Genomic DNA, 56,443 nt, shown 5'->3' with positions numbered 1-56,443 from the left:
TTCCTGGCGGAGCTTGGCCTTGGCCTCGCTTATGCCTGGAAGAAGGGAGCGCTCGAATGGGAGTGATGCTCGACCCTGCGGCGAACCCCAATCCCACCGAGGAAGAGATCGCCCGCGCCTACGGCCTGACGCCCGGCAGCCCCGAGCATGCCCGCCTGACCGAGATGGGCAAGGACCTCGACGAAAAGGGCTTCCTCGTGACGTCCGCCGAGGACCTGTTCACCTGGGCCCGGACCGGCTCCTTGTGGTGGATGACCTTCGGCCTCGCCTGCTGCGCGGTGGAGATGATCCACGTCAACATGCCGCGCTACGACCTCGAGCGGTTCGGCGTCGCCCCGCGCGCCTCCCCGCGCCAGTCCGACGTGATGATCGTCGCGGGCACTTTGTGCAACAAGATGGCCCCGGCGCTGCGCAAGGTCTACGACCAGATGGCCGAGCCGCGCTACGTCATCTCGATGGGCAGCTGCGCCAATGGCGGCGGCTATTACCATTACAGCTACAGCGTCGTTCGCGGTTGCGACCGCATCGTGCCTGTCGACATCTATGTCCCGGGCTGCCCGCCGACCGCCGAGGCGCTGCTTTACGGGATCATGCAGCTGCAGCGGAAAATCCGCCGCGAAGGGACGATCGAGCGGTGACCCATTCCGCACCCAGGACCGCGTCCGACGCGGGCGTCATCGCCGCCGCCGAGGCCGCGCTCGGCGCGCTGATCCTCGAGACCAAGGACCATGCGGACGAGATCACGCTGACCGTCCAGCGCGAAGGCCTCGCCGAGGCCTGCCGGCTGCTGCGCGACACGCCGGGCCTCGAATATCAGCAGCTGATGGAGATCGCCGGGGTCGACTATCCCGAAAATCCCGAGCGCTTCGAGGTCAACTACCACCTCCTCAGCCTGACCCAGAACCGGCGCATCCGGGTCAAGGTCCGGACCGATGAGGCGACCCCGGTGCCGACCGTGACCGATCTGTGGCCCGTCGCCGGCTGGCTCGAGCGCGAGGTGTTCGACCTTTACGGCGTGACCTTCGCGGGGAATGCCGACCTCCGCCGCATCCTCACCGACTACGGCTTCGAGGGGCACCCGCTGCGCAAGGACTTCCCGCTGACCGGGTTCACCGAGATGCGCTATTCCGAAGCCGAGAAGCGCGTTGTCTACGAACCCGTCAGCCTCGCGCAGGACTTCCGCTCGTTCGACTTCCTGACCCCGTGGGGCGGGCCGGAATATAAGCTTCCGGGTGACGAGAAGGCCGAGCCGCAGGCCGCCGGCGCACCGTCCCCTGCGCCGGCCAAGGCCGAAGAGCCCAAGCTCAAGCCCGCCGCCGGTGCCGGCGAGCGGGGCGGCGAGAAGCCCTACAAGACCGACAACGAGGACCAGGGCACCGCCGGCGCCAAGGAAGCCAAAGCCGAGGCCCGCAAGAGCGGCGAGGCCAAGGCGGCAAACGCCGGTGGCAAGGCGACGTCGATCGACGAGCCGAAGCCCGACAGCCCCAACGTGACCCGCGACGGCGGGGAGGCGCAGTAAGATGGCAAGCGAGCAGGACCTGCTGGGCTTCGCGGATCACCCCGCGACGGCCAGCGAAGTGCAGAAGCAGACCCGTACGGTCGAGGTCGGCCTCAACGTCGAACCCGGCGACGAGGCGATCAACAACTACACGATCAATTTCGGACCCCAGCACCCGGCCGCGCACGGCGTGCTCCGGCTAATCATGGAGCTCGACGGCGAGATCGTCGAGCGCTGCGATCCCCACGTGGGGCTGCTCCACCGCGGCACCGAGAAGCTGATCGAATACAAGACCTACGCGCAGGCGATCCCCTATTTCGATCGCCTCGATTACTGCTCGCCGATGTGCATGGAGCACAGCTTCGTGCTCGCGGCCGAGAAATTGATGGGCCTCGAGGTTCCGCTTCGGGCCCAGTACATCCGGGTCCTGATGGCGGAACTCACCCGCATCAAGAACCACATGCTCAACCTCGGCTCGCACATCATGGACGTCGGCGCGATGACGCCGAACCTGTGGCTGTTCGAGCTGCGTGAAGACCTCATGCAGATTTACGAGAGCGTGTCGGGCGCGCGGATGCACGCCAACTATTTCCGCGTCGGCGGCGTCCATCAGGACATTCCGCCCAAGGTGTTCGACGAGATCGGCACCTTCCTCGACACGCGCCTGCAACTGTTCGAGGATGCGATCAGCCTCGTCGCCGACAATCGCATCTTCAAGCAGCGCAACGTCGACATCGCGATCGTCTCCAAGGAAGACGCGATCCGCTGGGGCTTCTCGGGGCCGATGATCCGCGGCTCGGGCATTCCCTGGGACATCCGCAAGTCGCAACCATACGAGGTCTACGACCGGATGCAGTTCGACGTGCCCGTGGGCACGCGCGGCGACTGCTACGACCGCTTCATGGTCCGCGTCGAGGAAGTCCGGCAGAGCTGGCGGATCGCCCGCCAGTGCATCGCCGAGATGCCCAAGGGCGAGATCGGCACCACCGACCGCAAGGTCTTCCCGCCCAAGCGGGCCGAGATGAAGACCTCGATGGAAGCGCTGATCCATCACTTCAAGCTCTACACCGAGGGCTATCACGTCCCCGCGGGCGAAGTGTATGTCGCGACCGAAAGCCCCAAGGGCGAATTCGGCGTCTATCTCGTCGCCGACGGCACCAACAAGCCCTACCGCTGCAAGATCCGGCCGACCGCGTTCAGCCACCTGCAGGCGATGGACTTCATGATGAAGGGTCACATGCTGGCCGATACGACCGCCGTATTGGGCGCGATGGACATCGTGTTCGGGGAGTGTGACCGCTAATGGCCGAGCGTCATTTCGCCCCCGACGTCCCCGAGCTGCGCGAGCGCTGGGGCAATTTCGCCTGGGACAAGGCGCATGCCCCCGAGGCGAGCCGCGCGCTCGCCAAATATCCGGATGGCCGCAAGGCTTCGGCCGTGATCCCCTTGCTCGACCTCGCCCAGCGCCAGGTTGGCGCCGAGACGGGCACGCAGGGCTGGCTGCCGATTCCCGTGATCGAGTTCGTCGCGGCCGAGTGCGGCTTGCCGCCGGTGCGCGCGATGGAGGTCGCGAGCTTCTACACCATGTTCAACCTGGTGCCGGTCGGCAAGTATCACGTCCAGGTGTGCGGCACGACGCCGTGCATGCTGCGCGGGTCGGACGATGTCCTCAAGGCGTGCTATGCCAAGGGCATGAAGAAGGGGAAGACCACCCCCGACGGCCTGTGGACGCTGACCGAGGTCGAGTGCCTCGGCGCCTGCGCCAACGCGCCGATGGTCCAGATCAACGACGACAATTTCGAGGATCTGACCGAGGAGAGCACCACCGCGATCCTCGACGCGCTCGCGGCGGGCAAGCCGGTCAAGGTCGGCTCGCAGACCGGGCGCCAGACGAGCTGCCCCGAGGGCGGCCCGACCAGCCTCAAGAAGATGACCGAGCGCAACTACGACTATCGCCCGATGTGGGCGGAAGCGGCGCCGGCGGGCGAGGGCGCATGAGCATCGCCGTCATCGTGGTGGCGCTGCTCGCCATCTTCCTCGCCTTCCGCTTCATCACGGGCGTGGTGAAGTTCGCCGTGATCCTGCTGATTCTGGGCGCGGCTTTCTATTTCCTCAGCCAGGGCGGCATCTGATGGGTTACACCGGGCCTCTCGCGGACAAGGACCGCATCTTCACCAACGTCTACGGCTTCCAGTCGCCCGATCTGAAGGCGGCGCAGGCGCGTGGCGACTGGGACAACACCAAGGCGCTGATGGCCGTAGGCCAGGACGCGATCATCGACGCGGTCAAGGCCTCGGGCCTGCGCGGGCGCGGCGGGGCGGGCTTCCCGACCGGCATGAAGTGGAGCTTCATGCCCAAGGAGCCCAAGCCGGGTAAGCCGAACTTCCTCGTCATCAATGCGGACGAATCCGAGCCCGGCTCGTGCAAGGATCGCGAGATCATCCGCCACGATCCGCACAAGCTGATCGAGGGCGCGCTGATCGCTTCCTTCGCGATGCGTGCGCGAGCCTGCTACATCTACATCCGCGGCGAATATATCGTCGAGGCGCAGGCGCTCGAAAAGGCGATCGCCGAGGCCTATGCCGCGGGCCTCGTCGGCAAGAATGCTGCGGGCTCGGGCTACGACTTCGACATCTTCTGCCACCGCGGCGCGGGCGCCTACATCTGCGGCGAAGAGACCGCGATGCTCGAGAGCCTCGAGGGCAAGATGGGCCGTCCGCGTTTGAAGCCCCCGTTCCCGGCGGGTGCGGGCCTCTACGGCTGCCCGACCACTGTCAACAACGTCGAATCGATCGCGGTGGTCCCGACCATCCTGCGCCGCGGCGCCAGCTGGTTCGCGGGCTTCGGCCGCGAGAAGAACGAGGGCACCAAGCTCTTCCAGATCAGCGGCCACGTGAACAAGCCGTGCGTCGTCGAAGAGAGCATGAGCATTCCCTTCCGCGAGCTGATCGACCGCCACTGCGGCGGCATCCGCGGCGGGTGGGACAATCTCCTCGCGGTGATCCCGGGCGGGTCCTCGGTCCCGCTGGTGCCCGCCGCCGAGATCATGGACGCGCCGATGGACTTCGATGGCCTGAAGGCGCTGGGCTCGGGCCTCGGCACCGCGGCGGTCATCGTCATGGACAAGTCGACCGACATCGTCCGCGCGATTTCGCGCATTTCCTATTTCTACAAGCATGAGAGCTGCGGCCAGTGCACCCCGTGTCGCGAGGGCACCGGCTGGATGTGGCGGATCATGGAGCGGCTTCGCGAAGGCGATGCCAGCCCCGACATGATCGACCGCCTCCACGACGTCACCAAGCAGGTTGAAGGCCATACCATCTGCGCACTCGGCGATGCCGCCGCGTGGCCGATCCAGGGCCTGATCCGCCATTTCCGCCCTGAGTTGGAACGTCGCATCGCCGAGCGGAACGGCAGCGGCATGTTGGAGGCTGCAGAATGAAGTATCTCTCTGTGAGCGCATTTGGCTTGGCGACCGTTCTCCTCGCTGGAACGGCTTCGGCCCAGTCCACCACGCCGACCCCGGCGCCGGTTCCCAATATGGGTCGGACGCTGCCGCCCGTTCCTGAGGTCTCGGTTCCTTCCGGTGCAACCACGGGCGCCCTCTTGCGCACGGGCGACGAACGGCTCGCGACGAACTATTACAGCGCCCTGTCGATGACCTCCTGCGCGTTCAGCGCCCCGGTCGCGGCGCGGGTGCTGTCGACGCCGATCGGCTCGGTCGCCGAGGAGCAGGAGATCAACCGCTACCTGCGCGGCAACCTGCGCTGCTCGACCGCGACCCGCAGCATCGCGCTGCCGATCGTCCGCGGCGCGATGGCCGAGTGGCTGGTGAAGCGTGGCGGCGAGGCGCCGGTCGGCGGGCCGCGTCCCGGCACCATCGCCTTTGCGCCGACGGCCGCCAAGTCGCTGATGACCGCGACCGACATCGCGCTCTGCCACGTCACCGCCCAGCCGACGGCGGCGCGCCGGGTGCTCGACACCCAGCCGGGTTCGGCCGCCGAGGTCCAGGCCGAGAGCGGCCTGTTCACCGCCGCCCCGACCTGCGGCGGTGCCGCGCGTCCGGCCGGGCTCAATCCTGTCATCTATCGTGGCCTGATCGCCATGGCACTCGCCAGCCAGGCTGGCCGGAGCTGATTACCTAATGCCCAAGGTTACCGTTGACGGCGAAGAGATCGAAGTCCCCGCGGGGGCGACCGTGCTGCAGGCGTGCGAGCTTGCCGGCAAGGAGATCCCGCGCTTCTGCTACCACGAGCGGCTGAGCATCGCCGGCAACTGCCGGATGTGCCTGGTCGAAGTGGCGCCGGGGCCGCCCAAGCCGCAGGCAAGCTGCGCGCTTCCGGCCGCCGACAATCAGGTAATCCGTACCGACACCGCAATGGTGAAGAAGGCACGCGAGGGGGTGATGGAGTTTCTGCTCATCAATCACCCCCTCGACTGTCCGATCTGCGACCAGGGCGGCGAATGCGACCTGCAGGACCAGGCGATGGCCTATGGCCGAAGCTCGACCCGGTTCGACGAGAACAAGCGCAGCGTCGACGACAAATACATGGGTCCGGTCATCAAGACCTCGATGACCCGCTGCATCCAGTGCACCCGCTGCGTGCGCTTCGCCGAGGAAGTCGCCGGTACGCCCGAGATCGGCATGCTCTACCGCGGCGAGGACGCGCAGATCAGCGCCTATCTCGAGCGCGCACTCACCAGCGAATTGTCGGGCAATCTCGCCGACCTGTGCCCGGTCGGTGCGCTGCTCCAGGCGCCGCAGAGCTTCGAGGCGCGGCCGTGGGAGCTGCGCAAGATTCCGTCGATCGACGTGATGGACGCGGTCGGAAGCAACATCCGCCTCGACATGCGCGGGCCGCAGGTGATGCGGATCCTGCCGCGGATCAACGAGGACGTGAACGAGGAGTGGATCAGCGACAAGACGCGCCACCACGCCGATGCGCTCGTCCGCAACCGCCTCGACCGTCCGTGGCTGCGCGAGAACGGCAAGCTGCGCGCGGCGACCTGGGCCGAGGCGCTCGAGGTGTTCGCCGCCAAGCTCAAGAGCGCCGGCTCCAAGGTCGCGGCGATCGCCGGCGACCTGCTCGACGCCGAGACGATGTTCGCGGCCAAAAAGCTGCTCGAAGCCAATGGCTCGGCGCTCCTCGAAGGGCGCCAGACCGGGCTCGACTATGACGTGACCAGTTTGTCGGCGGTCGCGTTCAACTCGACCATCGCGGGCATCGAGGACGCCGATGCGGTGCTGCTGATCGGGACCAACCCGCGCTGGGAAGCGCCGTTGGTCAACACCCGCCTGCGCAAGGCGGTCCGCCGCGGGGCGGGGGTGTTCAGCGTCGGCCCGGCGGTCGATCTCACTTACCCCGTCACCGACCTCGGCGACGACCTGTCGATCCTTGGCAAGCTGCCCAAGGCCGTCACCGACGCCTTCGCCAAGGCCGAGCGGCCGGCAGTGATCGTCGGACCCGGCGCCTTGGGGGCAGGAGCGCTCGGCGCCGCGCTCGCGCTGGTCGACAGCCTCGGTCTCATCAAGGGCGAGTGGAACGGCTTTAACGTCATCCACACCGCCGCCAGCCGGATGGCGGGGCTGTTGCTCGGCTATGCGAGCAAGGGCGGGATCGCCGACATCGAGGCTGCGTCGCCCGAACTCGTCCTGCTGCTCGGTGCCGACGAAGTCGCGCCCGAGCGCTTCGGGCAAGCCTTCAAGATCTATGTCGGGCACCATGGCGACAAGGGCGCGCGGATGGCGGACCTCGTCCTTCCGGGCGCGGCCTACAGCGAGAAGCACGGCACCTTCGTCAACATGGAAGGCCGCGTGCAGCGGGCCGAGAAGGCGAGCTTCCCGCCGGGCGAGGCCCGCGAGGACTGGACCATCTTCCGCGCCGTCTCCGACCTCACCGGCACGCCGCTCGGCTTCGACCGCTTCGACCAGCTCCGCGCGGCGATGATCGCCGAAGTGCCGGCGCTGGCGAACGAGGGGCTGATCGACCTGCCGTGGCAGGCCCCCACGCTCGACGCCAAGGCGGACGGCCCGGTCGGCCTGCCGATCAAGGATTTCTACCTGACCAACGCGATCTGCCGGGCGAGCCCGACGATGCACCGCTGCAGCCAGGAACTCGTTCACGGCCAGACCTTCGCGGAGGCCGCGGAATGACCCAGTTCTTCCAGGATGCCGGTCTGAACTACGACTGGTCGTGGTTCATCGCGACCATCGTCGGAATCCTCGTCATCGCGCTCCCGCTGATGCTGGCGGTGGCGATGATCATCTATGCCGAGCGCAAGATCTGGGCTGCCATGGCGCTCCGCCGCGGGCCCAACGTGGTCGGCCCGTTCGGCCTGCTGCAGAGCTTCGCGGACGGCTTGAAGGTATTCCTCAAGGAAACCATCGTCCCGACCAGCGCCAACAAGGGCCTGTTCCTGCTGGCGCCGATCATCAGCTTCACGGTCGCGCTGATCGTCTGGGCGGTGGTGCCGTTCGACGTCGGCGTGGTGCTCGCCGACATCAACGTCGGCCTGCTCTACATCCTCGCTGCGTCATCCCTCGGGGTCTACGGCATCATCATCGCCGGCTGGGCTTCCAACTCGAAATATCCCTTCTTTTCGGCGCTCCGCGCGGCCGCGCAGATGGTCAGCTACGAGGTCTCGATCGGCTTCGTCCTGATCTGCGTCGTACTCTACGCCGGCACCTTCAACATGACCGAGATCGTGCTCGCCCAGAAGGGCAACATCTTCGGCATCCTGAACGGCTTCGGGTTCAATCCCCTGCTGTTCCCGATGGCGGTGGTGTTCCTGATCTCGTCCATGGCCGAGACCTTCCGCACGCCCTTCGACCTGACCGAGGCGGAGAGCGAGCTCGTCGCCGGTTTCCAGACCGAATATAGCTCGATGAGCTTCGCGCTCTTCTGGCTCGGCGAATATGGCAACGTCATCCTGATGACGGCCCTGAACGCCATCCTGTTCTGGGGCGGGTTCCTGCCGCCGATCGACTGGGCGCCGCTCTACTACGTCCCGGGCATCATCTGGCTGTTCGCCAAGATGATGTTCTTCTTCTTCGTCTTCGGCTGGGTCCGCGCGACCGTGCCGAGGTACCGTTACGACCAGCTGATGCGGCTGGGCTGGAAGATCTTCCTGCCCCTGAGCCTCGTCTTCGTCTTCCTGATTTCGGGCTGGCTGATGCTGACCCGCTACGGAGCCTGACCAGGCCATGATTGCCCAGTTCATCAAGTCGTTCACCTTGTGGGAGTTGGTGAAGGGTCATGCCCTCACCCTGAAGTATTTCTTCAAGCCCAAGGCGACGATCAACTACCCCTACGAGAAGACCCCGCAGAGTCCGCGTTTCCGCGGTGAGCATGCGCTGCGCCGTTATCCCAACGGCGAGGAGCGCTGCATCGCGTGCAAGCTGTGCGAGGCGGTGTGCCCGGCGCAGGCGATCACCATCGAGGCCGAACCGCGCGAGGACGGCAGCCGCCGGACCACCCGCTACGACATCGACATGGTCAAGTGCATCTACTGCGGGCTGTGCGCCGAGGCCTGCCCGGTCGACGCGATCGTCGAGGGGCCGAACATCGAATTCTCGACCGAAAGCCGCGAGGAACTGATGTACGACAAGGCGAAACTGCTCGCCAATGGCGACCGCTGGGAACAGGCGATCGCCGCGAACCTTGCCGCCGATGCGGCCTACCGCTAGGCGCCCCGCAGTCCCATGATCGCACTTCTCGCCTTCTACCTGTTCGCGACCGTCACCATCACGTCCGCCGTGCTGGTGATCTTCGCGCGCAACCCGGTCCACAGCGTGCTGTGGCTGATCCTCGCCTTCTTCAACGCGGCGGGGCTGATGCTGCTGGTCGGCGCCGAATTCATCGCGATGCTGCTGGTCATCGTCTACGTCGGCGCGGTCGCGGTGCTGTTCCTGTTCGTGGTCATGATGCTCGACATCGACTTCTCGAAGCTGCGCTCGGGCTTCAACCGCAACCTGCCGTTCGGCCTGCTGATCGCGCTGGTGCTGCTGGCCGAGATCGTGATCGCCTTCTCGGCGCATCGCGCGGGGCCCGCGATGGCCGCCACGCCCGCGACCAACCCGGTGCCCAACATCGAGGCATTGGGGATCGAGCTCTACAGCCGCTACCTGCTGCCGTTCGAACTGGCGGGCTTCATCCTGCTGGTGGCGATGATCGGCGCGATCGTGTTGACCCACCGCAGCCGCGGCGACAGCCGGGGCCAGAACGCCAACCGCCAGATCGGCCGCCGTCCGCAGGACGCGGTGAAGAACGTCAACCAGCCGGTGGGCGAGGGGATGAAGCTGTGATCGGCCTGACCCATTATCTCGCCGTCTCGGCGATCCTGTTCGTGATCGGCGTGCTCGGCATCTTCCTCAATCGCCGCAACGTCATCCTGATGCTGATGGCGATCGAGCTCCTGCTGCTCGCGGTGAACATCAACCTCGTCGCCTTCAGCGCCTACCTGGGCGACATGAAGGGGCAGATCTTCGCGATGTTCGTCCTGACCGTCGCCGCCGCCGAGGCCGCGATCGGGCTCGCCATCCTGGTCATCTTCTTCCGCCGGCGCGGGACCATCGCGGTCGACGCAGCCGACTCCATGCGCGGGTAACATGCATCCGATCGTCTTCATCGTCTTCCTGCCGCTCCTGGCCGCGATCGTCGCGGGCCTCGGCGGCCGTGCGATCGGCAAGGTGCCGGCCAAGGTCGTCACCACCGGCGCGCTGTTCGTCAGCTGTGCCCTGAGCTGGCCGGTCTTCATCAGCTTCATGAACGGCTCGGCCGAGGCCTCGGTCGTGCCCGTCCTCGACTGGATCCGCTCGGGCGACCTCGTGGTCGACTGGAGCCTGCGCGTCGACGCGCTGACCGCGGTCATGCTGGTGGTGATCACCACCGTCTCGAGCCTCGTCCACCTCTACAGCTGGGGTTACATGGACGAGGACCCCAGCCAGCCGCGCTTCTTCGCCTATCTGTCGCTGTTCACCTTCGCGATGCTGATGCTCGTGACCGCCGACAGCCTGATCCAGATGTTCTTCGGCTGGGAAGGGGTGGGCCTCGCGTCCTACCTCCTGATCGGCTTCTGGTATTACAAGCCGTCGGCCAATGCCGCGGCGATGAAGGCGTTCGTCGTCAACCGCGTCGGCGACTTCGGCTTCAGTCTCGGCATCTTCGGCACCTTCCTCGTCTTCGGCACCGTCTCGATCCCCGCGATCCTCGCGGCGGCGCCGGGCATGGCGGGGTCGACCATCGGTTTCGCCGGCCTGCACGTCGACACCATGACCCTGCTCTGCCTGCTGCTGTTCGTCGGGGCGATGGGCAAGTCGGCGCAATTGGGCCTCCACACCTGGCTTCCGGACGCGATGGAAGGCCCGACCCCCGTGTCGGCGCTGATCCACGCCGCGACCATGGTCACCGCCGGCGTCTTCATGGTCTGCCGCCTGTCGCCAATGTTCGAGGTGTCGCCGACCGCGATGACCGTCGTCACCTATGTCGGCCTCGCGACCGCGCTGTTCGCGGCGACCGTCGGGCTGGTGCAGAACGACATCAAGCGCGTCATCGCCTATTCGACCTGCTCGCAGCTCGGCTACATGTTCTTCGCCGCGGGCGTCGGTGCCTATGGCGCGGCGATGTTCCACCTCTTTACCCACGCCTTCTTCAAAGCGTTGCTGTTCCTCGGCGCGGGCTCTGTCATCCACGCGATGCACCACGAACAGGACATGCGTTACTATGGCGCGCTTCGGAAGGAGATCCCGCTGACCTTCTGGGCGATGGTGCTCGGAACGCTGGCGATCACCGGCGTCGGCATCATCGGAGTGTTCGGCTTCGCGGGCTTCTATTCGAAGGACTCGATCCTCGAGAGCGCGTTCGCGAGCGGCACCGTCCACGGCCACCTCGCCTTCTTCGTCGGCGCCTTCGCCGCGCTCCTCACCAGCTTCTACAGCTGGCGGCTGATCTTCCTCACCTTCTTCGGCAAGGCCCGCTGGGCCGCGTCCGAGCACATCCAGCATGCGGTCCACGGCGATCATCACGATCACCCGGACGAGGAGCATGGCGACAGTTCGCATTCGGCCGCCGCCGCGCCGGTCACCGGCACCGCGGGCTATCACCCGCACGAGAGCCCGTGGTCGATGCTGGTGCCGCTCGGCATCCTCAGCCTCGGCGCGGTCTTCGCCGGTTTCGCCTTCGAGCATTATTTCGTGAACCCCGAGCATGCCGGCGAATTCTGGAAGGGCGCGCTCGTGTTCAACGAGCATCTGATGCACGCCAGCCACCAGGTGCCGAAATGGGTGAAGTTCACCCCCGGCATCGTCATGCTGATCGGGCTCGCCATCGCCTGGAACAACTACATCCGCGATCCTTCGGCGCCGGGCCGGATCGTCGCCGCCACCGGCCCGATCCACCAGTTCCTGATGAAGAAGTGGTATTTCGACGAGCTCTACGCGTGGCTCTTCGTCCGTCCGGCGCTCGCGCTCGGCCGCTTCTTCTGGAAGCGCGGGGACGAGCAGACGATCGACCGCTTCGGTCCGCACGGCGCGGCCTATGCCGTCGGCGTCGGCAACCGGATGACCGCCCGGCTCCAGTCCGGCTACCTCAACTCCTATGCCCTCGTCATGCTGCTCGGCCTGGTCGGCGCGGCGACCTGGGTGATGACCCGCTAAGATGAGCTTTCCCATCCTCTCCCTGATGATCGCCCTGCCGCTGCTCGGCGCGCTCGGCTGCCTGTTCCTCCAGGCCAACGGCGCGCGCTGGCTCGCGCTCGGCACGACGCTGGCGCTGTTCGCGCTCGGCATCATGCTGTGGGCCGCCTACGACCCCAACGGCGCCCAGTGGCAGTTCCGCGAGGCGATCAGCCTCGGCACGCCCTACCTGAACTGGAAGCTCGGGATCGATGGCATCGCGCTGATGCTGATCATGCTCAGCGTCTTCCTGATGCCGATCTGCATCGGCGCCAGCTGGCGCGCGATCGAGAAGCGCGTCCCCGAATATATGGCGGCCTTCCTCCTCATGGAGGCGCTGATGCTCGGCGTCTTCATGGCGCAGGACCTCCTGCTCTTCTACATCTTCTTCGAAGCCGGCCTCATTCCGATGTATCTCATCATCGGCATCTGGGGCGGGGTCGAGCGGATCAAGGCCGCCTACAAGTTCTTCCTCTACACCCTGCTCGGCTCGGTGCTGATGCTGATCGCCATGCTGGTGATGATCGGCCAGGCGGGCACCGGCGATATCCCGACGCTGATGGCCTATGACTTCGCGCCGGGCCTCCAGACCTGGCTGTGGCTCGCGTTCTTCGCAAGCTTCGCGGTCAAGATGCCGATGTGGCCGGTCCACACCTGGCTTCCCGACGCGCACGTCCAGGCGCCGACCGCGGGCTCGGTGATCCTTGCCGGCGTGCTGCTGAAGATGGGCGGCTACGGCTTCATCCGCTTCAGCCTGCCGATGTTCCCCGACGCGAGCGCGCAGTTCGTGCCGCTGGTGTTCGGCCTGTCGAGCATCGCCATCGTCTACACCAGCCTCGTCGCCCTCGTGCAGAACGACATGAAGAAGCTGATCGCTTATTCGTCGGTCGCGCACATGGCGTTCGTCACCTTCGGCCTGTTCGCCTTCAACCGGCAGGGCATCGAGGGCGCGCTGGTGGTGATGCTGAGCCACGGCCTCGTCTCGGGCGCGCTCTTCCTGTGTGTCGGCGTCATCTACGACCGCATGCACACCCGTGAGATCGCGAAGTACGGCGGGCTCGCCAACAACATGCCGGCCTATGCCGTCATGTTCCTGCTCTTCACCATGGCGGCGGTCGGCCTGCCCGGCACCAGCGGGTTCGTCGGTGAGTTCCTGGCGATGATGGGCACCTACGAGGTGTCGACCTGGGGCGCGATCTTCGCGACCACGGGCATCATCCTCGGTGCCGCCTACATGCTCTACCTCTACTGGCGCATCTGCTACGGCACTGCCCGCACCGCCGAGGCGAGCGCGATGGTCGACCTCGACAAGCGCGAGTGGCTGCTGCTCGCCCCGATCGCCGCGGTCGTGCTGTGGATGGGCGTGTACCCTGAAAGCTTCATGGCGCCGATGCGCGCCGACGTCGGCCGCCTGCTGACCCGGATCGAGCGCGTGACGCCCGCCGGTGACAGCCGCCCGACGCCCGGTCGTCCGGTCGCCGCCCAACCCGAACATGCCGCCGGGGAGGCGCACTGATGAACGCCGCTTCGATCCTGCCCGAGATCATCCTCGGTGCCGGCGCCATTGTCCTGATGATGGTCGCGGCCTTCGTCCGCCGCGCCGGTTCGCTCACCCACTGGGGCGCGATTCTCCTCCTGCTCGGCGCGACCGTCGCGCTGATCGGCGCGCCGCAGACCGCCGGCCCGGTGTTCGACGGCATGTGGGCCGCCGACGGCTTCGCGGCCTTCGGCAAGGTGATCATCTTCCTCTCGGCTGCGGTCGCCATCGTGATGGCGCACAACTGGTTCGAGCGCGACCAGGAGCATGGCGCCGAATATGCGGTCCTGATCCTGCTCTCGGCGCTTGGCGCGTCGGTCATGGTCTCGGCCAGCGACCTCATGATGCTCTACGTCGGTCTCGAGCTGCAGAGCCTCTCGGCCTACGTCCTCGCCTCCTACCGCCGCCACGACGAGCGCTCGGCCGAAGCCGGCCTGAAGTACTTCGTCCTCGGCGGCCTTGCGAGCGGCATCCTGCTCTACGGCATCAGCCTGCTCTACGGCTTTGCCGGCACGACCCTCTTCACGGGCGTCGCCGCCGCCTTCGCCAGCGACAGCGCGAGCCTCGGCCTCCTGTTCGGCCTTGTCTTCACGCTCGCCGGCATCGCCTTCAAGATCTCGGCCGTGCCGTTCCACATGTGGACGCCCGACGTCTACGAGGGCGCGCCGACCCCGGTCGCGGCCTTCTTCGCCGCCGGCCAGAAGGCCGCCGCCATCCTGCTCGCCACCCGCGTCTGCCTCGATGCCATGGGCCCGGTCACCGCGCAGTGGCAGCAGATCGTGATCTTTGCGGCGCTGGCCTCGATCGTGCTCGGCGCGGTCGCCGCCTACGGCCAGAACAACATGAAGCGACTGCTCGCCTACAGCTCGATCAACAACGTCGGCTTCGCGCTGGTCGGCCTTGGCGCCGGTGGCCGCGAGGGCGCGCAGGCGGTGCTGGTCTATGTCGCGGTCTATGTCGTGATGACGCTCGGCGCCTTCCTGTGCGTGCTGCGGATGCGCGACGCCGAAGGCCGTCCGGTCGAGAGCCTCGCCAGCCTGTCGGGCCTGTCGCAGACCCGGCCGCTGCTCGCGCTGGCGCTCGCCATGTTCATGTTCAGTCTCGCCGGCATCCCGCCGTTGTTCGGCTTCTGGCCCAAGCTGATGGTCTTCCAGGCCGCTGTTGCCGCCGGGCTCCAGTGGGTCGCGCTTGCCGCCGCCGCGCTGACCGTGGTCGGGGCTTACTACTATCTCAAGGTCATCAAGGTCATGTACTTCGATGCCCCGGCAGAGCGTTACGCCCCGGCGAAGAGCGGCCTTGAGAGCGGGCTCATCTTCGCCACCGCGCTGATCATCAGCCCGGTCGGTTACTTCCTGATCGGCCCGCTCACCGCCGCCGCCGCCAACGCCGCGAGCGTCTTCTGACCTCAATTCCGCGGATTCGCTTCGTCGAGCGGACCGGCTCGACCAACAGCGACCTGCTTGCGCAAACCGGGGCTGCCGAAGGCGAGTGGCTGGTCGCCGCGCACCAGGACCAGGGGCGCGGCCGCCAGAATCGCGTCTGGAACAGCCCGAGCGGCAATTTCCACGGCTCGACCCTGATCCGCCTCCGCCCCGGTGATCCGCCTGCCGCGGGCCTCGCGCTGGTCGCGGGCTTGGCACTGATCCGCGCGGTCGAGGCCGCGGCGCCGGCCACCGGGCTCATGCTAAAGTGGCCCAATGACCTTCTCCTCGGCAGCGCCAAGCTCGCGGGGATCCTCCTCGAGCGGCAGGAGGACCGCGTGGTCGCCGGCTTCGGCGTCAATCTCGCACAGGCGCCCCAGATCGAAGGCCGCGCCACCGCAGCGCTGTCGACCATCATGCTGATCAGCCGCGAAGCCTTTGCGCCCATCCTCGCCGCCTCGCTCACCCGCGAGCTCGAGCGCTGGCGCACCGATCCGGTCGCATCCCAAGCGCTGTGGCTCGAAAGCGCGCATCCGGTCGGCACCCCGCTCAGCGTTCACGCCGCCGCCGACGAGAAGCTCGCGGGCACGTTCGCCGGGCTCGCGCCCGACGGTGCGCTTCGCCTCGCCTTGCCAAGCGGCGAGGAGCGGCGCATCCACGCCGCCGACGTGATGCTCGGAACCGCCTGACATGCTGCTCGCCATCGACGCGGGAAACACCAATGTCGTCTTCGCTCTGGTCGATGGCGATGGAAAGATTGCCGCGCGCTGGCGGATCGCCACCGATCCCCGCCGCACTGCCGACGAATATGCCGTCTGGCTGCACCAGCTGCTCAGCCTCGAAGGCTATGCGCGCGGTGACGTCGAGGGCGTGATGATCGGCACCGTGGTCCCGCGCGCGCTCCACAACCTGCAGGTTCTTGCGCAGAAATATTTCAAGCAGGAAGCGCTGGTGGCGGGGCAGGGGCGGGCCGCCTGGGACATCCGCCTCGACGTCGACGAGCCGCAGAACGTGGGCGCCGACCGCGCGTTGAACGCCATTGCTGCGCACGCCGCCTATCCCGGCGACCTCGTCGTCATCGACTTCGGCACCGCCACCACCTTCGATGTCGTCGACTATGACGGCGCCTACAAGGGCGGAATCATCGCGCCGGGAATCAACCTCAGCCTCGACGCCCTGGTCGCTGCCGCCGCCAAGCTCCCGCGAATCGCGATCGAGGCGCCCTCCGATCCGACCGTCATTGGCCGCACGACCAACAGCCAGATGCTCAGCGGCATCTACTGGGGCTATGTCGCGATGATCGAGGGCCTGCTCGCCCGCGTGAAGGCCGAAATCGGGCGACCGGTCACCACCATCGCCACCGGCGGCCTCGCGACCCTGTTCCAGACCCACACCAGGGTCTTCGACCGAATCGAACCCGATCTCACCATTCAGGGGTTGGCGCTGCTGTGGCAGCGAACCCGCAAGGACCGACCGTGAAATCCAGCAACGAACTTCTCTTCCTCGCGCTCGGCGGTTCGGGCGAGATCGGCATGAACGTCAATCTCTACGGCTGCGAGGGCAAGTGGCTGATGGTCGATTGCGGCATGACCTTCGGCGAGGCCGATTACCCCGGCATCGACCTCGTCCTGCCCGACCTCGACTTCATCGAGCGCCGCCGCCGCGACCTCGTCGGCCTCGTCCTGACCCACGGCCACGAGGACCATATCGGCGCGCTGCCCTATCTCGCCGCGGACTTGAAGGTCCCGCTCTACGCGACGCCCTTCACCGCCGGCCTCATCGCCCACAAGCTCGAGGAAGAGGGGCTGACCGGCCAGGTGCCGCTGAAGCTCATCCGTCCGGGTGACGTGCTCGACCTCGGGCCGTTCCGCGTCACGCCCGTGCCGCTCGCCCACTCGATCCCCGAAGCCAATGCGCTGCTGATCGAGACCTCGCTCGGCCGCATCTTCCACACCGGCGACTGGAAGATCGACCCCACGCCCGTGCTCGGCAACCCGACCAGCCCCGAGAAGCTGCGCGCGATCGGCGACCTCGGCATCGATGTCATGGTCTGCGATTCGACCAACGCCTTCACCGAGGTCGCCTCGGGGTCGGAAGCGTCGGTGTTCGACGGCCTGCTCGATACGGTCGAGGCGGCCCCCGGCCGGGTCCTCGTCACCACCTTCGCGTCGAACGCCGCCCGGCTCCACACCATCGGCCGCGTCGCCGAGGAGAGCGGTCGCCGGGTCGCGGTCGCGGGCCGGTCGATCGAGCGCTACATCAAGGTCGCCAAGGCCACCGGCTACCTCACCGACTTCCCCGAGACCGTCCGCTACGACGAGGCAATGCGGCTTCCGCGCAAAGAATTGCTGGTGGTGGCGACGGGCGGGCAGGGCGAGCCCCGTGCCGCGCTGGGCCGCATCGCCGCCGGTCAGCACGAACTCAAGCTCGGCGAGAGCGACACCGTCATCTTCTCCTCGCGCCAGATTCCCGGCAATGAAACTGCCGTCGGCCGCGTGATGAACCAGCTCGCCGAGCTCGGCGTCCGCACCGTGACCGAGCGCCAGGCGCACGTCCATGTCTCCGGCCATCCGGGACGCCCCGAACTGGTCCAGATGTACGATTGGATCCGTCCGAAATTGCTGATCCCGGTCCACGGCGAGCAACGCCACATGCTCGAGCAGGCCCGCCTCGGCCTTGCCAACGGCGTCCCGAGCGCGCTCGTCCAGAAGAATGGCGACCTCATCCGCCTCGCACCGGGCAATCCCAGGAAGCTCGGCGAGGAGCGCGTCGGCCGCCTCGTGCTCGACGGCGACGTCATCCTTCCCGCCGACGGCAACACGATCAATGAGCGCCGCCGCCTCGCCTTCCAGGGCGTGATCGCGGTGAGCATCGTCATCGGGTCGGGCGGCCGCGTCGCCGCCGATCCGGTGGTCCGTCCGGTCGGCCTTCCGGTCGAGGCCGATCTCGAGGACTTCCTGCGCGATTGCACCGAGACCGCCGCCCGCGCGGTCGAGCCCGGCCGCGATCCCGAGAAGCTCAAGGAAGACGTGCGCCTCGCGGTGCGCCGTTGCGCGACCCTGTGGACCGGCAAGAAGCCGACGGTCGAAGTGCTGGTGACCCGCCTGTGAAGCCGGCGTCCGCGCTCGCTATCTACTTCCTGTTCTTCACCTTCACGGCGTTCCTGCTGCTCCCGTTCGGCGTTCGCACCGACGAGGAAGTGGGCGCCGCCAAGGTCGCGGGGCAGGCCGACAGCGCGCCGCACCGTTTCGACCTCAAGCGGCACCTCGTCCGCTCGGGCATCGTCTCGCTGGCGCTGTTCGCGCTGTTCTACGCCAATTACGTCTTCGGCTGGATCGAGATCGGCGACCTCGACTTCTACAACTAGGCCCTAGCGTCGCCGCTCCAGCACCTGCGCCAGCGCGGTGTAGAGCCGGCCCATGTCGCTCGACAGCAGGGTCACCGCCATCATCCCGCCCTCGCGCTCGCCGGCGACGCGGCGGAGCATCGCCTCGAAATCCTGGACGTAGCGCGTCACCGATTCGGCGAATTCGTGGTCCGCGCCGAATTGCTGGTCGAGGTTGCGGACCTCGCCCGCCGACAGCATCCGCACCGCCTTGCGGGTGAAGACGCCGCGGTCCCCCTTGAGATAGGCCGCCCAGGCGCGGTCATCGACCTCGTCCGACATGATCCGGCCGACGTCGATCGAGGCCGAGTGGAGCTGGTCGATGAGCGTGCCGGCGCGGCGGGCGAAGGCCTCGCTCTCGCGGCTGCGCTCGTCTTCCTCGGTCTTGGCCATGTGCTGTTCGAGCGCGCTCGCCGTGCGACCGATGTTGAGCATCTGGCGCGACAGCCCTTCGGACGCGGTCCGGGCGGCGACCAGCGCCTGCTCGGCGACGGCCTCGACCTCGCGAAGCTGGGCGCGGACGCTGTTTTCGACCGCCTGGGTCAGCGCCGCGCGCACCTGCGCGCTCATCTGGTCGGCGGTGTCCGGAATGACCGACGACAAGGCTTCGCGGGCGCGGGCCGAGGCCTGGGCCGCGGCTTCGCGGATCTGGACCATCGCCTGGACCAGCGCCGGGCCGGTCTCGCCCTGCAGGCGCGCCGCTTCCTCGCCCGCCTGGGTGAGCGCGGTGCGGAGATCGGAAAGCTTCTGCTCGGCCCCGACCACGCCGCTGTCGATCGAGGAAAGCAGGGTCTCGAGCTTTTCCTGCTGTCCCGACAGTCCCGCCGTGCCCTGTTCGAGCCGCTGGCTGGCAAGCCCCGCGGCCGCGCTGATCCATTCGACGTCGGGCCGCGCGGCCTGCACCGCGGCGAGCAACCGCTCGGCACCGCCCTCGGCCATGTTCATCGCACCGGTCAGCTCCTCGCCGCATTCGCGCTGGAGCGCGGCGACCGACGTCCGCAGCTGCTCGGTCCGCTCGGCCAGCGAATCGAGCGATCCGCCGCTCTCGGCCTGCTGGCTCGCCAGCCCGTCGAGTTCGCGGCGGACGCGGTCGATCGCGGTGGCAACGGCCTGCGCCCTGAGGTCGCCCTCGGCGGCAAGGTCGACGAAGCGCTGGTCGACGTCGCCCAGCTGGCGCTCGAGCCCACTGACGAGCGCGGTCACCGCGCGATCCTGCTCGGCGATCCGGGAGGTCAGCCCGTCGAGTGCCGAACCCGCCGCGCCAAGCCGGCTGCCGAGCCGCTCCGCCGCTTCATGGCCCGCGACCCCGAGGGCCGCCGCGCTCTGTTTCATCAGGCCGCGCACCGCGGCCGCCTGCTCGTCGATGCCCGCCCGGACATTGGTCAGCGCTTCGGCCGTGCGAACCAGCAAGGCGTCGACCTCGGCCGAGGCGCCGGTCCCGACGTCGCTGACGCGGGTCGCCGCCGCGGATCCGGCGCTTTCGATCTGCGTAAGGTGCGCGACCAGTCGCTGCGCCGCGCCGCCGACGGCATCCTCCGCCTCGCGCGCACGGCCGCTGATCGCCGCCAGCTGCGCCTCGAGGCTCGCGGCCTGCGCGCTCGCCTCGCGGCCCGAACCGCGCAATTCCTCGGCCATCGCCCGGCTGCTCGCCTCGGCGCGCGGCAGGTCCTCGAGCAAGACGGCGATGTCGTTGCGCGCGCTTTCCGCTGCCCGGTCGAGCAGCGCCGCATGCCGGCTCAGCGTCTCGCTGCCCGTGCCGAGCTCGCGGGTCACGCCGCCCAGCCGGTGGCTCGCCTCGTCGCCCAATCGCATCAGCCGCTCGGCATGGCTCCCGAGCGCCGCCTGTTCATCGTCGAGCCGCTGGCGGAGCACGCCAAGCAATTGCTCGAGGCTGCGCGCCTCGGCCTGCATCGTCTGGACCGCCGCGGTGAAGCGCTCGGCCTCGCGCCGGCGGGTGCGCCCGAAGATCAGCCAGGCGAGCGCCAGCAGCGCCAACGGACCGGCGGCGAGCGACAGCCAGCCCGGCAGCGCGTCGAGCCCGCCGTTGCTCCGCCCGATCTGCCACGCGACGAACCCGATCCACGCCGCGCCCAGCACCAGAAGCGCGACCGCCAGCACCTGCCGGCCGCCCGCGCCGCGCTCGGTGGCGGGGGTCGACGCCGCCAAGCCCCAAGGTTCCTCCTGGCCCTGCGTCGCCCACTCCTCCGCCGGGGGCGCGACCGCCTCGGTCAGCTCGAGCGGTTCATCCGGCATGCCGGCGGCGGAACGGGGCAGAGAGCTCATAAGAGCATGTTTACCACCTTTGCTCGTCCAAGGAAGCGTGCAAGAGGGGGCCCGGGAGGGGACGGATGGCGCTCGGCGCGTTGATTGCGGCACAAGGCGAGGACGATGCGGGCGGGCTTCATGCTCTGGCCCCGCTCGCCGGTCGCACGCTCATCGAATATCAGGCCCGTTGCGCGGCCGCGATCGGCGCCGCGCCGATCGTCGTGCTCGTCGAGCGCGTGCCCCCCGCGCTCCAGAGTGCTTTCGAGCGGCTGCGCGGCGAAGGCATCGTCGTCGTTCCCGTCACCGACGCCGCCGAGGCCGCCGCGCGCTTCGATCCCCAGCTTGCCGTGCTCCAGATCGCCGACGGGGTCGCGCCCGTGCCGACGCTCCTCGCCGAGCTCGCCGCCGAGGAACACCGGACCATCGTCACCGTGCCCGACGACGAGGCGCACCAGGCCTTCGAGCGGATCGACGACAAGCATCGCTGGTCTGGCCTCGCACTCGTCGATTCGGGGCTGCTCGTCGACACCGTCCGGATGCTCGGCGACTGGGACCTCCAGTCGACCCTGCTGCGCCGCGCGGTCCAGGCCGGCGCGCACCTCAAGCCGGCGCCCGAGGGCCTGACCCCCTTCATCACCGGCAGCGCCGACAGCGGAGAGGCATTCGATCGCCATCTCATCGCCAGCTCGCGCAGCCGCCGCCGCGACTGGCCGAGCCGCTTCGTCCTGCCGCTGGTCGAGGAATTGCTCACCCGCCAGCTGATGGGCGCGCCGATCCGCCCGCTGTGGCTGCTCTGGCTCGAGATCGCGCTGATGCTCGGCGCGGGCCTCCTCTTCACCCGCGGCCTGCCGCTGTGGGCGCTGGGTCTGCTCGTCGCGGCGAGCCCGCTCGACCGCCTCGCCGACCGCCTCGCCGCTGTCCGCCTGCGCCCGCTACCGCGCCCGTCGCTCGCGCTTCGCCTGCTCGGCCCCGTCCACGGCCTCGCGCTCCTCGGGCTCGCCTGGTACGAGACCAATCATGGCGGGGGCTGGGGCGCGCTCGTCTCGGCGGCGACCGCCATCGCCTTCGCCGAAGCCGCCCGGGTCGAGCGCAAGGGCCGCGAACTCGGCCCCGACCTGTGGCTGTTCAGCCCACGCGGCGCGGTCTTTGCCGCCATTCCCTTCGCCATCTTCGGCGCGTGGAGCCTGCTCACGGTGGTGCTCGCCTTCTACGCGGCGGCCAGTTTCTTCATCGTCCAGCAGCTTGTTCACGATCCCGAACGCGATTGACGCGCCGTTAACGCCACTTGCGCTAACGAGGACGGCAGATGCCCGACGAGTGGCCCATCGCCGCGTCCCCTGAAGAGGGTGGCCGCACTCCGCCGCCGATTGCCCCACCGGCTTTCGGCGATCGCCGACTCGCGGCCGTCGTGCAGGATTTCTTCCTCGCCCCCGATTCGCGGCTGACCGAGCAGGAGCGGGCGCTGATGACCGCGATGCTGCACGGCCTCGTCGGTACCATCGCCGACGAATTGCGCGCGAAGCTCAACCCCGCCACCGCCACCGCCTGCGCCGCGGGACCGATCGAACTCATCGCCGACCTCACCGAAGCCGGGCTCCTCCAGGACGAGACCCTCGTCGGCGTCCTGCTCCGCCGCGCCGACGTGCAGCGGCTGGCCCAGGCCGGGGAGGGAGGCCGGACCCAGCTCCAGCGCTGGACCGCCGCCGACGATGCGATGGTCGCCGCCGCCGCCATGGCGCTCATCACCGCACGGGGCCGCAGCCGCGACCGCTTCGGCCGCGCCGCGCTCGACCTGTCCGACCTGCCGCCCGTCCTTGCCCAGGGGCTGATCCTTGCCGTCGCCGCCGCGCTTGGCCGGCGCTGCACCGCGCCGAGCGACCTCGAAGTCGCCCGGGCCGCCGCCATCATCGTCCAGGATCTCGGTGGCGAGGATCGGGTTGAGGACCTCGAGGCCGCGCTCGCCGGCGCTCTTGGCGACGCCCGGCACGCGCCCGGCCTCCTCGTCAGCCTTGCCCGCGACGGCGATGCGGGCCTTCTCGCCGCCATCCTCGCTGCCGAAGCCGGCATCCCGGCCGACGAAGCCTGGCGTGCGCTCCTCGGCGGCGGGCAGCAGCTCGCCCTTCTCCTGCGCCTCGCGGACGTACCGCGAAGCGAGGCGGCGCCGCTCATGGCCAACGCCAGCCCCGGTCTCGGCATCGGCGACCCGGTGACTTCGATCGAGGCGTTCGACCACCTCTCGGACGCGCACGTCGAGGCGATCCGTGCCGAGCTCATCCTTCCGCCGGCCTACCGGCGCGCCAAAGCGATCCTCGCGCGTCATGGCTAGCCTCCCCGTCCAGCCGCCGATCGGCGCGCGGGTCGACCGCGAGGGCCGGCTGACCGCCGCCGACGCGCCGCTGCTCGCGCTCCAGCAGGAAGCGGGCGCGGCGCTCGGCCAGGTCCTCGCGGTCCCGCAACTCGCGGCGGTCGCCCGCCTCGCCGCGCGGCTCGGCGTGTCGATCACCCGCCCGGTGCTCGCCGCCAGCAACCAGGAAGACATCGACCTCGTCGTCCGTGCCGATCCCGATCCCGACGGCGTCAGCCTGACCGTCGAGCGCTGGACCGCGCGCGTGCCCGCCCGGCCGCGCTGGTCGGGCGTGGTCGCGGGTCCGGGCGAGAGCGAGGAACGCGCCGCCGCCGAGGACGTCCAGACCGATTCGGCCCTGCGCGTCCTGGCGATCAGCCCGGGCCTTGCCCGCCGGCTCGACCTCGACCCCGCCGAATATACCGGCCAGCCCCTGATGCGCCTCCTCCGCCCGGTCGAGGACGATTACGGCAACCTCCCGCTGGTCGAGGCCTTTTCCGAGCGCGCCGCCTTCCGCCGCCTTCCCGCGAGCCATCGCGGCGGCGAGCAGCGCCTGCTCCTCGACGGCCAGCCGCGGTTCGAGGACGAGCGTTTCCTCGGCTATTCGATCAGCGTCGCGGCCGAGGGGGGCGCGGCCGATCTCGCCCCACTGCCGCCGCTCGACGACCTGCTGCGCGAGCCTTTGTCCTCGATCATCGGCCAGGCGCAGGAAATCGCCGACCGCAGCCAGGGGCCGCTTCGCACCGATTATGCCGGCTACGGCGCCGACATCGCCTCGGCGGCGGGCCATCTCCTCGAGCTGCTGACTGCGCTCGGCCGGCAGGCGGGGGCGGAGGGCGGCGGCGTGGCGCCCGGCGAGGAAGTCGATCTCACCGAACTTGTCCTCGACGCCGCCTCCTTGGTGCAGGCGCAGGCCAGCACGCGCGGCGTGGTGCTCGACGTGGGCGGGGTCGGCTATCTGTCCGCGATCGGCCACCCGCGCGCGATCACGCAGATCCTCGTCAACCTGATCGGCAACGCCGCGCGTTATTCGCCCGAGGGCGGGACCGTGGTCATCACGCTTGCCGACGAGGGCGTCGCCAGCGTCACCGTCAGCGACAGTGGCCCGGGCGTCGCGCCCGCCGACCGGATCCGCATCTTCGAACGGTTCGAACAGGCCGAGCCGGGGCAGGGGGGCGCAGGCCTCGGCCTCGCCATCTCGCGCCGGCTCGCCCGCGACATGGGCGGCGAGGTCGAACTGCTCGACACCGCGGCCGGGGCAAGCTTCCGCCTGACCCTGCCGCGGGCCTGAGCTTCCTTCTTAGCGCTGGCCGACCGGCACGTAGTCGCGCTGCGGCGAACCCGTGTAGAGCTGGCGCGGGCGGCCGATCTTCTGCTCGGGATCGGCGATCATCTCGTTCCACTGCGCGACCCAGCCGACGGTGCGGGCAAGCGCGAAGAGGGCAGTGAACATCTCGGTCGGGAAGCCGATCGCATTCAGGATCACGCCCGAATAGAAATCGACGTTCGGATAGAGCTTCTTCTCGATGAAATAATCGTCCGACAGCGCGATCCGCTCGAGTTCCTTGGCCACGTCGAGGACGGGATCGGAGATGTTGAGCTCCTTCAGCACCTCGTCGGCGGTCTGCTTCATCACCTTCGCGCGCGGGTCGAAGTTCTTGTAGACGCGGTGGCCGAAGCCCATCAGGCGGAACGGATCCTCCTTGTCCTTGGCGCGGGCGATATATTCCGGGATCCGGCTGGTGTGGCCGATCTCGCGCAGCATGTTCAGCGCCGCCTCGTTCGCGCCGCCATGCGCCGGGCCCCACAGGCAGGCGATGCCCGCCGCCATGCAGGCGAAGGGGTTGGCGCCCGACGAACCGGCGAGACGCACGGTCGAGGTCGAGGCGTTCTGCTCGTGGTCGGCGTGGAGGATGAAGATCCGGTCCATCGCCTTTTCGACGATCGGATTGACGACATATTCCTCGGCCGGGACGCCGAAGGTCATGCGCAGGAAGTTTCCGGTGTAGCTCAGCGTGTTGTCGGGATAGAGGAACGGCTGCCCGATCGAATATTTGTGCGCCATCGCCGCGATCGTCGGCATCTTGGCGATCAGGCGGTGCGAGGCGATCTCGCGCTGCTTGGGATCGGTGATGTCGGTGCTGTCGTGATAGAAGGACGACAGCGCGCCGACCACGCCGCACATGATCGCCATCGGGTGGGCGTCACGGCGGAAGCCGCGGAAGAACTGCGCCAGCTGCTCGTGCACCATCGTGTGGCGGCTGATCGTGTGGGTGAACTTGTCGAGCTCGTCCTTGGTCGGAAGCTCGCCGTGCAGCAGCAGGGCGGCGACTTCCATGAAGCTTGACTGCTCGGCCAGCTGGTCGATCGGATAACCGCGGTGCAGCAGGATGCCCTGCTCACCGTCGATGTAGGTGATCGCGCTCTGGCAGCTCGCGGTCGAGGTGAAGCCCGGATCGTAGGTGAAGGCGTCGGTCTGCGCGTAGAGCTTGCGGATGTCGATGACGTCCGGGCCGACCGTGCCGCTCAGCACCGGCATGTCGAGGCTCTTCTCGCCCAGCTTCAGATTGGCATTCGACATTCTTCAGGCTCCGTTTGAGAATTCAGTTTTCCACATCTGGTCAGCGATCCGGGCGAGGCTTTCGTCCTGCCCGAGCAATACCAGCACATCGAAGATCCCGGGACTGGTCGCCCGTCCGGTCAGCGCCGCACGAAGCGGCTGCGCGACCTTGCCGAGCTTCAGTCCCTCCGCTTCGGCAAGCGCTTTCACCGCCGCTTCCGTTCCGTCGTGGGTCCATTCCTCGACCCCCGACAGCGCTGCGTGCAGCCGGCCGAGCAGCGCCCGGGCAATGCCGTCGAGCAGCGAGGTCGCTTTCTCGTCGAGTTCGAGCGGCCGCTGCGCGAACAGGAAGTCCGCCGCCGCGCTAAGTTCGTTCAGGTCCTTCGCGCGCGCCTTGAGTTCGGGCATCGCCCGCTCGAGCAGCGCCAGGTCCTCGCCCTCGAGCCCGCCGCGCCGCGCCGCGACCAGCACCGCGAGGCGGCTGTCCGCGGCATGGCGGATGTAATGGCCGTTGACGCTTTCGAGCTTCTTGAGGTCGAACCGGCTGGGCGACTTGCCGACATGGTCGATGTCGAACCACTCGACTGCCTGCTCGCGGCTGATGATCTCGTCGTCGCCATGGCCCCAGCCGAGCCGCAGCAGATAGTTCGACAGCGCCTCGGGCAGGATCCCGAGTTCATCGCGATAGGCGTCGACCCCGAGCGCGCCGTGGCGCTTCGACAGCTTCGCCCCGTCGGCGCCGTGGATCAGCGGGATATGGCCGTAGGTCGGCTCGTCCCAGCCCATCGCCTTGATGATGGTCAGCTGGCGGAAGGCGTTGTTCAAGTGGTCGTCGCCGCGGATGACGTGGGTCACGCCCATGTCATGGTCGTCGACCACCACCGCGAGCATGTAGGTCGGGGTTCCGTCCGAACGCAGGAGCACGAAATCGTCGAGCTCCTCGTTCTTCACGACGACACGGCCCTGCACCATGTCCTCGATCACCGTCTCGCCCTCGCGCGGCGCCTTGATCCGGACCACGAAGGGCGCGCCCTCGGGCGGTGTCTCGGCACTGTCGCGCCACTCGCTCACCACGCGGAACGGCTTGCGCGCGGCCTGCGCCTCTTCGCGCCGGCGGGCGAGCTCCTCGGGGGTGAGGTAGCAGCGATAGGCCGCTCCCTTCTCGATCAGCGCATGCGCGACCTCGGCGTGGCGCGCCTCGAAGGCCGACTGGAAATAGGGTTCGCCGTCGCCGGCGATGTCGAGCCAGCCCAGTCCGTCGAGGATCGCGTCGATCGCCTCGGGGGTCGAGCGCGCCTTGTCGGTGTCCTCGATGCGCAGCAGATATTTGCCGCCGTGATGGCGCGCGAACAGCCAGTTGAACAAGGCCGTGCGCGCCCCTCCGATGTGGAGATAGCCGGTCGGGCTGGGCGCGAAGCGCGTGACGATGCTGCTTGCGCTCAAGCGCGCTTTCCTCTTTCCTGACTTCCGCCGGATCGCATGCCTTCACGAAGGGAGGCAGCATGAACGTCGCTTCCCTCCGGATCGGCACTCCGGCTGGTCCGCACTGGCAAGCTCGGGCCTTCTTCGCAAGTGCGGAAAGACGCCTTGAGGCGGAACGTGGCCAGCTTCCGCCGTGGGGGGTGGTCGCGTTCGGGGCCGGGATCGCCCTCTGGCTGGTCCTCGCCGACCCTGCCGCATGGGTGGCGGCGCTGCTCATGGCGGGCGCGGCGGCGCTGGCGGGAACGGCGATCGGCGGGCGGCTGGGACAGCTTCTGGCGGTCGGCGCCATCGCGCTCGCGCTCGGCCTGTCGCTCATCTGGTGGCGAAGCGAACAGGTCGCCGCGCCGCGCCTCGAACGGCCCGTGATCGTCGCCATGACCGGCGAAGTCCTCAAGACCGAGCGGCTGGTCGCCAAGGATTCGCTCCGCCTGACCCTCAAGCCCGCCGACCCCGGCCTGCCGCCGCGCCTCCGAGTCTCCTTTCCGCTCGACGAAGCCGATGCGCTGGGGCGTGGCCTCGGGGTCGGCGCGACGGTCGCGCTTCGTGCCCGGCTCGCCCCGCCGATGCCGATGCTGCTCCCCCATACCCATGACTTTGCGCGCGACGCCTGGTTCGCCGGGCTCGGCGGCACGGGGAGGGCGCTCGGTCCCGTCACGATCGTCCGGCCGGCGCACGAAACCGGCCTCGATGCCGTCCGCTCGCGCCTCGACCAGCATATCCGGACCCGGCTGCCAGGCGGGGAGGGGGGCATTGCCACCGCCTTCGTCACCGGCGACCAGGGCTCGATCGCCAAGGAAGATGCCGAGGCGATGCGCCGTTCGGGCCTCGCCCACCTCCTCTCGGTGAGCGGCCTTCACATCGCCGCGGTGGTCGGCTTCTTCACCCTCTTCACACTGCGCCTGCTCGCGCTGTCGCCGTCTCTGGCGCTCCGCTTCAACCTCGTCGCCACCGCCTTCGCGGCCGGCGCGCTGGCGGGAATCGGCTACACGTTGCTGACCGGGCTCCAGGTGCCGACGGTCCGCAGCTGCATCGCGGCCCTGCTGGTCCTCGCCGGCATCCTCCTCGGCCGCGAGGCGCTCAGCATCCGCCTGATCGCGGTCGGCGCCCTGCTCGTCCTCCTCGTCCGCCCCGAGGCGCTGGCGGGCGCGAGCTTCCAGCTGAGTTTCGCCGCCGTCGGCACGCTAGTCACCCTCTACAGCTCGAAGCGCTTCAAGCGCCTGTTCGAACGGCGCGAGGAGCATTTCCTCCTCGCCCGGCTCCGCGGTCTCGGCGAAATGGTCGCGACCGGCCTCGCGATCGAGCTCGCCCTGATGCCCTTCGCGCTCTACCATTTCCACAAGAGCGGGCTTTACGGCGTCGGCGCGAACCTCGTCGCCATTCCCTTGACCACCTTCGTCATCATGCCGCTCGAGGCGCTGGCCCTGATCCTCGATCCCCTCGGCCTTGGCGGCCCGGTCTGGACACTGACCGGCTGGTCGATCGCCTTCCTGCTGCATGTCGCCCACGGCGTCGCCGACACGCCCGGCGCGGTCGCCATGCTCCCCGACATGCCGCGGCTCGCCTTCGGACTGATCGTCGCCGGCGGCCTCTGGCTATGCCTGTGGACCCGGCCGTGGCGCTCCTGGGGCATCGCGCCGATCGCGCTCGGCGCCGCCCTGACGCTCGCCGCGCCCATGCCCGCGCTGCTCGTCACCGGCGACGGCAAGCATCTCGCGGTGGTCGACGCGACCGGGACGCCGTGGCTGCTGCGCGACCGGGCCGGCGATTTCGTGCGCGACATGATGGCCGAAAATGCCGGTTTCGACGGCGACCCCCCGCCGCTCGCCGCTTATCCGCGCGCCCGCTGCAGCTGGGACAGCTGCGTCGCCGACCTCGGCGCCAGCGGCCGCACGCTCCTCGCGCTGCGCTCGGGGCAGAAGCTCGACTGGGCCGAGCTCACCCGCGCCTGCGCCGCCGCTGACATCGTGGTCGCCGACCGCCGCCTGCCCCGCGCCTGCCGCGCCCGCTGGCTCACCCTCGATCCGCCGCGGTTGCGCGAAACGGGCGGGCTCATCGTCTACGCAGGGGAGGGGCGGGTCGCGACGGTCCGCGACCAGCTCGGTCAGCTCCCGTGGGCGTCGCCCTGATCGGGGGTCCAGACGCCGATCTCGTTGCCGCCCGGATCGATGAAGTGGAACCGCCGCCCGCCCGGAAAGGCGAAGATCGCCTTGGCGATATGCCCGCCCGCCTTCACCACCGCGTCGAACGCCGCATCGAGGTCGTCGACCCGGACGATCGGCAGCGGGGCGCTCAGCGCCTCCTCGCGGTCGCCCTGCAGCCCGACCGAGACCGCCGCGCCCTCGACCGCCGAATAGTCGGGGCCATAGTCGGTGAACTTCCAGCCGAACGCCTTGCCGTAGAAGGCGCGCGTCAGCTCATGCGCGCTGGCGCTCGGCAGTTCGATGTAGTCGATTCGATTGTCGCTCACAGGCCCGGTGCTCCCCGTTGAACCCACCAGCTGATCGCGCCCGCGACCGCGAGGCAGATCAGCAACCGCACCGGTCCCGCGCCGACCATCGGCGCGCCCGCCGCCTGGCGGCTGCGCCCGGTGACCATCGCGCCGACCAGCTTCTTGCCCTTCAGCCGATAGACGATGATCGCCGCGACGTGCACCGCCGCGATGATCTGCACGACCGTGAAGAAACGGTGATGCCAGTGATGCATCCACTCAGCCGTGTCGAAGCTCACCAGCCGGTTGAGCGGGCCCGAATATATGCCATCCTCGTCGCTGATCGGCAGCCCGAGCCCGACCTGCACGAGAAGGATGAGCAGGATCGCGACCACGCTCAGCGCGCCGAGCGGCGTGTGGCCGCTGGCCGTCCACCCCGAGGGATCGCGCAGATAGGCGACGACCTGTCCGGGCCCGCGGACGAACGAGGCGAAGCGCGCGGTCGAGCTGCCGAGGAACCCCCACAGGATCCGGAACAGTAGCAGGAACAGCACCGCGATCCCGCTCCACATGTGCCACTCAAGCCGCCCGGTCTCGGCTGACCACCAGGAGAAGCCAATCAGCGCGACGAGGCTCCAGTGGAACAATCGGATCGGCAGATCCCACACCGGCACCGCCAGCGCCGCATCGGCGGCGCGGGCCTCGCCCGCCTCAGTCATCCTTCAGGCGGTAGCTGTTGTGGCAGGCGCCGCAGGTCTGGCCGAGCTTCCCGTGCGCGGCCTTGATGGCATTCAAGTCACCGCCCGCCGCGGCCGCCTGGAAGGCCTTGGCCGCCGCGCCGAAGTTGCGCATCTTTGCATCGAAGTCGGCGCGGTTGGTCCAGATCTCGGCCTTGGCGTGGGTCTTGCCCGCCTCGGGCCCGCTCCCCGCCGGGAACCAGCCCGGCGCCTTGGCCGACAGTCCCGCGATCTGGTTCGCCGCCCCGCGCACCGCGGCGGTATTGCCCTGGTCGATCGCCTGCTTGGCCTGCCGCATCGCGCGGCCGAGCTGCTCATAGCCCTCGTGCCGCTGCTTCTGCACCGCGACCATGTTGGGGGCGGCGATGGCGGCGGTGCCAAGGCCGGCGGCGGCGGCGATCAAGAGGAACTTGCGCATGATTTCACTCCGGGTTCGGCCACGCGGCCGCGAACGAATATGGTAAGGGGCTCAGGCGGGCGGCGTCCAGCTGTCGTCGATCATCTTGATGATGGCCGAGAAGTCCTTGGTGCCGCCGCCGCGCGAGACGAAGCGCTCATAGAGTTCCTCGGCCTCGCCGCCCATCGGGGTATAGGCGCCGGCATTCTGCGCCGCTTCCATCGCGAGCTTCAAATCCTTGAGCATCAGCTGCGCCGCAAAGCCGCCCTCGTAGCCGCGATCGGCCGGGGTTTCGGGGCCCACGCCCGGCACCGGGCAATAGCTCGTCATCGACCAGCTCTGCCCGCTCGCCTTTGACGAGATGTCGAAGAACACCTGCGGATCGAGCCCGAGCTTCTGCGCCAGCACGAAGGCTTCGCAGGTGCCAGCCATGGTGACGCCGAGCAGCATGTTGTTGACGATCTTGGCCGCTTGGCCCGCGCCGCTCTCGCCCGCGTGGATCACCGCCTTGCCCATCTGCTCGAGGATTGGCCGGGCCCGCTCGAACCCGTCCGCCGAGCCGCCGACCATGAAGGTGAGCGTGCCCCCCTCGGCGGCCGCGATCCCGCCCGACACCGGCGCATCGACCATTTCGTAGCCCGCCGCACGGGCTTCTTCCTCGACCTGGCGGGCGGTGCCGACGTCGATGGTCGAGCAATCGAGCAGGATCGCATTCGTCGGCGCCTTGCCGAACACCGCCGAGCGATAGACCTCGGCGACGTGCTTGCCCGCGGGCAGCATGGTGACGACCGCCTCGGCCCCCTCGACCGCTGCCGCCGCATCGGCCGCGCGCGTCGCCCCGCGCTCCTCGGCCTTGGCCAGCGCCGCTTCGGACAAGTCGAACGCCCGCACCTCATGCCCGGCCTTCGCCAGGTTCGCGGCCATCCCGCCGCCCATGTTGCCGAGCCCGATGAACGCGATACGCATTGTCTATCTCCTCACGTGCTCCGGCGAAGGCCGGAGCCCAGTGCCTTGTGGCAAGGCAGCAGTGACTGGCCCCCGACCTGCGCCGGGGAACGGCCTATTTGCCCGTCCAATTCCCCGGGCGCTTCTCGACGAAGGCGCTCATGCCTTCCTTCTGGTCGTCGGTGCCGAAAAGCCCGTGGAACAGGCGGCGTTCGAAGCGCACGCCCTGGCCGAGCGGAAGCTCGAAGGCGGCATTGACCATTTCCTTGGCCGCGATCGCCGCGAGCGGCGGCATGGCCGCGATCTCGGCGGCGGTCTTGAGCGCCTCGTCGACGAGGGCTTCGGCCGGCACCACGCGCACCACCAGCCCCGCTCGCTCGGCTTCCTCGGCGCCCATCATCCGCCCGGTCAGGCACATTTCCATCGCCTTGGCCTTGCCGACCGCATGCGCCAGCCGCTGCGAGCCGCCCATGCCCGGCGTCACCGCGAGCTTGATCTCGGGCTGGCCGAACTTCGCCTTGTCGCCCGCGATGATGAAGTCGGCCATCATCGCCACCTCGCACCCGCCGCCCAGCGCAAAGCCGTTCACCGCCGCGATCCACGGCTTGCGCGTCGCCGTCACCTGCTCCCAGCCGGCGAAGAAGTTGCTGCCGTACATGTCGGCGAAGCCCTGGCTCTGCATCTCCTTGATGTCGGCCCCGGCCGCAAACGCCTTTTCCGAGCCGGTCAGCACCAGGCAGCGCTGGCTCTCCTCGCGGTCATAAGCCGCGAAGGCGTCGATCAGCTCGGCCAGCACTTGGCTGTTCAGTGCGTTCAGCGCCTGCGGGCGGTTCAGCGTGACGAGCGTGACGGCGTCGCGCTGCTCGACGAGAATGGTTTCGTAATTGCTCATGCGATCTCCGGAAACGGCGTCCATTCCTCACCCGGCTCCTCGGCGAACAGCGCATCGAGCGTCTCGTCGAGCACCGCCTCGGGCACCGGCGGCTGCCAGTCGGGCTTGTTGTCCTTGTCGATCAGCAGCGCGCGCACGCCTTCAACGAAGTCGTGGGTCCTGACCACATTGCGGGCGAGCGCGAACTCCGCGCGCATCTCGTCGGCGAAGCTCTCGCGCGCCGCGCCTTCCTTCAGCAGCCGCAGCGAGACCTTGCACGACAGCGGGCTCTTGGTCCGGATCGTGCCAAGCTCGGTCTGCGCCCAGTCGCCGCCATCGGCCTCGAGCGCCGCGATCACGTCCTCGAGCGTGTCGGCCGCGAACAGCTTGGCGATCGCGGGAAGGTTCTGCTCGATTCTTGCCGCCGGCTCTTTCTCGGCGAAATTGCCCGCCGCGCCCGCGGCGCGCGCCGGCGCAGCCTTCAGGCGCTCCATCAGGTCGGGGAGCGACGCCTGCGCGACATAATGGGTCGCAAGGCCCAGATACTTGCACTCGGCCCCGTCGAGCCGCGCCCCGGTCAGCGCCATGAACTGGCCGACCCGCCCGGGGAGCCGCGACAGATACCAGCCGCCACCGACGTCGGGGAACAGGCCGATGCCGGTCTCGGGCATGGCGAGCCGGGTCGCCTCGGTCGCGATTCGGACGTCGCAGGGCAGCGCGATCCCGACCCCGCCGCCCATCGTGATCCCGTCCATGATCGCGACGGTGCACTTGGGATAGGCGAAGAGCAGGTGGTTGAGGCGATATTCGTCGAAGAAGAAGTCGGCCGCTTCCCTGCCGTCCGCCGCGCCCGAGCGGGCCAGCGCGACCACATCGCCCCCGGCGCAGAAGCCGCGGCCCTCGGCATGGTCGATGACCACCGCCTCGACCGCCGGATCGGCGATCCAGTCGAGCAGCGCGCGGCTGATCGCCACGCACATGTCGCGGGTCAGCGCATGGATCGCCTTGGGCCGGTTCAGCCGGATCCGGCCGAGCGAACCCTCAACGAAGGTGAGCACATCCTGGGTCACTGGCGAAGCATCTCTCGCGCGGTGATCATCCGCATGACCTGGTTGGTGCCCTCGAGGATCGAATGCACCCGAAGGTCGCGCCAGAAGCGCTCGATCGGATAGTCCATCAGATAGCCGTAGCCGCCATGGAGCTGGAGCGCGCGGTCGGCGATCGCCGAACCGGTGTCGGTCGCGAGCCGCTTGGCCATGGCGGCAAAGCGAGTCTTGTCGGGCGCATTGTCGGTGACCTTGGCCGCCGCGAGATAGAGCAGCGCGCGCGCCGCCTCGAGTTCGGTCGCCATGTCGGCCAGCATGAACTGCGTGTTCTGGAAGTCGGCGATCGCGGTCGAGAACTGCTTGCGTTCCTTGGTGTAGGCCACCGCTTCGTCGAGGCAGCGCTGCCCGCCGCCGAGGCTGCACGCGCCGATGTTGAGGCGTCCGCCGTCGAGGCCCATCATCGCGATCCGGAAGCCTTCGCCCTCGCCGCCGACGCGGTTCTCGACGGGCACCCGGACCTGATCGAAATTGACCTGGCGGGTCGGCTGCGAATGCCAGCCGAGCTTGCGCTCGTTCGCGCCGAAGCTGACGCCATCCATGTCCTTCTCGATGACGAGGCAGGAGATGCCCTTGGGGCCTTCCTCGCCGGTGCGGACCATGGTGACGTAGATTTCGTTCTCGCCGCCGCCCGAGATGAAGGCCTTCGAGCCCGAGACGACATAATGGTCGCCGTCGCGCACCGCGCGGGTCTTGAGCGCCGCCGCGTCCGACCCGCTCGACGGTTCGGTCAGGCAGTAGGAGCCGAGCCGCTCCATCGCGATCATGTCGGGGAGATACTTGTCCTTGACCGCCTGCGACCCGAACCGGTCGATCATCCAGGCGGCCATGTTGTGGATCGAGATGAACGCGCTGGTCGAGGGACAGCCGTAGCTCATCGCCTCGAAGATCAGCGCCGATTCGAGCCGGCCGAGCCCGATCCCGCCGCTTTCCTCGGACACGTAGATCGCGCCGAAGCCAAGCTCGGCGGCGCGCTTGATCGTGTCGCGCGGGAAGATGTGCTTCTCGTCCCACTCGGCGGCATTGGGGGTGATTTCGGCGGCCGTGAAGGCCCGCGCCATTTCCTGGATCTGGCGCTGGTCGTCGGTGAGATCGAACTGGGACATGGCCGGGCGACTAGCGCTGTTGGCCGCGACTTTAAAGAGCGCGCGGGCTAAGGCGTTGGACCATGTCTCCTGCGCGCCTCCTGTTCGTCTACAACGCCGACAGCGGGCTGGTGAACGCGCTCAAGGACGCCTGGCACAAGACGGTCTCGCCCAGGACCTATCCCTGCTCGCTATGCGCCACCACCTACGGCGCGGTGTCGATGCGGCCGGAATGGCGAACCTTCCTCAAGCGCCTGAACATCCCGGCCGTCTTCCTTCATCGCGACGAGTGGCAGCGCGCACATCCCGCCGTCGCCGAGCCGCTGCCGGCGATCTTCATCCAGCATGGCAATGAAGAGCCGCAAGTGCTGGTCCGGGCCACCGACATGCCGCTCGGCCAGGGCCTCGATCAGCTGATGAAATTGCTCACGTCGCGGCTCGGCGCTCAGGCCGGACAAGCCGTGTAGGTGAGGTCGACCGGCCCTTCCTCGCCGCCCTGCTCGGTCCGGCGCAGCTTGTTCGCGCTCCGCTCGAAGGTGATCACCCGCTCCCAGGTCTGTCCCTCGCCCGAGAAACCGTAATTCGCGGTGAAGCGGTTGGCGGGGGTCCAGCGGTCGATCCGGTCGAGCGTCCCGCGGCTTTCGTAGAAGGTGAGGCGGCTGTCGTTCACCACCATCAGCCCCTTGGCGGCGCTGGCGAATTCGGCCTTGCAGTCGTTGGTGGTCAGGCCCCAGCGTCCGCGAAACTGTTCGGGGATATTGGTCGGCTTGGGCGCGGCGGCGGCGGTGTTGGTCGCCGTGGGCTCGAGCCCCTCGTTGATGTTCTCGGGGATGACCGCATTGCCGACATGCTTCGAGACCGGTCGGCCGCTGCGCCCGGTCGGGCCGTCGCCGACCCCGGCGTCGCGGGCGATGGCTTCGCCGGTGTCGGCCTTGTCGGCGGCGGGCTGGCAGGCGGGGAGGGTGAGGGCGAGGCCTAGGCAAAGAATGATACGCATCAGCCCACCAACGCCTCGGCTTCGATCTCGACCCGCCATTCGTCGCGCAACAGCGCTTTTACGACCACCATGGTCGCCGCCGGTCGCACCGCGCCGAAGAATTCGCCATGCACCGCCCCCACCGCATCGGCGTCGGCGGGATCGACGATATACATCCGGGTCCGCACCACGTCGGCGGCCGACCCGCCGAGTTCCCCGATCGCCCGCACGATGATCGCGAGGCACCGCCGCGCTTGCGCCGCCGCATCGCCCGGCGTCGACGATCCATCGTCCTCGACCGGCGCCGTGCCCGAGACGAGGATGCGCTTGCCCACCCGCACCGCGCGCGAGAAACCATAGGCTGTCTCGTAGGGCGAGGTGCCCGACGTCGCGGTGCGGTTCACTTGGCCGCCGCCTCGTGGAGCACCCGCGCCCGGAACAGGGGATCGGCGACCTTGGGAGCGACCCGGTCGTACCAGCGCGGCGCGGGGAAGCCCTTTTCCCATGCCAGCGCCTCGGTCAGCGTGCCCTGCATCGAGGGAACGTCGGGGAGCCGCTCACGAAGCGGATCGGCATAAGCCTCGTCGGCCGTGACGATCGTCCAGCCGTCCTTGCGCAGCGCCTTGGCGAGGTCCGCGATGTAGAGCGCGGCGAGGTCGGTCTCGTGCAAGAGCAGCACCTGCGCCGGCGCGCGGCCCAGTACCTGCCGCGCCAGCTTGTCGTTGTAATCCGCCGCTCCGACCATCGTCTCGAGATAAAGAGCTTTCAGCGCCTTCATGTCGATCGGCTTGCCCGCCTTGCGCGCCGCCTCGGTCAGCCCTTCCATGTTCCAGTCGGCGCCGTCGGCGGTGACATAGCCGTTGCGAAGGCCGCGCGCGGCGAGCGCCGCCCGGACCGCGTCGCGCTTCACCTTATCGGCCCGGCCCTCGTTGAGATAGGGAAAGCGGAACCACGGCCGCCGTCCCGGTCTGCCCCGAAGCCATGCCTCGGCCCGGTCGATGTTCGCGACATAATCGGCCGCGCTGACATCGGTCAGGGCAGGGTGGGTGAAGCTGTGATTGGCGATGACGTGGCCGGCCCGGACATAGGCCGCGATCCGCGCCTCGCCGCCGACCCCGTCGTTCTTGCCGACATTGCCCGGCACGACGAAGAAGGCGGCCTGCGTGACCCGCCCCTTGCGCAGCCCCGCGATCAGCCGCCTGGTCCGCTCGCCGGGCGTGAAGAAGGCGCCGCGCTGGCGGGGCGCGTCGTCGAAGGTGAGCGCGATGCGCTTGTCTCCCGCCGCCGCCGGCGCGGCCACGAACAGCAGCGCCAGCAGCAGCGAGATCAGGCGCATGCCTCTCAGCCCATCGTCGGGATGACGAAGGCGTTCTCGTCGCCGCCCGCCGCGCCGTCGGGCCAGCGCTGGGTGACGACCTTGGTCTTGGTCCAGAATCGCAGGCCTTCCTGTCCGTATTGCCCGATGTCGCCGAAGCCCGAGCGCTTCCACCCGCCGAAGCTGTGGTAGCTGACCGGCACCGGGATCGGCACGTTGACGCCGACCATGCCGACATTGACCCGGCTCACGAACTCGCGCGCCGCATGGCCGTTGCGGGTGAAGATGGCGACGCCGTTGCCATAATCATGCTCGCTCGGCAGCCGCACCGCTTCCTCGAAATCCTTCGCGCGGACCATCTGGAGGACGGGTCCGAAGATCTCCTCCTTGTAGCTGCGCATGTCGGTGGTGACATGGTCGAAGAAGGTCGGCCCGACGAAGAAGCCCTTCTCCGAGCCCTGCAGCGTGAAGCCGCGCCCGTCGACCACCAGCTCGCCGCCTTCGTCGACGCACATCTGGATGTAGCTTTCGACCTTTTCCTTGTGCGCCTGGCTGACCACCGGGCCGTAATGCGCGTCGGGGTCGGTCGAGACGCCGATCCGCAGCGCCTCGATCGCGGGGATGAGCTTGTCGCGCAGGCGGTTGGCGGTGTCCTCGCCGACCGGCACCACCACCGGAAGCGCCATGCAGCGCTCGCCCGCCGAGCCGAAGGCCGCGCCGGTCAGGTCGGTGACGACCTGGTCGAGGTCGGCGTCGGGCATGACGATGCCGTGGTTCTTCGCCCCGCCGAACGCCTGCACGCGCTTCCCGTTCGCGGTCCCGCGCGAGTAGATGTACTGCGCGATGTCGCTCGAACCGACGAAGCTGATCGCGCCGATGTCGGCATGGTCGAGGATCGCGTCGACCATCTCCTTGTCGCCGTGGACGACGTTGAGGATGCCGTCGGGAAGCCCCGCCTCCTTCATCAGCTCGGCCAGCCGCACCGGAACGCTCGGATCGCGCTCGCTGGGCTTCAGGATGAAGGCGTTGCCGCAGGCGATCGCCATGCCGAACATCCACATCGGAATCATCGCCGGGAAGTTGAACGGGGTGATGCCCGCGCCGATGCCGACCGGCTGGCGCATCGAATAGACGTCGATGCCCGGACCCGCGCCCTGCGTATACTCACCCTTCAGCGCCTGCGGGATCCCGCACGTATATTCGATCACCTCGAGCCCGCGCTGGACGTCGCCGCGGCTGTCGGCGAGCACCTTGCCATGCTCGCTCGAGAGCATCGCGGCGAGCTCGTCCATGTTCGCCTCGATCAGTTCCTTGAACTTGAACATGACGCGGGCGCGGCGCTGCGGGTTGGTCGCGGCCCAGGCAGGCTGCGCGGCCTTGGCGGCATCGACCGCTTTCTGGAGGTCGGCGACGGTGCCAAGCCGGACGCTCGCCTGCACCGAGCCCTCGCTCGGATTGAACACATCGCTCTTCCGCTCGCCCGAGACGAAGCTTCCGCCGCCGATGAAATGGTCGATGGTACGCATGGGGGATCTCCTCTTCGTCCTCGCCACTAGCCAAGCGCGGTGCGCGATGCCAGTCAGGTCGGCGTTGAGGAGACCCGTCGATGCGTCAGTTCGCTTTTCTTGCCCTGCTCATGGGTGGCACCGCCGTCGCCGCGCCCACGCCGACGCCCGAGCAGCAGATGCAGGCCGCCGCCAACCAGGTGAGCCAGGCCCGCATCCGCGCCGACATCGCCCGGCTCGTCGCCTTCGGCACCCGCCACACCCTGTCGAGCCAGACCGACCCCGATCGCGGGATCGGCGCTGCGGTGCGCTGGGCCGAGGCCGAACTCAAGAAGACCGGCATCGAAGCGACTCAAGTCTGCGACACCGTGCCGAAGAGCGCGCGCATCCCGCAGCCGACCCGCCTCTGCAACGCGGTCGGGATCCAGCGCGGGACGACACGCCCCAACGACGTCGTCATCATCACCGGCCACATCGACAGCCGCGTCACCGACGTCATGAACGCCACCGCCGACGCGCCCGGCGCCAACGACGACGGCTCGGGCACCGCCGCCGTGCTCGAAAGCGCGCGCGTGCTCTCGAAGCGCAAATTCCCCGGCACCATCGTCTATGCCGCGCTGTCGGGCGAGGAGCAGGGGCTGCTGGGCGGCAAGATCCTCGCCGATTATGCCAAGGCGCAGGGCTGGAACGTCATCGCCAACCTCAACAACGACATCATCGGCAACAGCTGCGGCTCGGACGGGGTGTGCGACGCGAAGACGGTGCGGGTCTTTTCCGAAGGCCCGCGCTGGCAGGGGAGGGCCGAACTCGCCGCCGCACAGCGCAGCCAGGGCGGCGAGAATGATTCGCCCAGCCGCAACATATCCCGCTTCCTCGACCGCCTCGCCGAGCGCCTGCCCGCCATCGGCCTCGACGTCCGCCAGGTCTGGCGCAACGACCGCTTCGGCCGCGGCGGCGACCATACCGAGTTCCTGAACGCGGGCTTCCCCGCGATCCGCTTCTCGGTCGCGGTCGAGAACTACAACCAGCAGCACCAGGACCTGCGCACCGAAAAGGGCGTCGTCTACGGCGACACGCTCGACAAGATGGATCTGCCCTATCTCACCAAGGTCATCCGCCTGAACACCGCCGCGCTGATGGCCCTCGCCAGCGCCCCCCCGCCGCCAGAGATCGTGCGGATTGAGGGTGCGGTGAGCACGGATACCAATATTGCCTGGTATTCGCAGGACCCGACGTCTCGGGACATTATCCGTTGGCGGCGAACCGATGCGAACCAATGGCAGCAAAGCCGCGTCGTCGAACCGCAACTGCGTCTGCACATTCCGAGTAGCGAGACGCTCAAGGGCATCCGCGTCGACGACTGGGTGTTCGGCGTCTCTTCGGTCAGCAAGGACGGCTGGGAAAGCCCCGTCGCAAGCGCCGTCCCCGGCGGCGCGTTCAAGCCTTACGTCGCGCCGCAGCCCAAGTGAGGCGTCACCCCGGACTTGATCCGGGGTCCACCTTCCTCCACGCGCCGCGCATGACAGCGACGGACACCGACCGCCCGGCGACGCAATCGCCGCTCGCCGGAATCCTCCTGCGCCTCCTCACTGCCGTCCTCCTCGCGGTCATGTTCGCGCTGGTGAAGCTCACCGGCAACCGCGGCGTCCACGTGGTCGAGAGCCTGTTCTACCGCCAGATCGGCTCGGCGGTCTGCGCCACCGGCCTCGTCCTTGCCGGCCCCGGCCTGCAATCGCTCCGCACCCGCCGCATCGGCGCCCATGTCGGGCGGATGGCGCTCGGCCTCGGGGCGATGGCCTTGAACTTCCTCGCCTTCATGCTCCTGCCGATGGCCGAGGCGACCGCGATCGGCTTCACCGTCCCCATCTTCGCCACCGTGCTCGCCGCCCTAAGCCTCGGTGAGCCGACCGGCCGCTGGCGCTGGGGCGCGGTCGTCGCGGGCTTCGCGGGCGTGCTCCTCATCCTCCACCCCGGCACCGGCGACGTGCCGCTGACCGGCGCCGCGGTCGCGCTCGTCGGCGCGCTGCTCACCGCCAGCGTCACCGTCGTCATCCGCCGCTTGGGAGCGACCGAGCGTGCCTCGACCACCGTCTTCTGGTTCGCGACCAGCAGCCTCGTGCCCCTGGGCCTCCTGATGCTCTACTTCGGCAAGGCGCATGACTCGACCACCTTCGCGCTGCTCGCCAGCCTCGCGCTCGCCGGCGGCCTCGCGCAGCTGACCCTCACCGCCAGCCTCCGCCTCGCCCCGGTCGCGCTCGTCATGCCGATGGACTATACCAGCCTCCTCTGGGCGACCCTGCTCGGCGCCTGGCTCTTCGCCGAGGTGCCGAGCGCGTCGATCTGGCTCGGCGCGCCCGTCATCATCGCGTCGGGCCTCGTCATCGTCTGGCGCGAACACCATCTTGCCCGGCGCGCCGCCCTCGAAGCGCGCGCCGAGACCCCGACCTAAGGAACCTCATTGCCCCGCAAGCCCGCCCAGTCCGGCCTTCCCACCCCCAAGCAGATCCTCGACTTCATCCAGCAGTCGGGCCAGCCCGCCGGCAAGCGCGAGATCGCCCGCGCCTTCGGCCTCAACGGGCACGACAAGATCATGCTCAAGGCGCTCCTGAAGGACATGGCCGACGAGGGGCTGATCGATAGCGCCCCGGGCCGCGCCTTCCACCGCGCCGGCGGAATCCCGCGCGTCACCGTGCTGCGCGTCATCGCGGTCGAGGAGGGGGCGATCGCGGTGCCCGACACGTGGCAGGGCGAGGGGCCCCCGCCCAAGCTTCGGGTCATCGAGAAAGGCCGCCGCTCGGCGCTGGCCCTTAATGACCGCATTCTCGCCCGCACCGAGGAGCGCGGCGAGGGCCACGTCGCCCACCTGATGAAGAAGCTGCAGCGCTCGGCCGACCTCATCCTCGGCGTCGTCCACGAGGACGAGGCGGGCAAGCTTTGGCTCAAGCCCACCGACAAGCGCGAACGCCGCCAGCTTCCCATATCCGAGCTCGGCGATGCCGCCACCGGCGACCTCGTGCTCGCCGAGCCCTCGGGCAAGCCGCCGCGCGTCTCGGCCCGGGTCGACGCCGTGCTGGGCGACCCCTTCGCCCCGCGCAGCTTCAGCCTCATCGCCATCCACAAGCACGGGCTCCCCCACGAATTTGCCCGCGACACCGTCGACGAGGCCCGCAAGGTTTCGACCCTGCCGCTCGGCCATGATCGCGAGGACCTGCGCCACCTCCCCATCGTCGCGATCGACCCCCCCGACGCGCGCGACCATGACGACGCCATCTGGGCGCACCCGCGCGAGGAGGGCGGCTGGGACGCCATCGTCGCCATCGCCGACGTCAGCTTCTACGTCCGCCCCGGCTCCGACCTCGACCGCGAGGCCCGCCGTCGTGGCAACAGCGTCTATTTTCCCGACCGCGTCGTGCCGATGCTCCCCCACGAGCTTTCCTCCGACATCTGCTCGCTCAAGGAAGGCGCCGACCGCGCCGCGCTCGCCTGCCATCTCGTGATCGCCCCCGACGGCACATTGAAGAGCTGGCACTTCACCCGCGCGGTCATCCGCGTCGCCGCCAACATCGCCTACGAGGCCGCGCAGGCCGCGATCGACGGCAAGGGCGGGGTCGAACCCGAACTGGTCGAGCATGCCCTAAAGCCCCTCTGGGACTGCTGGAAGGCCCTCTTCGCCGCCCGGACCAGACGCGAGCCGCTCGAACTCGACCTTCCCGAGCGGCAGGTCGTCCTCGACGAGAAGGGCCGCATCACCTCGGTCGCCCCGCGCGAGCGCCTCGACGCCCACAAGCTGGTCGAGGACTATATGATCGCCGCCAACGTCGCCGCCGCCAAGGCGCTCGAGGCGAAGAAGGCGCCGGTCATGTACCGCGTCCACGAGACTCCGGGCCGCGAGAAGCTGGTCGCCTTGAAGGACTATCTCGCCACCTTCGACCTCGAATTCGCGCTCGGGCAGACGATCCGCGCGGGCACCTTCAACCGCATCCTCGAGCGCGTCGGCGAGCACGATTCGCGCCCCGAGATCATGGAGCAGGTCCTGCGCACCCAGACCCAGGCCCGCTACGCCCCCGACACGCTCGGCCACTTCGGCTTGTCGCTCTCCTCCTACGCGCACTTCACCTCGCCGATCCGCCGCTACGCCGACCTCCTCGTCCACCGTGCGCTGGTCACCGCCTACCGGCTGGGCGAAGGCGGCTTGCCGCCCGAGGACGCGACCAGCTTCACCGAGATCGGCGAGCATATCTCGATGCTCGAGCGGCGCGCGATGGAGGCCGAGCGCGAGACCATCGACCGCTATGTCGCGGCCTATCTCGCCGACCACGTGGGCGAGATCCTCGACTGCCGCATCTCGGGCGTCCAGCCGTTCGGCATCTTTGCGACCGTCGAGGGCCTGGGCGGCGACGGCCTCATTCCCGCCGGCGACCTGGGGCAGGAATATTTCCGCTACGACGAGGCCGCGCGCCAGCTCGTCGGCGACGACACGCAGGAGACCTTCAAGGTCGGCCAGCGACTGAAGCTTCGCCTGACCGAGGCCAATCCGGTCAGCGGCGCACTCCGCTTCGAGCTTCCCGAAGGTAGCTATTCGCGTGGTCCCGGCGACCGCCGCGACCGGACGCGCCGTCCCTCCATGGGCAAGCGCGGCCGCCCCGCGAACATCCGCCACCAGGGGCGCAAGCGCCGCTGATCAGCGCCGGGAACAGGCGGCCCTTCCGGCGGTTGGCAGCGACGAACGGACCGGCGCATCGCCCGTCACCGCGCCCCAAGGCCATCTGGCCCGCGGCGGGTGACGGCAGCAGGGCCGGTCCGGTCCCCATCATCAGCCTCGAAAGGTCACCATGCCCCGCACCATCGCCGTCCTCCGCGGAAGCCCGCGCGCCCAGAGCCTCACCACCAAGCTCGCCAAGGCGATCGAGCTTGCCGTCGGCGACCGGCTGAGCTTCCGGGACGTCGAGATCCACGACCTGCCGCTCTACAATCCCGACCATGAGAAAGACGCACCGCACCCGCAGTGGGACGCTTTCCGCGCAGCGGTGAAGGGCTGCGACGGCCTCCTGTTCGTCTCGCCCGAATGGAACCGCTCGATCCCGGGCGGGCTCAAGAATGCGATCGACATCGGCTCGCGCCCCTATGGGCAGGGCGTCTTCCAGAAAAAGCCCACCGCGGTCGTCACCCAGTCGACCGGCGGGACCGGCGGCTTCGGCTGCAATCACCACCTTCGCCAGTGCCTCGTCCACCTCGACGGAATCGTCCTCGGCCAGCCCGAAATGTATGTCGGCAACCTGTCGGAAGATAAGTTCGGCGATGATGGCCGGATCACCGATGAGGGCCTCGCCAAGCTGGTCGACGGTTTTGCCGACACCTTCGTCGCCTGGGTCGACAAGCAGGCCTGATTCCACGGCGACCGTTTCGCCGCTTTGACGACCGTGATAGTCTGCCCTCCGCTCATCCCAGCGGAGGGTTCGACGTGGCTCACAAGTTCGTGATCAAGAAGTCGTCCAACGGCGAATATGTCGCCAGCTTCGAATATAATGGCGAAAAGGTCTTCTGGACCGAGACCTACAAGAGCAAATCCTCGGCCCAGAACGCGATCGATTCGATCAAGAAGAACGGCCCCATGGCCGAGGTCCACGACGCAACCTGAGGTGGGCTTGCGTCACGGGTCACCCTTTATCTGAACTGCCAGGGGAACAGCGATGGCGACGGCGGCGGCGGCGGTAGCGGCGCGGGCCAGGCGGCTCATCCAGCACCATTTCTTCGCGGCCGACGCGGTCAGGCCCGACCGCGCCATCCCCTTCGAGCCCGGCAGCCGGGTCGAGCGCCGCACCTTCGAGCGCTATCGCGCGGCGGGCGCGATCCACGAGGCCTTGCCCGGCCGCTACTGGCTCGACCTGCCGGCCTATGACCAGTTTCTGCAGGAACGCTTCGTCCGGGTCCGGGTCGCGCTCCTGTTCGTGATCGTGGCGCTGCTGGTCGTCACCTTCATCGCCGCGAGGGCCGTTGGCTGACGGCTTGCAAAGTAGGATTTCGTCTGATCTGCTAACCGCTGCGGTTCGCCGCAGCTCTTTGACATTCTGATCGATCCGTCGCCGGAAAACGACTCGCCGACCCTAGGACATTCGAGACCTTGTTCAGGTTCGCGCCGCTCACAGCCGCGGCAAAGTCACCCCGCGCTGGCCCTGATATTTGCCCGCCCGGTCGGCGTAGCTCACCTCGCACGGCTCGTTGCCCTGGAGGAACAGGAACTGGCACGCGCCCTCGTTGGCATAGATCTTGGCGGGAAGCGGGGTGGTGTTGCTGAACTCCAGCGTCACATGGCCCTCCCAGCCCGGCTCGAGCGGGGTCACGTTCACGATGATCCCGCAGCGGGCATAGGTCGATTTGCCGAGGCAGATCACCAGCACGTCGCGCGGCACCCGGAAATATTCCACCGTCCGGGCGAGCGCGAAGCTGTTGGGCGGGATGATGCAGCAATCGGTCTTGCGGTCGACGAAGCTGTTCGAGGCGAAGTCCTTGGGGTCGACCACCGCCGAATCGACGTTGGTGAAGATCTTGAATTCGTCCGCCACCCGCGCATCGTAGCCGTAGGAGGACAGGCCATAGCTGATGCACCCGTCGCGCCTCTGTGCCTCGACGAAGGGTTCGATCATGCCGGTCGATTGGGCCTGCTCGCGGATCCAGCGGTCGGATAGGATGCTCATGGGGAAGGGGCTTAGCGCTGCGCCGAGCGGTTCGTCGATTCCTCCCGCGCGGTTTTCCGCGCTCCCCACGTATTCCCCGTTATCCACAGCTTGGCCGCGCGCCCGAAAGGCGTAGAAGCCCGCTCATGGCCGAGATTCTGATGCACCCCGGGGCCGCGCACGACGCGCCGCCCGTCCAGCAGCTGCCGCAGAACGTCGAAGCCGAGGCTGCGCTGCTCGGCGCGCTGATGCTCGACAACCGGCTGGTCGAGGACGTCCAGCTCAAGCTTCGTGCGGACCATTTCTTCGAGCCGCTCCATGGCCGCATCTACGAGGCGATCCTTCGCCTCACCGACCGCAACATGGTCGCCAACGCCGTCACGCTGCGCCCGCTGTTCGAGGCCGACGAGGCGATGCGCGAGGTCGGTGGGCCGGCCTATCTCGCCCAGCTGTCGGGCTCGGGCGCGGCGCTGATCGCGGCGCGCGACTTCGCCGGCCAGATCTACGACCTCGCGCTCCTCCGCAGCCTCGTCGCGGTCGGCCGCGACCTCGTCACCGGCGCGCTCGACACCAGCGAGGACGTCAAGCCGCTCGAGCAGATTGAGCGGGCGGAGACCGAGCTCTACAAGGTCGCCGAGCAGGGCGGGAGCGAAGGCAAGGTCAAGGCCTTTGCCGACGCCGCCAAGGAAGCGCTCCAGATCGCAGAGGCGGCGCTCAACAGCGGCGGTTCGCTGTCGGGCATCACCACCGGCTTCACTGACGTCAACGCCCGCATGGGCGGCATGCACCGCTCCGACTTGATCATCCTCGCCGGGCGCCCGGGCATGGGCAAGACCTCGCTTGCCACCAACATCGCCTTCAACGCCGCTCGCCGCCTGCTCCAGGACCTTGCCGACGGCATTCCCGCCGAGCGCTCGGCCGGCGCCGCGGTCGCCTTCTTCAGCCTCGAAATGAGCGCCGACCAGCTCGCCACCCGCGTGCTGGCCGAGCAAAGCAACATCCCCGGCACGCAGATCCGCACCGGCAACATGAACCTGAACGAATTCCGCGAATTCGCGCGGGTCGCGGGCGAATTGAACAGCCTGCCGCTCTACATCGACGACACGCCCGGCCTGACCATCGCCGCGCTCCGTGCCCGCGCGCGGCGGCTGAAGCGCCAGAAGAACATCGGGCTCGTCATCGTCGACTACCTCCAGCTGCTGTCGGGCACCTCCAAGGGCGGCGACAGCAATCGCGTGCAGGAAATCTCCGAGATCAGCCGCGGCCTCAAGAGCCTCGCCAAGGAACTTCACGTCCCCGTGGTCGCACTGTCGCAGCTCAGCCGTGCGGTCGAGCAGCGCGAGGACAAGCGCCCACAGCTCTCCGACCTTCGCGAATCGGGCTCGATCGAGCAGGACGCCGACATGGTCTGGTTCATCTACCGCGGCGATTATTACCTCGCCGCCAAGCAGCCGGCCGACGACCATCCCGACTTCGCCGAATGGCAGGAACAGATGAGCCGGATCTACGGCATCGCCGAGCTGATCATCGCCAAGCAGCGCCACGGCGCGACGGGCAAGGTCCCGCTCAAGTTCGACGCGCGGATCACCAAGTTCACCGACCTCGTCGAGGAGGGCTACACGCCCGACTTCCACTAAGGCTCCGGGGCGGGGCCGCGGGCCGGAGCGGGAGGCTCCGGCCCGCTTGGGGGCTCAGTCCTCGAGCATGTTCGGGTCGCGCAAGCCCTCGCCGATCGAGGCGCGGGCGATCTCGGCCTCGCTGCTGGTCACCGGATAGGCGCAATAGTCCGCCGCGTAGAAGGCGCTCGGGCGGTGGTTGCCGGAAAGCCCCACGCCGCCGAAGGGCGCATTGCTCGGCGCGCCGTTGGTCGGCTTGTTCCAATTGATGACCCCGGCCCGGACCTCGTTCCAGAACTGGTCGTACATCGAGGGCGAGCCTCCGACGAGGCTGGCGGCAAGGCCGAAGCGGGTGGCATTGGCCTCGGCGATCGCAGCCTCGAAGTCGGGCACGCGGATCAGCTGGAGCACGGGCCCGAACAGCTCCTCGTCGGGCCGGTTGTCGAGGTCGGTCACGTCGATCAGCGCCGGGGTCAGGAAGGGGCGGCCCTCGACCGGGCGGTCGAGCCGGCGGATCACGCGCCCGCCCTTGATCATCAGGTCGAGGAACTGCGCCTGGAGATGGTCGGCGGCATCATTGTCGATGACCGGCCCCATGAACGGCTGCGGGTCGTCGAGCGGCGCCCCGACGATCAGCCGGTTCATCAGCTTGAGGATCTCGGCGACGAGCTTGTCGCTCGAAGTCCCCTCACGGACGATCAGCCGCCGCGCGGCGGTGCAGCGCTGGCCGGCCGAGAGGAAGGCCGACTGGACGGCGATCACCGCCGCCGCGCTAACATCCTTCGCATCCCACACGACCAGCGGATTGTTGCCGCCAAGCTCGAGCGCGAGAATCTTGTGCGGCATGTCGGCGAACTGCCGGTGGAGCGACTGGCCGGCGCGGGCCGAGCCGGTGAACAGCAGGCCGTCGATCCCGTCCTCGGCGGCGAGCGCGCGGCCTTCGTCTGGCCCGCCGATCAGCAGCCGCACCGCGCCTTCGGGAACGCCGGCCTCGTGATAGAGCCGGACGAGCATCGCGCCGACCGCGGGGGTCTTCTCCGACGGCTTGAACACCACCGTATTGCCCGCGAGCAGCGCCGGCACGATGTGCCCGTTCGGGAGGTGCGCAGGGAAATTATAGGGTCCGAGCACTGCCATCACGCCATGCGGCTTGTGCCGGACCGCGACCTTGGAGCCGAGCGCAGCCTCATGCTTCCGTTGCGGCGTGCGCTCCATGTAGGCGGCGATCGAAATCTCGACCTTGCCGACCACGGCGGCCACCTCGGTCTTCGCTTCCCACAGGGGCTTGCCGGTCTCGCGCGCGATGAGCTCGGCGAATTCGGCCTCGTGGGCCCGCACCGCATTGGCAAAGCGGCGGAGTGTCTCCGCGCGATAAGTGACGGGCTGCGACGACCAGGCGGGCAGGGCGGCGCGGGCCGCCGCCACTTCCGCCGCCGCATCGCCCGTAGCGCCCGACCAAAGCTCGGCCCCGGTCGCGGGCTCAAAGGAAACGAGGTTCATATTACTCCCTTGCGTGGGCGCCGGTGGAGCCGAGCGGCCGGCTTGCGTCAACCCCGATCCAGCGCGTCGCCCATCCGGCGGATCGCGGCGATCTTGCGCTCGAACGGACCCCAGTCGTCGTCGGTGGCGATTGCCGCCCAGATCGCCTCGACCTCGTCGATCAGCATCGCACAGGGGGCAGCGTCCGACCAATAAGGATGGTCGCGGTTGCCGCGGCGGTCGCCGATCGCCTCGCGCACCGCGGCAAAGGCGGGATGGTCGTAGCCGCTTGCCTCGACCGGTACGCCGCCGCGCCAGTCGAAGAAGAAGCGGTCGAGCCCGACCTGGCTTTCGGCGAGCGCCCTCGTCACCGCGCGGGCGAGCGTGCGGTCCTGCTCGGCTTCGCCCTGCGCAAGACCGAGGCGGCGCATGATGCCGGCGGCCAGCGCGGCGTGGAACCGGTCAGCAAAACCCTGCAGCGCGTCGCTCAGCGCGGGGTGATCGTCGGTGACGAGCGCGAGGCAGCCGCCGAGCTGGGCGAGGTTCCACTGGATCGCCTCGGGCTGGCGGCCGAAGGCGTAGAGGCCGCCATGGTCGAAATAGGCCGCGGTGAAGCCGACGTCCCAGGTCGGCGCGAACCGCCACGGGCCATAGTCGAAGCTCTCGCCCGTGATGTTGATGTTGTCGGTGTTGAGGACTCCGTGGACGAAGCCCGCCACGAGATAGCTGGCGGCCAGCTCGGCGGTGCGCGCGACGACCAGCTCGAACAGGCGCAGCGGCCCGGCGTCGGGGGCTTCGCCGTAGAGATGCTCAAGGCAGTAGCGGACGAGCCGCGCGATGTTCTCGCTTTCCTCGAAATAGGCGAGGCGCTGGAAGGTGCCGATGCGGATGTGCGAGTGGTTGAGCCGGGTCAGCACCGCCGAGCGGGTAGGGGAGGGCTCGTCGTTGCGCTCGAGTTCCTCGCCGGTCTCGAACAGCGCGAAGCTGCGGCTCGTGCGAACCCCGAGCGCCTCGAGCATCTCGGTCGCGAGCACTTCGCGCATGCCGCCTTTCAGGGTGAGCCGCCCATCGCCGAAGCGGCTCCACGGGGTCGTCCCGCTGCCCTTGGTGCCGAGATCGAGCAACCGGCCCTCACGGTCGCGAAGCTGCGCGAAAAGAAATCCGCGCCCGTCGCCGAGGTCGGGATTGTAGTGGCGGAATTGGTGGCCGTGGTAGCGGAGCGCCAACGGCTGCCGGAGATTGCCGGGCAACGGCTCGAAGCGGCAGAAATGCGCCGCCCAATCGGTCGTTTCGAGACCGACCTCGGCGGCCGCCCGATCGTTGAGGAAGCGCTGCCGACAGGCCGGAAAACTCGCCGCCGCGACCGGATCGAAGAAATCTTCACCGAGTTCGAGGATGCGGGGATCGGGGCGATAGGGTTGCGGAAGCGTCATCATGTCCAGATAGAGGGCGCGAAACAGAATGGGAGAGGCCGGTGGCGTCGTTCGAGGACCGTAATTACAACAGCGCCGACGGTCTTCGGCTCCACTATCGGGATTATGCGGGGGGCGACCACGACCAGCCGCCGATCCTCTGCCTCCCGGGCCTGACCCGCAATGCCCGCGATTTCGAGCCGATCGCCGAGCGCTTCGCCGGGGAGTGGCGAGTGCTGGCGCTCGATTTCCGCGGCCGGGGCGGAAGCGCGGCCGATCCCGAGCCGGCCCGCTACATGCCCGCGACCTATGCGCGCGACGTCATCAAGCTGCTCGACCAGCTCGGGATCGCCGATGCGGTGTTTGTCGGCACTTCGCTCGGCGGGCTCGTCACGATGCTGATCGGGGCGATGGAAGAGGAGCGGATCGCCGGGGCGCTCCTCAACGATATCGGGCCCGAAGTGTCGCCCGAGGGGATCGAGCGGATCCGCACCTATGTCGGTAAGGCCGCCGAATGGCCCGACTTCGCCGCCGCCGCTGCTTCCTTCGCCGAACGGACCGGCGACGTTTATCCGAACTGGCAGGCGGCCGACTGGGAGCGCTTCGCCCGCCGCACCTGCCGCGAGGACAATGGCCGGGTGGTGCCCGACTACGACCTCGCGATCGCGCAGCCGTTCGCCGACGCCAATGACGCGACCCAGCCCAACCTCTGGCCGTGGCTCGAGCATCTGAAGGGCAAGCCGGTGGCGATCCTGCGCGGGGCGCTGAGCGACCTTTTCTCCGCAGCGACCGCCGACCGGATGGTGGCCGAGCTCGGGGACAATGCCGAGCTCGTGACCGTGCCGGATGTCGGCCATGCGCCGAGCTTCGACGAGCCCGAGAGCATTGCCGCGGTCGAGCGGCTGCTGGCGAAGGTCGCTAACTCGTAATCCGCTGGAGCTTGGCGAGCGCAGGGGCGTCGCCTTCTTCCATCGCGATGGTCGAGACGAACCGGCCTTCGCGGTCGAACAGCAGCACCTGGCTCGAATGGTCCATGGTGTAGCCTCCGGGCGCGTCCTTGTCGGGCACCTTGGCGAAATAGACGGCGTGACGCTTGGCGACATCGGCGACCTGCGCCTCGCTCCCGGTCAGGCCGATGATCGGCGCGCCGAACAAGTGCAGATAGTCGCCGATGACCTTGGGCGTGTCGCGCGCGGGGTCGACCGAGACGAACACGATCGGCAGCGCGGCGTCGCCCTTGCCGAGCTGGCGGCGAAGCTTGGCGAGACGACCGAGCGTGTTCGGGCAGACGTCGGGGCAATGGGTGAAGCCGAAGAAGACGGCATAAGGCTTGCCCGCGAGCGCGGTGCTCGAAAAGGGCTTGCCATCGGTGCCGGTCAGCGTGAACGGGCCGCCGATGGTGAAGCCGGGGCTCCCGGGCTCGGTCCGCGACCACTGGATCGTCGGACGGCTGAGGAGGAACGCGAACACACCAACCGCGACGAGCACGAGCGCCCACAACAGCCAGCGCAGGCGCCTGAGATTGTTCGGTGCCGGGGTCTCAGTGTCCATGATGGCCTCCCGTCGACGGCGCGCCGCTGCCCGGCGGGACGACCGGCAGGCTGACGGTCACGGCACCGGCCCTGGCAAAGCGCAGGGTCAACGGCAGCTTCGTGCCCGGGCGGAGCGGGGCCTTGAGGCCCATCAGCATGACGTGCATCCCGCCGGGCTTCATTTCGATCATTCGGCCGGGTGCCAAGGGAATCGCCCCGGCGCTACGCATCCGCATCACGCCGCCGACATTGCTGCTGTCGTGGACGGTGACCGAAGCGGCCGCACTGCTCGATGCGCCGAGCAGCCGGTCGGCGGTCCGCCCGCCATTGTGGACGGTGACATAGGCGGCGCTGCTCGCCAGTCCGGCGGTCGCGTAGCCGCTGACGTGGAGGTCGGGCGTCTTGGCCACGGCGGGCGCCGCAAGCAGCAGACCGGCAAGGGAAATCGAAGCGAAGTTCATCGCCGCGCATCTAGGGATGGCGGCGCGGCGGGTCCAGTCGCTCAGTCCTCCGGCGCGACCGTCACCGCAATGCCGTCGAGCGCGTCGCTCATCGGGATCTGGCACGACAGGCGGCTGTTTTCGGCGCGGGCCCCGCTGGTCGAGAGGAGGTCGTCCTCATCGTCGCTCATGGCAGGCAGGCCGGCGAGCCATTCGTCGTCGACGTAGACGTGGCAGGTCGCGCACGAGCAGCAGCCACCGCAGAGCGCGAGAATCTCCTCGATGCCGCCGCCGCGGAGATTCTCCATCAGCGAGCGGCCGGCGCGGCCCTCGATCGCCTTGGAGCGTCCGTCACGGGTGGTCACGTTGATGATCGGCATGGTCGGTCAGTCCACTAGAGTCTTGAGAGGAAGGTCGGGGTCGGTCAGCCGGTCGGGCGCGACACGGGTGCCGCGCTCGATCAGCAGCCTGCCCTGCACATAGTCGCGGACCATGTTGACGCAATCGAGCGCGATCACCTTGCCCGCGCGGCGATAGAGGATGCTGAAGCGGCCGCTCGCGGGATCGCCGCGAACCAGCTCCTCGTCATGGTCATGGCTGAGGCCGACCGTCTGGAGCTTCAGGTCAAACTGGTTCGACCAGAACCAGGGCATGGCGGCGTAGGGCCGGGGATCGCCGGCAATGGCCTTGGCGAGGCAGGCCGCCTGGTCGGTCGCATGCTGGACCGATTCGACGCGGATCGGGCGGTCGGGGCCGAAGGGATTGCAGTGCAGCGCGACATCGCCCGCGGCCCAGACGTGGGGAAGGGAGGTGCGGCCAAGCTCGTCGACAGCCACGCCATCGCCGCCCTCGGCACCGGCGGCCAGGAGGGGGCCCGCTTCGGGTTCGATCCCGATGCCGGCGATGACGAGGTCGAAGTCTGCCGGGTCGGGGGACGGACCGCCGAAGCGAATGTCGACGCCTTCGGCGCGGTGGCGGGCGGCGAGGAAGTCCGAAAGGGCGCGGCCCGAGCACCTCGCGAGAAGGCGCTCCTCGCGCTCGGCCAGCACGACTTTCTTGCCTTGCTTGACGATGGCCGCCGCCGCCTCGAGCCCGATCCAGCCGCCGCCGACGATCAGGACGCGGGAGGCCGAGGCGAGCTCGTCCTTGAGGGCGTCCACGTCGGCGAGGGTGCGGATCGCATGGGCGCCGGGCAGTCGCCGAGCGCGGCCACCGGCGGTCCAGACGAGCTCGCCGAAGGTGATGGTGCGGCCCGACGCGCAGCGCACCGACCGCGCTTCCGGATCGACTGTCTTCACCCGCTCGCCGGGGATCAGTTCGATCCCACGCTCGGCGTAAAAGTCGGCGCTGCGAAAGCGGAAGTCGTCGCGCGCCTTGGCACCGGCAAGATAATCCTTGCTCAGCGGCGGGCGCTCGTAGGGAAGCTCGGTCTCCTCGCCGAGCAGGGCCACGCTGCCGGCGAACCCGGCCTGCCGGAGGTGGATCGCCGCCGCGACGCCGGCGTGGCCGGTGCCAATGATGAGGACGTCGAAGCGGCTCAGTTGAGCGCCTCGACGATGGTGACGTTGGCGATCCCGCCGCCTTCGCACATGGTCTGGAGCCCGAAGCGCTTGCCGCCCTTGCGCAGGGCATGGACGAGGGTCGTCATGAGCTTGGTCCCGCTCGCGCCGAGCGGATGGCCGAGGCTGATCGCGCCGCCGTTGACGTTGAGGCGGGCGGGGTCACCGCCGATCTCGCGCAGCCAGGCGAGGGGCACGGGCGCAAAGGCTTCGTTCACCTCGTAAAGGTCGATGTCCTCGATCCGCCGGCCCGAGCGCTCGAGCGCCCGGCGGGTGGCGGGGATGGGCTCCATCAGCATGATGACCGGGTCGCCGCCGGTGACAGTGAGGTGATCGATCCGCGCGAGCGGTGTGAGGCCATGCTCCTTGAGCGCGCGTTCGCTGACCACCATCACGCCGCTGGCGCCGTCGCAGATCTGGCTGGCGTTGCCGGCGGTGATGACGCCATCGGGCTTGAGCGTCTTGAGCGCGCCCAGACCCTCCATCGACGCATCGAAGCGGATGCCCTCGTCGACGGTGTGCTGCGTTTCGTTGCCGTCGGCGTCGACGATGGTGAGCGGCACGATCTCGGCCGCAAAATCGCCCCGCTCGGTCGCGGCGGCGGCGCGGCGGTGGCTTTCTAGCGCGAAGGCGTCGAGCTCCTCGCGGCTCATCTGGTAGTTGCGGGCGATCATCTCGGCGCCGGTGAACTGGCTGAATTCGGTGACGCCGTAGCGGTCCTTGATCGATTGCGGCCACGGCCCGGTGCCGATCCCGGCCTGGAGCGGGAGCATGACGGCGATGCCCATGGGCACGCGGGTCATGCTCTCGACGCCCGCTGCGATGACCACGTCCTGCGTGCCGCTCATCACCGCCTGCGCGGCGAAGTGGATCGACTGCTGCGAGGAGCCGCACTGGCGGTCGATCGAGACCGCGGGCACGCTGTCGGGAAGGCTGCTCGCCATCACCATGTTGCGGCCGATGTGGAAGCTCTGTTCGCCGACCTGGCCGACGCAGCCGGCGATGACGTCGTCGACCGCCGCGGGGTCGATGCCGGTGCGCTCGACCAGCGAATCGAGGACCTTCGCGCCGAGGTCGGCCGGGTGCCAGTCCTTGAGCGCGCCGCCTTTCTTGCCCCCGGCGGTACGGGCGGCGGCGACGATATAGGCTTCGAGCATAGGGACCTCCGGCAGGGACGCGAGGGCTCAGCAGTAGAGGGCGCGCGCGCCTGCTGCAAAGCCGGATCGTCTCACTCCGACGCATTGATCCAAATTGGCGTTAAAGACTCCAGCGTTAATTTGTTGTAAACGAGTCGCGCCAAGCGCTGGCGTTCCAGCAGCGACCGGCCTGTCCAAAACTGGTGACGATGAGAGGCGGCCTATCGCGGCACGGCCGGCCCGTCGTCGTTGAGGAATCGCGGATATGGCAGACGTTTTCATCACCGGTATCACCGATGTCGACAACATGGTGGTCTCGCCGGGATCGTTCGACGTGGTTTCGGGGACCGGCAATTTCACGCCCTTCCTCCGCGTCGATGACAGCGACGGGACATCGGAGGGTTTCAACACCGACGACAGTGGCAAGGTGCTCGACAATGGCGCCTCGTGGACCCAGTCGCTGAAGCTGTCGGAAGTCCCGATCGTCATCCGCAACGGCGTCGCTTATTACGAGATCCGCCTCGACCTCAACGAGCCGAACAACGGAACCGACGGGCTGGGACGGCCAGCCAGCCAGGTCGGCCTGTCCGAGTTCCAGGTCTATTTCTCCGACCGCGGGGCCACGCTCGGCGATTATACCGGCAGCAGCACGACGGCGCTCGGCAGCGCCTTCACCAAGGTCTACGATCTCGACAGCGGGACAGACAGGACACTGGTCCTCTCGGACGGTGCGAGCGGCAGCGGCCGCGACGACTACGTCTTCTACATTCCCGTTGCCAATTTCTCGGCCGCCGAAGCCGACGATTATTTCACCCTCTACGCCAAGTTCGGCCCGAGCCCGGAAGAGAATGCGACGTTCGAGGAGTTCCGGATCCGCAGAGATACGGGGACGATCACCGGCACCAAGTTCGCCGACATCAACGGCGACGGCATCAAGCAGGCCAGTGAAGGCACGCTGTCGGGCTTCAAATTCTATATCGACGTCAATGGCAACGACCAGTTCGACGCGGGCGAGATCTACGCCGTCTCGGGTGCGAACGGCAGCTTCACCTTCCAGAGCCTGACCGCGGGCACCTACACGATCCGCGAGGACATGACCGCCGAGCAGAAGGCGCTCTACACCTCGATCACGGGCGCGCAGTCGGGCGGCGAGATCACGGTGACCGTGACCGCCAGCGGCACCACCACCATCTTCTGGGGCAATCAGCCCAAGATCGCCGACTTCAGCCTGACCAAGACCGTCACCTCGATCGACGGGGGGACCAAGGTCGGCGCCAATTGGGTGGCCGACAGCGCGGGCGATGTCGTCAACTACAGCATTGTCATCACCAACACCGGCAATATCGCGCTCACCGGCAAGTCGATCGTCGACGCCAATGGCGTGCTCGGCGCGATCAGCGGTGACACCAACAGCAACGGTGTCCTCGACGTCGGCGAGACCTGGACCGTCACCGCGACCCACGCGGTCAGCCAGGCCGAGCTCGACAGCAAGGGCACCAGCGACACCGGCGCGCTCGACAGCGACGGCGACACCGACAACAAGGTCGTCGTCGACTTCGCCGAAACCGAGGCCAAGAGCGCGAGCGCCGTCAGCCTCCTCACCTACAATCCGAATTTCTCGGTGGTGAAGACAGTCACCTCGATCACCGGCGGGACCAAGGTCGGCAGCGACTATTTCGCCGATAGCGCGGGCGACGTCGTCAACTACGACATCGTCATCACCAACACCGGCAACATCACGCTCACCGGCAAGTCGATCCTCGACGCCAATGGCGTGATAGGCGCGATCAGCGGCGATACCGACGGCGACGGCAACCTCGACGTCGGCGAAGCCTGGACGATCAAGGCCACCCATGCGGTCAGCCAGGCCGAACTCGACAGCAAGGGGACGAGCAACACGGCCGCCCTCGACAGCGATGGCGACACCGACAATCTGGTGTCGGTCAAGTTCGCCGAGACCGGGACCAAGACGGGCGAAGCGGTGAGCTACCTCGTCTACAATCCGGATTTCTCGGTCGTGAAGTCGGTGGCCTCGATCACCGGCGGCGTGACGATTGGCGGGATCACCT

56 protein-coding genes (1 of these 56 cut by a window edge) are annotated in these 56,443 nt (G+C 68.5%); 34 read left to right on the top strand and 22 right to left on the bottom strand.

Annotated elements, in window-relative coordinates; translation table 11 throughout:
• From ndhC to ABD693_RS00185, 20 genes are all read left to right on the top strand, one after another.
• A protein-coding gene (ndhC, locus tag ABD693_RS00280; RefSeq protein ID WP_344694948.1) for an NADH-quinone oxidoreductase subunit A crosses the window boundary here: on the top strand, positions 1–66 show its final stretch. 312 nt of this gene lie to the left of the window's left edge; only the last 66 of its 378 coding nucleotides appear in the window; the start codon falls outside the window, past its left edge; the stop codon is at positions 64–66.
• Between the two features lie 98 nt (positions 67–164).
• Positions 165–638 carry a NuoB/complex I 20 kDa subunit family protein gene (locus ABD693_RS00275; RefSeq protein WP_344697543.1) on the top strand — a complete coding sequence of 158 codons (474 nt, stop codon included), beginning with the start codon at positions 165–167 and terminating at the stop codon, positions 636–638.
• Positions 635–1,519, top strand: coding sequence for an NADH-quinone oxidoreductase subunit C (locus tag ABD693_RS00270; RefSeq protein WP_344694947.1), 885 nt, complete (start codon positions 635–637; stop codon positions 1,517–1,519). The genes ABD693_RS00275 and ABD693_RS00270 overlap by 4 nt, the downstream gene beginning before the upstream one ends.
• A 1-nt stretch (position 1,520) precedes the next feature.
• Positions 1,521–2,801 carry an NADH-quinone oxidoreductase subunit D gene (locus tag ABD693_RS00265; RefSeq protein ID WP_344694946.1) on the top strand — a complete coding sequence of 427 codons (1,281 nt, stop codon included), beginning with the start codon at positions 1,521–1,523 and terminating at the stop codon, positions 2,799–2,801.
• Positions 2,801–3,496 carry a complex I 24 kDa subunit family protein gene (locus ABD693_RS00260; RefSeq protein ID WP_344694945.1) on the top strand — a complete coding sequence of 232 codons (696 nt, stop codon included), beginning with the start codon at positions 2,801–2,803 and terminating at the stop codon, positions 3,494–3,496. Before ABD693_RS00265 ends, ABD693_RS00260 begins: the two co-directional genes overlap by 1 nt.
• A complete protein-coding gene (locus tag ABD693_RS00255; RefSeq protein ID WP_344694944.1) occupies positions 3,493–3,630 on the top strand; it encodes a hypothetical protein in 138 nt (45 codons plus the stop codon). Before ABD693_RS00260 ends, ABD693_RS00255 begins: the two co-directional genes overlap by 4 nt.
• Positions 3,630–4,940, top strand: coding sequence for an NADH-quinone oxidoreductase subunit NuoF (nuoF, locus tag ABD693_RS00250; RefSeq protein ID WP_344694943.1), 1,311 nt, complete (start codon positions 3,630–3,632; stop codon positions 4,938–4,940). The genes ABD693_RS00255 and nuoF overlap by 1 nt, the downstream gene beginning before the upstream one ends.
• Positions 4,941–5,104: 164 nt before the next feature.
• Positions 5,105–5,635, top strand: coding sequence for a hypothetical protein (locus ABD693_RS00245; RefSeq protein ID WP_344694942.1), 531 nt, complete (start codon positions 5,105–5,107; stop codon positions 5,633–5,635).
• 7 nt (positions 5,636–5,642) lie between these two features.
• Complete coding sequence (nuoG, locus tag ABD693_RS00240; RefSeq protein WP_344694941.1) at positions 5,643–7,652, top strand: NADH-quinone oxidoreductase subunit NuoG; 2,010 nt, start codon at positions 5,643–5,645, stop codon at positions 7,650–7,652.
• On the top strand, positions 7,649–8,695 hold the full coding sequence (gene nuoH / locus ABD693_RS00235; RefSeq protein ID WP_344694940.1) for an NADH-quinone oxidoreductase subunit NuoH: 1,047 nt from the start codon (positions 7,649–7,651) through the stop codon (positions 8,693–8,695). The genes nuoG and nuoH overlap by 4 nt, the downstream gene beginning before the upstream one ends.
• A 7-nt stretch (positions 8,696–8,702) precedes the next feature.
• Positions 8,703–9,185 (top strand): NADH-quinone oxidoreductase subunit NuoI, encoded by a 483-nt coding sequence (nuoI, locus tag ABD693_RS00230; RefSeq protein ID WP_344694939.1) that lies wholly within the window; start codon positions 8,703–8,705, stop codon positions 9,183–9,185.
• Positions 9,186–9,200: 15 nt separating this feature from the next.
• On the top strand, positions 9,201–9,803 hold the full coding sequence (locus ABD693_RS00225; RefSeq protein ID WP_344694938.1) for an NADH-quinone oxidoreductase subunit J: 603 nt from the start codon (positions 9,201–9,203) through the stop codon (positions 9,801–9,803).
• Positions 9,800–10,105 (top strand): NADH-quinone oxidoreductase subunit NuoK, encoded by a 306-nt coding sequence (gene nuoK / locus ABD693_RS00220; RefSeq protein ID WP_344694937.1) that lies wholly within the window; start codon positions 9,800–9,802, stop codon positions 10,103–10,105. The genes ABD693_RS00225 and nuoK overlap by 4 nt, the downstream gene beginning before the upstream one ends.
• A 1-nt stretch (position 10,106) precedes the next feature.
• The gene (gene nuoL, locus ABD693_RS00215) at positions 10,107–12,152 is read left to right on the top strand and encodes an NADH-quinone oxidoreductase subunit L (RefSeq protein ID WP_344694936.1); all 2,046 of its coding nucleotides are present in this window, start codon (positions 10,107–10,109) and stop codon (positions 12,150–12,152) included.
• 1 nt (position 12,153) lies between these two features.
• A complete protein-coding gene (locus ABD693_RS00210; RefSeq protein ID WP_344694935.1) occupies positions 12,154–13,686 on the top strand; it encodes an NADH-quinone oxidoreductase subunit M in 1,533 nt (510 codons plus the stop codon).
• The gene (gene nuoN, locus ABD693_RS00205) at positions 13,686–15,110 is read left to right on the top strand and encodes an NADH-quinone oxidoreductase subunit NuoN (protein ID WP_344694934.1); all 1,425 of its coding nucleotides are present in this window, start codon (positions 13,686–13,688) and stop codon (positions 15,108–15,110) included. The genes ABD693_RS00210 and nuoN overlap by 1 nt, the downstream gene beginning before the upstream one ends.
• Positions 15,107–15,817: a biotin--[acetyl-CoA-carboxylase] ligase gene (locus ABD693_RS00200; protein WP_344697542.1), complete on the top strand. Its 711-nt coding sequence runs from the start codon at positions 15,107–15,109 to the stop codon at positions 15,815–15,817. The genes nuoN and ABD693_RS00200 overlap by 4 nt, the downstream gene beginning before the upstream one ends.
• A gap of 1 nt (position 15,818) precedes the next feature.
• Positions 15,819–16,607: a type III pantothenate kinase gene (locus ABD693_RS00195; protein WP_344694933.1), complete on the top strand. Its 789-nt coding sequence runs from the start codon at positions 15,819–15,821 to the stop codon at positions 16,605–16,607.
• On the top strand, positions 16,604–18,238 hold the full coding sequence (locus ABD693_RS00190; protein WP_344694932.1) for a ribonuclease J: 1,635 nt from the start codon (positions 16,604–16,606) through the stop codon (positions 18,236–18,238). The genes ABD693_RS00195 and ABD693_RS00190 overlap by 4 nt, the downstream gene beginning before the upstream one ends.
• Complete coding sequence (locus ABD693_RS00185) at positions 18,235–18,495, top strand: DUF1467 family protein (protein WP_344694931.1); 261 nt, start codon at positions 18,235–18,237, stop codon at positions 18,493–18,495. Before ABD693_RS00190 ends, ABD693_RS00185 begins: the two co-directional genes overlap by 4 nt.
• A gap of 3 nt (positions 18,496–18,498) precedes the next feature.
• On the opposite strand, the gene ABD693_RS00180 is transcribed toward ABD693_RS00185, so the two are convergent.
• Positions 18,499–20,796 (bottom strand): coiled-coil domain-containing protein, encoded by a 2,298-nt coding sequence (locus ABD693_RS00180; RefSeq protein WP_344694929.1) that lies wholly within the window; start codon positions 20,794–20,796, stop codon positions 18,499–18,501.
• A 65-nt stretch (positions 20,797–20,861) separates the two neighbouring features.
• Here ABD693_RS00180 and ABD693_RS00175 point away from each other — a divergent pair, with 65 nt between their 5' ends.
• From ABD693_RS00175 to ABD693_RS00165, 3 genes are read left to right on the top strand one after another with little or no spacing between them, the layout of a single operon-like run.
• The gene (locus ABD693_RS00175) at positions 20,862–22,046 is read left to right on the top strand and encodes a hypothetical protein (protein ID WP_344694927.1); all 1,185 of its coding nucleotides are present in this window, start codon (positions 20,862–20,864) and stop codon (positions 22,044–22,046) included.
• Positions 22,047–22,084: 38 nt separating this feature from the next.
• The gene (locus tag ABD693_RS00170) at positions 22,085–23,104 is read left to right on the top strand and encodes a hypothetical protein (RefSeq protein WP_344694926.1); all 1,020 of its coding nucleotides are present in this window, start codon (positions 22,085–22,087) and stop codon (positions 23,102–23,104) included.
• The gene (locus ABD693_RS00165; RefSeq protein ID WP_344694925.1) at positions 23,097–24,413 is read left to right on the top strand and encodes a sensor histidine kinase; all 1,317 of its coding nucleotides are present in this window, start codon (positions 23,097–23,099) and stop codon (positions 24,411–24,413) included. The genes ABD693_RS00170 and ABD693_RS00165 overlap by 8 nt, the downstream gene beginning before the upstream one ends.
• Positions 24,414–24,422: 9 nt before the next feature.
• On the opposite strand, the gene ABD693_RS00160 is transcribed toward ABD693_RS00165, so the two are convergent.
• On the bottom strand, positions 24,423–25,703 hold the full coding sequence (locus ABD693_RS00160) for a citrate synthase (RefSeq protein ID WP_344694924.1): 1,281 nt from the start codon (positions 25,701–25,703) through the stop codon (positions 24,423–24,425).
• A 3-nt stretch (positions 25,704–25,706) separates the two neighbouring features.
• Positions 25,707–27,125 (bottom strand): glutamate--tRNA ligase, encoded by a 1,419-nt coding sequence (gene gltX / locus ABD693_RS00155; RefSeq protein WP_344694923.1) that lies wholly within the window; start codon positions 27,123–27,125, stop codon positions 25,707–25,709.
• Between the two features lie 179 nt (positions 27,126–27,304).
• Between gltX and ABD693_RS00150 the strand changes: the two genes are divergently transcribed.
• Entirely contained in the window at positions 27,305–29,290 is a 1,986-nt protein-coding gene (locus ABD693_RS00150) for a ComEC/Rec2 family competence protein (protein WP_344694922.1), read from the top strand.
• Here ABD693_RS00150 and ABD693_RS00145 read toward each other — a convergent pair.
• The 7 genes from ABD693_RS00145 to ABD693_RS00115 all read right to left on the bottom strand — a co-directional run bounded on the left by ABD693_RS00145 (position 29,266) and on the right by ABD693_RS00115 (position 34,751).
• Positions 29,266–29,631 (bottom strand): VOC family protein, encoded by a 366-nt coding sequence (locus tag ABD693_RS00145; protein ID WP_344694921.1) that lies wholly within the window; start codon positions 29,629–29,631, stop codon positions 29,266–29,268. The genes ABD693_RS00150 and ABD693_RS00145 overlap by 25 nt on opposite strands.
• Positions 29,628–30,311, bottom strand: a complete 684-nt coding sequence (locus ABD693_RS00140; RefSeq protein WP_344694920.1) for a cytochrome b/b6 domain-containing protein — start codon at positions 30,309–30,311, stop codon at positions 29,628–29,630. Before ABD693_RS00140 ends, ABD693_RS00145 begins: the two co-directional genes overlap by 4 nt.
• Complete coding sequence (locus ABD693_RS00135; RefSeq protein ID WP_344694919.1) at positions 30,304–30,747, bottom strand: c-type cytochrome; 444 nt, start codon at positions 30,745–30,747, stop codon at positions 30,304–30,306. Before ABD693_RS00135 ends, ABD693_RS00140 begins: the two co-directional genes overlap by 8 nt.
• A 51-nt stretch (positions 30,748–30,798) precedes the next feature.
• Complete coding sequence (gene mmsB / locus ABD693_RS00130; RefSeq protein WP_344694918.1) at positions 30,799–31,692, bottom strand: 3-hydroxyisobutyrate dehydrogenase; 894 nt, start codon at positions 31,690–31,692, stop codon at positions 30,799–30,801.
• A gap of 94 nt (positions 31,693–31,786) precedes the next feature.
• Complete coding sequence (locus ABD693_RS00125; RefSeq protein WP_344694917.1) at positions 31,787–32,563, bottom strand: enoyl-CoA hydratase-related protein; 777 nt, start codon at positions 32,561–32,563, stop codon at positions 31,787–31,789.
• Positions 32,560–33,612, bottom strand: a complete 1,053-nt coding sequence (locus tag ABD693_RS00120) for an enoyl-CoA hydratase/isomerase family protein (protein WP_344694915.1) — start codon at positions 33,610–33,612, stop codon at positions 32,560–32,562. Before ABD693_RS00120 ends, ABD693_RS00125 begins: the two co-directional genes overlap by 4 nt.
• On the bottom strand, positions 33,609–34,751 hold the full coding sequence (locus ABD693_RS00115; protein ID WP_344694914.1) for an acyl-CoA dehydrogenase family protein: 1,143 nt from the start codon (positions 34,749–34,751) through the stop codon (positions 33,609–33,611). The genes ABD693_RS00120 and ABD693_RS00115 overlap by 4 nt, the downstream gene beginning before the upstream one ends.
• A gap of 62 nt (positions 34,752–34,813) precedes the next feature.
• Between ABD693_RS00115 and ABD693_RS00110 the strand changes: the two genes are divergently transcribed.
• Positions 34,814–35,197 (top strand): hypothetical protein, encoded by a 384-nt coding sequence (locus ABD693_RS00110; protein WP_344694913.1) that lies wholly within the window; start codon positions 34,814–34,816, stop codon positions 35,195–35,197.
• On the opposite strand, the gene ABD693_RS00105 is transcribed toward ABD693_RS00110, so the two are convergent.
• From ABD693_RS00105 to ABD693_RS00090, 4 genes are read right to left on the bottom strand one after another with little or no spacing between them, the layout of a single operon-like run.
• Positions 35,176–35,727, bottom strand: a complete 552-nt coding sequence (locus ABD693_RS00105) for a hypothetical protein (RefSeq protein ID WP_344694912.1) — start codon at positions 35,725–35,727, stop codon at positions 35,176–35,178. The two genes, ABD693_RS00110 and ABD693_RS00105, sit on opposite strands and share 22 nt — an antisense overlap.
• A complete protein-coding gene (locus tag ABD693_RS00100) occupies positions 35,727–36,110 on the bottom strand; it encodes a RidA family protein (RefSeq protein WP_344694911.1) in 384 nt (127 codons plus the stop codon). The genes ABD693_RS00105 and ABD693_RS00100 overlap by 1 nt, the downstream gene beginning before the upstream one ends.
• Complete coding sequence (locus ABD693_RS00095; RefSeq protein ID WP_344694910.1) at positions 36,107–37,042, bottom strand: polysaccharide deacetylase family protein; 936 nt, start codon at positions 37,040–37,042, stop codon at positions 36,107–36,109. The genes ABD693_RS00100 and ABD693_RS00095 overlap by 4 nt, the downstream gene beginning before the upstream one ends.
• 5 nt (positions 37,043–37,047) lie before the next feature.
• Positions 37,048–38,547, bottom strand: a complete 1,500-nt coding sequence (locus ABD693_RS00090) for a CoA-acylating methylmalonate-semialdehyde dehydrogenase (RefSeq protein WP_344694909.1) — start codon at positions 38,545–38,547, stop codon at positions 37,048–37,050.
• A gap of 80 nt (positions 38,548–38,627) precedes the next feature.
• On the opposite strand from ABD693_RS00090, the gene ABD693_RS00085 reads away from it, so the two are divergent.
• From ABD693_RS00085 to ABD693_RS00060, 6 genes are all read left to right on the top strand, one after another.
• Positions 38,628–39,995: a M28 family peptidase gene (locus ABD693_RS00085; RefSeq protein ID WP_344694908.1), complete on the top strand. Its 1,368-nt coding sequence runs from the start codon at positions 38,628–38,630 to the stop codon at positions 39,993–39,995.
• A 50-nt stretch (positions 39,996–40,045) separates the two neighbouring features.
• Complete coding sequence (locus tag ABD693_RS00080) at positions 40,046–40,975, top strand: DMT family transporter (RefSeq protein ID WP_344694907.1); 930 nt, start codon at positions 40,046–40,048, stop codon at positions 40,973–40,975.
• 9 nt (positions 40,976–40,984) lie between these two features.
• The gene (gene rnr, locus ABD693_RS00075) at positions 40,985–43,207 is read left to right on the top strand and encodes a ribonuclease R (RefSeq protein WP_344694906.1); all 2,223 of its coding nucleotides are present in this window, start codon (positions 40,985–40,987) and stop codon (positions 43,205–43,207) included.
• Positions 43,208–43,358: 151 nt separating this feature from the next.
• A complete protein-coding gene (locus ABD693_RS00070; RefSeq protein WP_344694905.1) occupies positions 43,359–43,913 on the top strand; it encodes an NADPH-dependent FMN reductase in 555 nt (184 codons plus the stop codon).
• Positions 43,914–43,987: 74 nt separating this feature from the next.
• Positions 43,988–44,164: a YegP family protein gene (locus tag ABD693_RS00065; RefSeq protein WP_084184226.1), complete on the top strand. Its 177-nt coding sequence runs from the start codon at positions 43,988–43,990 to the stop codon at positions 44,162–44,164.
• A 52-nt stretch (positions 44,165–44,216) separates the two neighbouring features.
• Entirely contained in the window at positions 44,217–44,528 is a 312-nt protein-coding gene (locus ABD693_RS00060; RefSeq protein ID WP_344694904.1) for a hypothetical protein, read from the top strand.
• Positions 44,529–44,666: 138 nt separating this feature from the next.
• On the opposite strand, the gene dcd is transcribed toward ABD693_RS00060, so the two are convergent.
• Positions 44,667–45,221, bottom strand: a complete 555-nt coding sequence (dcd, locus tag ABD693_RS00055) for a dCTP deaminase (protein ID WP_344694903.1) — start codon at positions 45,219–45,221, stop codon at positions 44,667–44,669.
• A gap of 125 nt (positions 45,222–45,346) precedes the next feature.
• Between dcd and ABD693_RS00050 the strand changes: the two genes are divergently transcribed.
• On the top strand, positions 45,347–46,837 hold the full coding sequence (locus tag ABD693_RS00050; RefSeq protein ID WP_344694902.1) for a replicative DNA helicase: 1,491 nt from the start codon (positions 45,347–45,349) through the stop codon (positions 46,835–46,837).
• Between the two features lie 54 nt (positions 46,838–46,891).
• On the opposite strand, the gene astD is transcribed toward ABD693_RS00050, so the two are convergent.
• Complete coding sequence (gene astD, locus ABD693_RS00045) at positions 46,892–48,316, bottom strand: succinylglutamate-semialdehyde dehydrogenase (RefSeq protein WP_344694901.1); 1,425 nt, start codon at positions 48,314–48,316, stop codon at positions 46,892–46,894.
• 47 nt (positions 48,317–48,363) lie between these two features.
• A complete protein-coding gene (locus ABD693_RS00040; protein WP_344694900.1) occupies positions 48,364–49,731 on the bottom strand; it encodes a protein adenylyltransferase SelO in 1,368 nt (455 codons plus the stop codon).
• Positions 49,732–49,769: 38 nt separating this feature from the next.
• Here ABD693_RS00040 and ABD693_RS00035 point away from each other — a divergent pair, with 38 nt between their 5' ends.
• Positions 49,770–50,636, top strand: coding sequence for an alpha/beta fold hydrolase (locus ABD693_RS00035; protein ID WP_344694899.1), 867 nt, complete (start codon positions 49,770–49,772; stop codon positions 50,634–50,636).
• On the opposite strand, the gene ABD693_RS00030 is transcribed toward ABD693_RS00035, so the two are convergent.
• The 5 genes from ABD693_RS00030 to ABD693_RS00010 form a co-directional block, all read right to left on the bottom strand.
• Positions 50,626–51,258: an SCO family protein gene (locus ABD693_RS00030; RefSeq protein ID WP_344694898.1), complete on the bottom strand. Its 633-nt coding sequence runs from the start codon at positions 51,256–51,258 to the stop codon at positions 50,626–50,628. The two genes, ABD693_RS00035 and ABD693_RS00030, sit on opposite strands and share 11 nt — an antisense overlap.
• On the bottom strand, positions 51,248–51,649 hold the full coding sequence (locus ABD693_RS00025) for a copper chaperone PCu(A)C (protein ID WP_344694897.1): 402 nt from the start codon (positions 51,647–51,649) through the stop codon (positions 51,248–51,250). Before ABD693_RS00025 ends, ABD693_RS00030 begins: the two co-directional genes overlap by 11 nt.
• A gap of 92 nt (positions 51,650–51,741) precedes the next feature.
• Positions 51,742–52,059, bottom strand: coding sequence for a 2Fe-2S iron-sulfur cluster-binding protein (locus ABD693_RS00020; protein ID WP_344694896.1), 318 nt, complete (start codon positions 52,057–52,059; stop codon positions 51,742–51,744).
• Positions 52,060–52,065: 6 nt separating this feature from the next.
• Positions 52,066–53,268 (bottom strand): NAD(P)/FAD-dependent oxidoreductase, encoded by a 1,203-nt coding sequence (locus tag ABD693_RS00015; protein ID WP_344694895.1) that lies wholly within the window; start codon positions 53,266–53,268, stop codon positions 52,066–52,068.
• Entirely contained in the window at positions 53,217–54,395 is a 1,179-nt protein-coding gene (locus ABD693_RS00010; RefSeq protein ID WP_344694894.1) for an acetyl-CoA C-acetyltransferase, read from the bottom strand. The genes ABD693_RS00015 and ABD693_RS00010 overlap by 52 nt, the downstream gene beginning before the upstream one ends.
• 244 nt (positions 54,396–54,639) lie before the next feature.
• Here ABD693_RS00010 and ABD693_RS00005 point away from each other — a divergent pair.
• Positions 54,640–56,443: DUF7507 domain-containing protein (locus tag ABD693_RS00005; RefSeq protein ID WP_344694893.1), on the top strand; the 1,804-nt coding region annotated here is incomplete at its 3' end.

Source organism: Sphingomonas rosea (assembly GCF_039538065.1).
GTDB classification, from domain to species: Bacteria; Pseudomonadota; Alphaproteobacteria; order Sphingomonadales; family Sphingomonadaceae; genus Sphingomicrobium; species Sphingomicrobium rosea.
The sequence above is the reverse complement of the archived record's forward strand: the minus strand, read 5'-3'. Positions and strand labels throughout refer to the sequence as shown.

Coding starts and splice junctions, on each gene's coding strand:
- ABD693_RS00275 (WP_344697543.1), top strand. CDS start 165: ATGGGCAAGGACCTCGACGAAAAGGGCTTCCTCGTGACGTCCGCCGAG.
- ABD693_RS00265 (WP_344694946.1), top strand. CDS start 1,521: ATGGCAAGCGAGCAGGACCTGCTGGGCTTCGCGGATCACCCCGCGACG.
- ABD693_RS00260 (WP_344694945.1), top strand. CDS start 2,801: ATGGCCGAGCGTCATTTCGCCCCCGACGTCCCCGAGCTGCGCGAGCGC.
- ABD693_RS00255 (WP_344694944.1), top strand. CDS start 3,493: ATGAGCATCGCCGTCATCGTGGTGGCGCTGCTCGCCATCTTCCTCGCC.
- nuoF (WP_344694943.1), top strand. CDS start 3,630: ATGGGTTACACCGGGCCTCTCGCGGACAAGGACCGCATCTTCACCAAC.
- nuoG (WP_344694941.1), top strand. CDS start 5,643: ATGCCCAAGGTTACCGTTGACGGCGAAGAGATCGAAGTCCCCGCGGGG.
- nuoH (WP_344694940.1), top strand. CDS start 7,649: ATGACCCAGTTCTTCCAGGATGCCGGTCTGAACTACGACTGGTCGTGG.
- nuoI (WP_344694939.1), top strand. CDS start 8,703: ATGATTGCCCAGTTCATCAAGTCGTTCACCTTGTGGGAGTTGGTGAAG.
- ABD693_RS00225 (WP_344694938.1), top strand. CDS start 9,201: ATGATCGCACTTCTCGCCTTCTACCTGTTCGCGACCGTCACCATCACG.
- nuoL (WP_344694936.1), top strand. CDS start 10,107: ATGCATCCGATCGTCTTCATCGTCTTCCTGCCGCTCCTGGCCGCGATC.
- ABD693_RS00210 (WP_344694935.1), top strand. CDS start 12,154: ATGAGCTTTCCCATCCTCTCCCTGATGATCGCCCTGCCGCTGCTCGGC.
- nuoN (WP_344694934.1), top strand. CDS start 13,686: ATGAACGCCGCTTCGATCCTGCCCGAGATCATCCTCGGTGCCGGCGCC.
- ABD693_RS00195 (WP_344694933.1), top strand. CDS start 15,819: ATGCTGCTCGCCATCGACGCGGGAAACACCAATGTCGTCTTCGCTCTG.
- ABD693_RS00180 (WP_344694929.1), bottom strand. CDS start 20,796: ATGAGCTCTCTGCCCCGTTCCGCCGCCGGCATGCCGGATGAACCGCTC.
- ABD693_RS00175 (WP_344694927.1), top strand. CDS start 20,862: ATGGCGCTCGGCGCGTTGATTGCGGCACAAGGCGAGGACGATGCGGGC.
- ABD693_RS00170 (WP_344694926.1), top strand. CDS start 22,085: ATGCCCGACGAGTGGCCCATCGCCGCGTCCCCTGAAGAGGGTGGCCGC.
- ABD693_RS00165 (WP_344694925.1), top strand. CDS start 23,097: ATGGCTAGCCTCCCCGTCCAGCCGCCGATCGGCGCGCGGGTCGACCGC.
- ABD693_RS00160 (WP_344694924.1), bottom strand. CDS start 25,703: ATGTCGAATGCCAATCTGAAGCTGGGCGAGAAGAGCCTCGACATGCCG.
- ABD693_RS00140 (WP_344694920.1), bottom strand. CDS start 30,311: ATGACTGAGGCGGGCGAGGCCCGCGCCGCCGATGCGGCGCTGGCGGTG.
- ABD693_RS00135 (WP_344694919.1), bottom strand. CDS start 30,747: ATGCGCAAGTTCCTCTTGATCGCCGCCGCCGCCGGCCTTGGCACCGCC.
- mmsB (WP_344694918.1), bottom strand. CDS start 31,692: ATGCGTATCGCGTTCATCGGGCTCGGCAACATGGGCGGCGGGATGGCC.
- ABD693_RS00125 (WP_344694917.1), bottom strand. CDS start 32,563: ATGAGCAATTACGAAACCATTCTCGTCGAGCAGCGCGACGCCGTCACG.
- ABD693_RS00115 (WP_344694914.1), bottom strand. CDS start 34,751: ATGTCCCAGTTCGATCTCACCGACGACCAGCGCCAGATCCAGGAAATG.
- ABD693_RS00110 (WP_344694913.1), top strand. CDS start 34,814: ATGTCTCCTGCGCGCCTCCTGTTCGTCTACAACGCCGACAGCGGGCTG.
- ABD693_RS00105 (WP_344694912.1), bottom strand. CDS start 35,727: ATGCGTATCATTCTTTGCCTAGGCCTCGCCCTCACCCTCCCCGCCTGC.
- ABD693_RS00095 (WP_344694910.1), bottom strand. CDS start 37,042: ATGCGCCTGATCTCGCTGCTGCTGGCGCTGCTGTTCGTGGCCGCGCCG.
- ABD693_RS00090 (WP_344694909.1), bottom strand. CDS start 38,547: ATGCGTACCATCGACCATTTCATCGGCGGCGGAAGCTTCGTCTCGGGC.
- ABD693_RS00085 (WP_344694908.1), top strand. CDS start 38,628: ATGCGTCAGTTCGCTTTTCTTGCCCTGCTCATGGGTGGCACCGCCGTC.
- ABD693_RS00080 (WP_344694907.1), top strand. CDS start 40,046: ATGACAGCGACGGACACCGACCGCCCGGCGACGCAATCGCCGCTCGCC.
- ABD693_RS00070 (WP_344694905.1), top strand. CDS start 43,359: ATGCCCCGCACCATCGCCGTCCTCCGCGGAAGCCCGCGCGCCCAGAGC.
- ABD693_RS00060 (WP_344694904.1), top strand. CDS start 44,217: ATGGCGACGGCGGCGGCGGCGGTAGCGGCGCGGGCCAGGCGGCTCATC.
- dcd (WP_344694903.1), bottom strand. CDS start 45,221: ATGAGCATCCTATCCGACCGCTGGATCCGCGAGCAGGCCCAATCGACC.
- ABD693_RS00050 (WP_344694902.1), top strand. CDS start 45,347: ATGGCCGAGATTCTGATGCACCCCGGGGCCGCGCACGACGCGCCGCCC.
- astD (WP_344694901.1), bottom strand. CDS start 48,316: ATGAACCTCGTTTCCTTTGAGCCCGCGACCGGGGCCGAGCTTTGGTCG.
- ABD693_RS00040 (WP_344694900.1), bottom strand. CDS start 49,731: ATGATGACGCTTCCGCAACCCTATCGCCCCGATCCCCGCATCCTCGAA.
- ABD693_RS00030 (WP_344694898.1), bottom strand. CDS start 51,258: ATGGACACTGAGACCCCGGCACCGAACAATCTCAGGCGCCTGCGCTGG.
- ABD693_RS00020 (WP_344694896.1), bottom strand. CDS start 52,059: ATGCCGATCATCAACGTGACCACCCGTGACGGACGCTCCAAGGCGATC.
- ABD693_RS00010 (WP_344694894.1), bottom strand. CDS start 54,395: ATGCTCGAAGCCTATATCGTCGCCGCCGCCCGTACCGCCGGGGGCAAG.